The sequence below is a fragment of the Terasakiella brassicae genome, from assembly GCF_014641495.1.
In the GTDB taxonomy this organism is placed as follows: Bacteria; Pseudomonadota; Alphaproteobacteria; order Rhodospirillales; family Terasakiellaceae; genus Terasakiella; species Terasakiella brassicae.
The window spans coordinates 115,344-173,014 of sequence record NZ_BMHV01000004.1 but is presented as its reverse complement, the minus strand read 5'-3'; the positions used below and the strand labels follow the sequence as shown (position 1 = coordinate 173,014).

Annotated in this window: 60 protein-coding genes (2 of these 60 cut by a window edge); 30 read left to right on the top strand and 30 right to left on the bottom strand. The window is 46.8% G+C overall.

Going from position 1 to position 57,671, the window contains the following annotated elements; all coding sequences use genetic code 11:
• The 4 genes from IEW74_RS03965 to IEW74_RS03950 form a co-directional block, all read right to left on the bottom strand.
• Positions 1-455: the beginning of a vWA domain-containing protein gene (locus IEW74_RS03965; protein WP_188661837.1), read on the bottom strand. Its footprint begins 718 nt before the window's first position; only the first 455 of its 1,173 coding nucleotides appear in the window; it begins with the start codon at positions 453-455; its stop codon lies off the left edge, out of view.
• A 3-nt stretch (positions 456-458) separates the two neighbouring features.
• Entirely contained in the window at positions 459-596 is a 138-nt protein-coding gene (locus IEW74_RS03960) for an N-acetyltransferase (RefSeq protein ID WP_229734228.1), read from the bottom strand.
• Between the two features lie 3 nt (positions 597-599).
• Positions 600-1,916: a mechanosensitive ion channel family protein gene (locus tag IEW74_RS03955; protein ID WP_188661835.1), complete on the bottom strand. Its 1,317-nt coding sequence runs from the start codon at positions 1,914-1,916 to the stop codon at positions 600-602.
• A 113-nt stretch (positions 1,917-2,029) separates the two neighbouring features.
• Positions 2,030-2,872: an AAA family ATPase gene (locus IEW74_RS03950; RefSeq protein ID WP_188661833.1), complete on the bottom strand. Its 843-nt coding sequence runs from the start codon at positions 2,870-2,872 to the stop codon at positions 2,030-2,032.
• Between the two features lie 275 nt (positions 2,873-3,147).
• Here IEW74_RS03950 and IEW74_RS03945 point away from each other — a divergent pair, with 275 nt between their 5' ends.
• Positions 3,148-3,384: a DUF1127 domain-containing protein gene (locus IEW74_RS03945; RefSeq protein WP_188661831.1), complete on the top strand. Its 237-nt coding sequence runs from the start codon at positions 3,148-3,150 to the stop codon at positions 3,382-3,384.
• Between the two features lie 99 nt (positions 3,385-3,483).
• Here the strand turns inward: IEW74_RS03945 and IEW74_RS03940 are convergent, their stop codons facing one another.
• Positions 3,484-4,683 carry an MFS transporter gene (locus tag IEW74_RS03940; RefSeq protein WP_188661829.1) on the bottom strand — a complete coding sequence of 400 codons (1,200 nt, stop codon included), beginning with the start codon at positions 4,681-4,683 and terminating at the stop codon, positions 3,484-3,486.
• Between the two features lie 76 nt (positions 4,684-4,759).
• Between IEW74_RS03940 and IEW74_RS03935 the strand changes: the two genes are divergently transcribed.
• Positions 4,760-5,587, top strand: coding sequence for an AraC family transcriptional regulator (locus tag IEW74_RS03935; RefSeq protein ID WP_188661827.1), 828 nt, complete (start codon positions 4,760-4,762; stop codon positions 5,585-5,587).
• On the opposite strand, the gene IEW74_RS03930 is transcribed toward IEW74_RS03935, so the two are convergent.
• The 3 genes from IEW74_RS03930 to recA all read right to left on the bottom strand — a co-directional run bounded on the left by IEW74_RS03930 (position 5,584) and on the right by recA (position 10,106).
• Positions 5,584-6,156, bottom strand: coding sequence for an NnrU family protein (locus IEW74_RS03930; protein WP_188661825.1), 573 nt, complete (start codon positions 6,154-6,156; stop codon positions 5,584-5,586). The two genes, IEW74_RS03935 and IEW74_RS03930, sit on opposite strands and share 4 nt — an antisense overlap.
• 29 nt (positions 6,157-6,185) lie before the next feature.
• Positions 6,186-8,825, bottom strand: a complete 2,640-nt coding sequence (gene alaS, locus IEW74_RS03925; RefSeq protein WP_188661823.1) for an alanine--tRNA ligase — start codon at positions 8,823-8,825, stop codon at positions 6,186-6,188.
• Between the two features lie 207 nt (positions 8,826-9,032).
• Positions 9,033-10,106: a recombinase RecA gene (gene recA, locus IEW74_RS03920; RefSeq protein WP_188661821.1), complete on the bottom strand. Its 1,074-nt coding sequence runs from the start codon at positions 10,104-10,106 to the stop codon at positions 9,033-9,035.
• A 275-nt stretch (positions 10,107-10,381) separates the two neighbouring features.
• Here recA and IEW74_RS03915 point away from each other — a divergent pair, with 275 nt between their 5' ends.
• Together IEW74_RS03915 and IEW74_RS03910 are read left to right on the top strand one after the other, a co-directional pair.
• Positions 10,382-10,828, top strand: a complete 447-nt coding sequence (locus tag IEW74_RS03915; protein WP_188661819.1) for a hypothetical protein — start codon at positions 10,382-10,384, stop codon at positions 10,826-10,828.
• 102 nt (positions 10,829-10,930) lie between these two features.
• Entirely contained in the window at positions 10,931-11,692 is a 762-nt protein-coding gene (locus tag IEW74_RS03910) for a hypothetical protein (RefSeq protein WP_188661817.1), read from the top strand.
• A 3-nt stretch (positions 11,693-11,695) separates the two neighbouring features.
• On the opposite strand, the gene IEW74_RS03905 is transcribed toward IEW74_RS03910, so the two are convergent.
• Positions 11,696-12,691 carry an IS1595 family transposase gene (locus IEW74_RS03905; RefSeq protein WP_188661815.1) on the bottom strand — a complete coding sequence of 332 codons (996 nt, stop codon included), beginning with the start codon at positions 12,689-12,691 and terminating at the stop codon, positions 11,696-11,698.
• Positions 12,692-12,803: 112 nt separating this feature from the next.
• Here IEW74_RS03905 and IEW74_RS17570 point away from each other — a divergent pair, with 112 nt between their 5' ends.
• The 3 genes from IEW74_RS17570 (at position 12,804) to IEW74_RS03895 (ending at position 16,018) form a co-directional block, all read left to right on the top strand.
• Positions 12,804-13,028 (top strand): DUF6471 domain-containing protein, encoded by a 225-nt coding sequence (locus IEW74_RS17570; RefSeq protein WP_373283776.1) that lies wholly within the window; start codon positions 12,804-12,806, stop codon positions 13,026-13,028.
• Between the two features lie 94 nt (positions 13,029-13,122).
• Complete coding sequence (locus tag IEW74_RS03900; RefSeq protein WP_188661813.1) at positions 13,123-14,265, top strand: DNA cytosine methyltransferase; 1,143 nt, start codon at positions 13,123-13,125, stop codon at positions 14,263-14,265.
• A 46-nt stretch (positions 14,266-14,311) separates the two neighbouring features.
• Positions 14,312-16,018: an ATP-binding protein gene (locus IEW74_RS03895; RefSeq protein ID WP_188661811.1), complete on the top strand. Its 1,707-nt coding sequence runs from the start codon at positions 14,312-14,314 to the stop codon at positions 16,016-16,018.
• 163 nt (positions 16,019-16,181) lie between these two features.
• Here IEW74_RS03895 and IEW74_RS03890 read toward each other — a convergent pair whose 3' ends face one another.
• The 7 genes from IEW74_RS03890 to flgB are packed head-to-tail and all read right to left on the bottom strand — an operon-like array spanning position 16,182 to position 22,022.
• Positions 16,182-18,671, bottom strand: coding sequence for a hybrid sensor histidine kinase/response regulator (locus tag IEW74_RS03890; protein WP_188661808.1), 2,490 nt, complete (start codon positions 18,669-18,671; stop codon positions 16,182-16,184).
• Positions 18,671-19,738 (bottom strand): flagellar biosynthesis protein FlhB, encoded by a 1,068-nt coding sequence (flhB, locus tag IEW74_RS03885; RefSeq protein ID WP_188661806.1) that lies wholly within the window; start codon positions 19,736-19,738, stop codon positions 18,671-18,673. The genes IEW74_RS03890 and flhB overlap by 1 nt, the downstream gene beginning before the upstream one ends.
• A gap of 19 nt (positions 19,739-19,757) precedes the next feature.
• Entirely contained in the window at positions 19,758-20,519 is a 762-nt protein-coding gene (locus IEW74_RS03880) for a flagellar biosynthetic protein FliR (protein ID WP_188661804.1), read from the bottom strand.
• Positions 20,520-20,531: 12 nt separating this feature from the next.
• Positions 20,532-20,798 carry a flagellar biosynthesis protein FliQ gene (gene fliQ, locus IEW74_RS03875; protein ID WP_188661802.1) on the bottom strand — a complete coding sequence of 89 codons (267 nt, stop codon included), beginning with the start codon at positions 20,796-20,798 and terminating at the stop codon, positions 20,532-20,534.
• Between the two features lie 13 nt (positions 20,799-20,811).
• Positions 20,812-21,129, bottom strand: coding sequence for a flagellar hook-basal body complex protein FliE (gene fliE / locus IEW74_RS03870; protein WP_229734227.1), 318 nt, complete (start codon positions 21,127-21,129; stop codon positions 20,812-20,814).
• A 24-nt stretch (positions 21,130-21,153) separates the two neighbouring features.
• Positions 21,154-21,567 carry a flagellar basal body rod protein FlgC gene (gene flgC / locus IEW74_RS03865; RefSeq protein WP_188661799.1) on the bottom strand — a complete coding sequence of 138 codons (414 nt, stop codon included), beginning with the start codon at positions 21,565-21,567 and terminating at the stop codon, positions 21,154-21,156.
• Between the two features lie 53 nt (positions 21,568-21,620).
• Entirely contained in the window at positions 21,621-22,022 is a 402-nt protein-coding gene (flgB, locus tag IEW74_RS03860; protein WP_188661797.1) for a flagellar basal body rod protein FlgB, read from the bottom strand.
• Positions 22,023-22,251: 229 nt separating this feature from the next.
• Here flgB and IEW74_RS03855 point away from each other — a divergent pair, with 229 nt between their 5' ends.
• The 4 genes from IEW74_RS03855 to fliP are packed head-to-tail and all read left to right on the top strand — an operon-like array spanning position 22,252 to position 24,106.
• Positions 22,252-22,623, top strand: a complete 372-nt coding sequence (locus IEW74_RS03855) for an EscU/YscU/HrcU family type III secretion system export apparatus switch protein (protein WP_188661795.1) — start codon at positions 22,252-22,254, stop codon at positions 22,621-22,623.
• Positions 22,616-22,948: a hypothetical protein gene (locus IEW74_RS03850; RefSeq protein ID WP_188661793.1), complete on the top strand. Its 333-nt coding sequence runs from the start codon at positions 22,616-22,618 to the stop codon at positions 22,946-22,948. The genes IEW74_RS03855 and IEW74_RS03850 overlap by 8 nt, the downstream gene beginning before the upstream one ends.
• Positions 22,949-22,973: 25 nt before the next feature.
• Positions 22,974-23,318, top strand: a complete 345-nt coding sequence (locus IEW74_RS03845; protein WP_188661791.1) for a FliO/MopB family protein — start codon at positions 22,974-22,976, stop codon at positions 23,316-23,318.
• A complete protein-coding gene (gene fliP / locus IEW74_RS03840; RefSeq protein ID WP_188661789.1) occupies positions 23,315-24,106 on the top strand; it encodes a flagellar type III secretion system pore protein FliP in 792 nt (263 codons plus the stop codon). Before IEW74_RS03845 ends, fliP begins: the two co-directional genes overlap by 4 nt.
• Before the next feature lie 65 nt (positions 24,107-24,171).
• Here the strand turns inward: fliP and speE are convergent, their stop codons facing one another.
• The 11 genes from speE to IEW74_RS03785 form a co-directional block, all read right to left on the bottom strand.
• Positions 24,172-25,017 carry a polyamine aminopropyltransferase gene (speE, locus tag IEW74_RS03835; protein WP_188661786.1) on the bottom strand — a complete coding sequence of 282 codons (846 nt, stop codon included), beginning with the start codon at positions 25,015-25,017 and terminating at the stop codon, positions 24,172-24,174.
• On the bottom strand, positions 25,014-25,502 hold the full coding sequence (gene speD / locus IEW74_RS03830; protein WP_188661783.1) for an adenosylmethionine decarboxylase: 489 nt from the start codon (positions 25,500-25,502) through the stop codon (positions 25,014-25,016). Before speD ends, speE begins: the two co-directional genes overlap by 4 nt.
• A 177-nt stretch (positions 25,503-25,679) precedes the next feature.
• Positions 25,680-29,021, bottom strand: coding sequence for a tetratricopeptide repeat protein (locus IEW74_RS03825; RefSeq protein ID WP_188661781.1), 3,342 nt, complete (start codon positions 29,019-29,021; stop codon positions 25,680-25,682).
• Between the two features lie 57 nt (positions 29,022-29,078).
• Entirely contained in the window at positions 29,079-29,789 is a 711-nt protein-coding gene (locus tag IEW74_RS03820) for an OmpA/MotB family protein (protein ID WP_268233800.1), read from the bottom strand.
• Positions 29,790-29,812: 23 nt separating this feature from the next.
• Positions 29,813-30,721: a flagellar motor protein MotB gene (locus IEW74_RS03815; protein ID WP_188661780.1), complete on the bottom strand. Its 909-nt coding sequence runs from the start codon at positions 30,719-30,721 to the stop codon at positions 29,813-29,815.
• Between the two features lie 21 nt (positions 30,722-30,742).
• Positions 30,743-31,405 carry a protein phosphatase CheZ gene (locus IEW74_RS03810; RefSeq protein WP_188661778.1) on the bottom strand — a complete coding sequence of 221 codons (663 nt, stop codon included), beginning with the start codon at positions 31,403-31,405 and terminating at the stop codon, positions 30,743-30,745.
• Between the two features lie 40 nt (positions 31,406-31,445).
• On the bottom strand, positions 31,446-31,832 hold the full coding sequence (locus IEW74_RS03805) for a chemotaxis response regulator CheY (protein ID WP_188661776.1): 387 nt from the start codon (positions 31,830-31,832) through the stop codon (positions 31,446-31,448).
• Between the two features lie 171 nt (positions 31,833-32,003).
• Positions 32,004-32,789, bottom strand: coding sequence for a MotE family protein (locus IEW74_RS03800; RefSeq protein ID WP_188661774.1), 786 nt, complete (start codon positions 32,787-32,789; stop codon positions 32,004-32,006).
• A 17-nt stretch (positions 32,790-32,806) separates the two neighbouring features.
• Positions 32,807-33,298 carry a DUF6468 domain-containing protein gene (locus IEW74_RS03795; RefSeq protein WP_188661772.1) on the bottom strand — a complete coding sequence of 164 codons (492 nt, stop codon included), beginning with the start codon at positions 33,296-33,298 and terminating at the stop codon, positions 32,807-32,809.
• A gap of 4 nt (positions 33,299-33,302) precedes the next feature.
• A complete protein-coding gene (gene fliM / locus IEW74_RS03790; protein WP_188661770.1) occupies positions 33,303-34,433 on the bottom strand; it encodes a flagellar motor switch protein FliM in 1,131 nt (376 codons plus the stop codon).
• A gap of 47 nt (positions 34,434-34,480) precedes the next feature.
• Positions 34,481-35,020: a flagellar basal body-associated FliL family protein gene (locus tag IEW74_RS03785; protein ID WP_188661768.1), complete on the bottom strand. Its 540-nt coding sequence runs from the start codon at positions 35,018-35,020 to the stop codon at positions 34,481-34,483.
• 388 nt (positions 35,021-35,408) lie between these two features.
• Here IEW74_RS03785 and flgF point away from each other — a divergent pair, with 388 nt between their 5' ends.
• From flgF to flgH, 4 genes are read left to right on the top strand one after another with little or no spacing between them, the layout of a single operon-like run.
• Positions 35,409-36,140: a flagellar basal-body rod protein FlgF gene (flgF, locus tag IEW74_RS03780; RefSeq protein ID WP_188661766.1), complete on the top strand. Its 732-nt coding sequence runs from the start codon at positions 35,409-35,411 to the stop codon at positions 36,138-36,140.
• 52 nt (positions 36,141-36,192) lie between these two features.
• Positions 36,193-36,978, top strand: a complete 786-nt coding sequence (flgG, locus tag IEW74_RS03775; protein WP_188661764.1) for a flagellar basal-body rod protein FlgG — start codon at positions 36,193-36,195, stop codon at positions 36,976-36,978.
• 15 nt (positions 36,979-36,993) lie between these two features.
• Entirely contained in the window at positions 36,994-37,995 is a 1,002-nt protein-coding gene (gene flgA / locus IEW74_RS03770) for a flagellar basal body P-ring formation chaperone FlgA (RefSeq protein WP_188661761.1), read from the top strand.
• 52 nt (positions 37,996-38,047) lie between these two features.
• Positions 38,048-38,803, top strand: a complete 756-nt coding sequence (flgH, locus tag IEW74_RS03765) for a flagellar basal body L-ring protein FlgH (protein ID WP_188661759.1) — start codon at positions 38,048-38,050, stop codon at positions 38,801-38,803.
• Between the two features lie 83 nt (positions 38,804-38,886).
• Here the strand turns inward: flgH and pseC are convergent, their stop codons facing one another.
• Positions 38,887-40,026 carry a UDP-4-amino-4,6-dideoxy-N-acetyl-beta-L-altrosamine transaminase gene (pseC, locus tag IEW74_RS03760; RefSeq protein ID WP_188661756.1) on the bottom strand — a complete coding sequence of 380 codons (1,140 nt, stop codon included), beginning with the start codon at positions 40,024-40,026 and terminating at the stop codon, positions 38,887-38,889.
• Between the two features lie 531 nt (positions 40,027-40,557).
• On the opposite strand from pseC, the gene IEW74_RS03755 reads away from it, so the two are divergent.
• The gene (locus IEW74_RS03755) at positions 40,558-41,238 is read left to right on the top strand and encodes an EcsC family protein (protein ID WP_188661748.1); all 681 of its coding nucleotides are present in this window, start codon (positions 40,558-40,560) and stop codon (positions 41,236-41,238) included.
• A 156-nt stretch (positions 41,239-41,394) separates the two neighbouring features.
• On the opposite strand, the gene dksA is transcribed toward IEW74_RS03755, so the two are convergent.
• Both dksA and IEW74_RS03745 read right to left on the bottom strand, forming a co-directional pair.
• Entirely contained in the window at positions 41,395-41,811 is a 417-nt protein-coding gene (gene dksA, locus IEW74_RS03750) for an RNA polymerase-binding protein DksA (RefSeq protein ID WP_188661745.1), read from the bottom strand.
• A 150-nt stretch (positions 41,812-41,961) separates the two neighbouring features.
• Entirely contained in the window at positions 41,962-42,396 is a 435-nt protein-coding gene (locus IEW74_RS03745) for a flagellar assembly protein FliX (RefSeq protein WP_188661736.1), read from the bottom strand.
• Positions 42,397-42,648: 252 nt separating this feature from the next.
• Between IEW74_RS03745 and IEW74_RS03740 the strand changes: the two genes are divergently transcribed.
• The 14 genes from IEW74_RS03740 to IEW74_RS03675 all read left to right on the top strand — a co-directional run.
• Positions 42,649-44,337, top strand: a complete 1,689-nt coding sequence (locus IEW74_RS03740) for a flagellar hook-basal body complex protein (RefSeq protein ID WP_188661734.1) — start codon at positions 42,649-42,651, stop codon at positions 44,335-44,337.
• Positions 44,338-44,636: 299 nt separating this feature from the next.
• Entirely contained in the window at positions 44,637-45,773 is a 1,137-nt protein-coding gene (locus tag IEW74_RS03735; protein WP_373283775.1) for a flagellar basal body P-ring protein FlgI, read from the top strand.
• Positions 45,773-46,174: a rod-binding protein gene (locus IEW74_RS03730; RefSeq protein WP_188661730.1), complete on the top strand. Its 402-nt coding sequence runs from the start codon at positions 45,773-45,775 to the stop codon at positions 46,172-46,174. The genes IEW74_RS03735 and IEW74_RS03730 overlap by 1 nt, the downstream gene beginning before the upstream one ends.
• A gap of 2 nt (positions 46,175-46,176) precedes the next feature.
• Positions 46,177-46,608 carry a flagellar export chaperone FlgN gene (locus IEW74_RS03725; protein ID WP_188661728.1) on the top strand — a complete coding sequence of 144 codons (432 nt, stop codon included), beginning with the start codon at positions 46,177-46,179 and terminating at the stop codon, positions 46,606-46,608.
• 33 nt (positions 46,609-46,641) lie between these two features.
• Complete coding sequence (gene flgK / locus IEW74_RS03720; protein ID WP_188661726.1) at positions 46,642-48,801, top strand: flagellar hook-associated protein FlgK; 2,160 nt, start codon at positions 46,642-46,644, stop codon at positions 48,799-48,801.
• A gap of 11 nt (positions 48,802-48,812) precedes the next feature.
• Entirely contained in the window at positions 48,813-50,360 is a 1,548-nt protein-coding gene (locus IEW74_RS03715) for a flagellin family protein (RefSeq protein ID WP_188661724.1), read from the top strand.
• A 27-nt stretch (positions 50,361-50,387) separates the two neighbouring features.
• A complete protein-coding gene (gene pseI / locus IEW74_RS03710) occupies positions 50,388-51,416 on the top strand; it encodes a pseudaminic acid synthase (protein WP_188661722.1) in 1,029 nt (342 codons plus the stop codon).
• Positions 51,417-51,644: 228 nt separating this feature from the next.
• Positions 51,645-52,772 carry a hypothetical protein gene (locus tag IEW74_RS03705; RefSeq protein WP_188661720.1) on the top strand — a complete coding sequence of 376 codons (1,128 nt, stop codon included), beginning with the start codon at positions 51,645-51,647 and terminating at the stop codon, positions 52,770-52,772.
• An 8-nt stretch (positions 52,773-52,780) separates the two neighbouring features.
• Positions 52,781-53,515 carry a cytidylyltransferase domain-containing protein gene (locus IEW74_RS03700; protein ID WP_188661718.1) on the top strand — a complete coding sequence of 245 codons (735 nt, stop codon included), beginning with the start codon at positions 52,781-52,783 and terminating at the stop codon, positions 53,513-53,515.
• Between the two features lie 165 nt (positions 53,516-53,680).
• Positions 53,681-54,619, top strand: coding sequence for a flagellin N-terminal helical domain-containing protein (locus IEW74_RS03695; protein ID WP_188661716.1), 939 nt, complete (start codon positions 53,681-53,683; stop codon positions 54,617-54,619).
• A 79-nt stretch (positions 54,620-54,698) separates the two neighbouring features.
• A complete protein-coding gene (locus tag IEW74_RS03690; protein WP_188661714.1) occupies positions 54,699-55,133 on the top strand; it encodes a flagellar biosynthesis repressor FlbT in 435 nt (144 codons plus the stop codon).
• Positions 55,081-55,542 (top strand): flagellar biosynthesis regulator FlaF, encoded by a 462-nt coding sequence (locus tag IEW74_RS03685; RefSeq protein WP_188661712.1) that lies wholly within the window; start codon positions 55,081-55,083, stop codon positions 55,540-55,542. Before IEW74_RS03690 ends, IEW74_RS03685 begins: the two co-directional genes overlap by 53 nt.
• A 41-nt stretch (positions 55,543-55,583) precedes the next feature.
• Positions 55,584-57,464, top strand: coding sequence for a tetratricopeptide repeat protein (locus IEW74_RS03680; protein ID WP_188661710.1), 1,881 nt, complete (start codon positions 55,584-55,586; stop codon positions 57,462-57,464).
• 10 nt (positions 57,465-57,474) lie between these two features.
• A protein-coding gene (locus IEW74_RS03675; protein WP_188661707.1) for a motility associated factor glycosyltransferase family protein crosses the window boundary here: on the top strand, positions 57,475-57,671 show its start. The gene runs 1,807 nt beyond the window's last position; only the first 197 of its 2,004 coding nucleotides appear in the window; it begins with the start codon at positions 57,475-57,477; its stop codon lies off the right edge, out of view.

The following is a 57,671-nucleotide window of genomic DNA, read 5'->3' as shown; positions in this document are numbered from 1 at the left end:
CCGATGCGCACCCCTTCCGGGTTATAGCCATAGGCGCCAAACGGCGAAGTACCTGCCGTCCCAATCCATTTATTACCGCCTTGATGGCGTTCTTTTTGTTCTTCCAGACGTTTTTTCAACGTCTCCATCAACTTATCCCAACCACCTAACGATTGAATAAGCTGCTTTTCCTCTGCGCTGAGGATTTTCTCCGCCAGCTTGCGCAACCATTCTTCCGGGATGTCGTGGGTCTCCCCCTCAACAGGTTCCAGCCCTTTAAACACATGGCCAAAAACCCGGTCAAATTTGTCTAAATGGCGTTCATCCTTTATCAGGGCCGCGCGTGACAGATAATAAAAATCCTCAATTGAATATTGTGCTACACCTTTGTCCATTGCCTCCATCAGCAACAGATATTCTTTTAACGAAACCGGCACCTTGGCTTGTTTTAATTCGAAAAAGAGGTTGAGAAACATGACCTAATCTTTCACCAGTTCTTTTTCCATAAAAAGACTGAGCGGATCGAGTTGATACTCCCCAAACGGGCCAATTTCGACAAACCCGGCATTGCGATAAAGGCCAATGACTTCGGGTTGGGACACGCCGGTTTCATACATGATCTAGTCTTTCTCTTTTTCCAAACGGATGGGAACAACGCCTTTGACGTGGATATCGCTTTGCGGATAGGGAAAGACCACGCCTTGTTCATGGAATTTGTCCCAAATGCGCAACAAAACTTCTGAGCGCACACTGCCCAAACCGTTATGCGCATCATTTACCCAATAACGCAGTTCAATATTGACCGAACTATCGGCAAATTCACGCAATAGGCAGCGCGGAACAGGTTCTTTCACAATCCGGTCTGTTTCATCAGCAGCTTCTTCACATAATCGCATCGCCAGCTTAATGTCAGTGGAATAATCCACCCCGACCAAAGCGCGTTGGCGCACGTTGGTATCTGAAAACGACCAATTTTCCACCCGCTGCGTAATCAGTTCTTCGTTTGGAATAAGGTGTTCGGTTCCATCACGCGTAATAACAGAGACATAACGCCCCCTTAACTTGTCAATACGACCATATGTATTGCCAAGCGCAATCACATCCCCGGGTTTAACAGATCGGTCCAGCAACAAAATCACACCACTGACCAGATTTGCTGCAACTTTTTGCAAACCGAACCCCAAACCAATCCCGATCGCACCGGAAAAAACAGCCAAGGCCGTCAAATCAATCCCCATTGCATCAAGGGCAATTAGAACCGCCAGAATTAGCAGAATAATGCGCATGAATTTTTTCAGCAGAACCTTGGCAGATGGCGTAATATTATTCAGTCGCTCAATCCGTCTTTTCAGTACCCTTTCCAACAAGGAAAAAAGCCAGAACAGAATAGCAATGGCAATGCCGCCCTTCACCAGCCCAAACACGGAAAATTTCATCTCGCCGAAGCTGAAAGCCAAACTATCCAAAAAGGCCGTTGTTACATCCAGCAAACCAACAATGTTAAGTGCAGCAACCGACCATGCAAGAACGCTGACAAAACGTGACCAACCTTCATCATGGATAAAGGCAGAGGCAAAACGAATAACCACCCATGCATTCAACAGGCTGACCACCAGATTGATAATATGGAACCCCTGTCCCAACGTCCGCAAGGCAAACAGGCTAAACCACAGAACAATCAGAAAGAACAAGGGGACGACAAGAGGGCGCAAAACCTCATGCATCTGGTGTTCAAAACGTTTTATGGCGTTGGGTAAACTGATGGCTTCAACACCACGCACCATCTTGGACTGCAACAGATTGCCAACAACAAACACACCGACCAGCAGTGCAATTTGCTTGGCATTATCCCAGACCAGCACATTTTCCAAGACCCACTGGTGCAACATAGCGATCAGTGCGAATATCTGGTCGTGATATGGAATATTGTCCCACACAGTTGAAAGTCCCCTTAGAAAATCCCGAGCAACCAAACTTAGATTGCAACGACGCAGTTACGCCAAATAAATAAGTTAGAGCATCTCAATCAAAAAAATCAATCAAGCGCTGTCTAAGCGTCACGCCGTGCCATAAAGGCAAGGCGTTCAAACAAATGAATATCCTGTTCATTTTTCAATAAGGCACCATGCAACGGTGGAATAACCTTTTTTCCATCCGTACTGCGCAAGGCTTCGGGCGGAATATCTTCCACCATCAACAGCTTGATCCAATCAAGCAATTCAGACGTGGACGGTTTTTTCTTCAACCCCGGCACATCACGCAAATCATAAAAGGCGTTCAGGGCTTCGCTCACCAATCGTTTTTGCAATCCCGGATAATGAACATCAACAATTTCCGCCATCGTTTCCTTGTCAGGAAAGCGGATGTAATGGAAAAAACAGCGGCGCAAAAACGCATCCGGCAATTCTTTTTCGTTATTGGATGTAATCACAATGACCGGGCGATTGCGCGCACTGATCGTTTCTTTTGTTTCGTAGACATGAAACTGCATCCGATCAAGTTCCAGCAACAAATCGTTTGGAAATTCAATATCGGCTTTGTCAATTTCATCAATCAACAAAACCGGGCGTTGTTCGCTTTCAAAGGCTTCCCACAATTTGCCACGCACGATGTAATTGGCGATATCATGCACACGTTCATCCCCCAATTGGGAATCGCGCAAGCGAGACACCGCATCATATTCATACAATCCCTGCTGTGCCTTTGTCGTGGATTTAACATGCCATTCGATCAAAGGCGCGTTCAACGCTTTTGAAATTTCATGGGCCAAAACCGTTTTACCCGTTCCCGGTTCCCCTTTAACCAAAAGAGGGCGTTCTAAATTGATTGCCGCATTTACCGCAACGCGCAGGTCATCGGTCGCAACGTAATTGTCTGTGCCTGTAAAGCTCATTCCCAAAACCTAAATGATTGGATACCTAACAACCAAGGTACGGTACGCAGGACGATCATTCAAGTCATTCCGGTTTTGAAAATTTGCCCAAACATACATTCACAGAACACATACATAGTGCCGGTGAACAGCTTCAAGTCAGAAATGTAGTTTAGAAAAATTATGAGCTATGCATTTTCTGTAAATCACACCTGCAAAAACAATAATTGTTGTCCCCATCAAGCAGGCGTAAAGAGGGCGCAAATATCGTACAACCCTTTAGAGAGACAAACATCATGTCCTTACCTTACCCGATTACTTCTTACGCCAGCCACCATGTTGATCTGACCGGTGGTGCTTTGGACAAATTCGAAAATTTCGTTATTGCCAAAACAGCAAATGTTGTTTCATCTGTGCGCACATATAATGCGCTGAAGAAACTGAGCGAACGTGAACTGATGGATATCGGCCTGACACGCGCCGACATTCTACCCGTTTCAAAAACAGCCCTGTCTGGCACACGTGCGGCTTAAGAACAAAAGCCAACAGGTGACCACGTCAAACATAAGGGGCCGTAAACCAAATATGAGTTTACGGCCCCTTATGTTTAAATCTTTCACCTCACCATAAACCTATTCTGCGGGTTCCACAATTGCGCTGGTACGTTTCCAGACGACTTCCAGACCGGGTTCTGGATTATCCGGAATGAGGCGGGATAAGATCAATGACAAAACCGCCAATCCCGCCCCGGTTAGGAAAACTGCCATAGGCGAAGCTATCCATAACAAGCCATAAAGCGCAGGTAAAACCACGGCGGCAATATGATTGATGGTAAAAGATACCCCTGCTGTCGGTGCAATATCTTTCGGATCGGCAATTTTCTGGAAATAGGTTTTGATCGCAATCGCCATCGAAAACAGCAAATGATCCGCCACATAAAGAACCACAGCAACCCACGGGCTTTCAACAAAGGCATAACCGACAAAAACCAAAATCAGACCAACATATTCCAGCCCTAACGCGCTTTTTTCACCTAACCGACCAATCAACTTGCCGATACGCGGGGCAAAAAACATATTCATCGCCCCATTTACCAAAAACAAAATGGAAATGGCCGCTGCATCAAACCCGAACTCTTCCACCATTAAAAAGCCCGCAAAGACGACAAAGATTTGACGGCGCGCCCCGCTCATAAACGTCAGAGCATAAAACAACCAATAGCGTTTGCGTAAAATGATCTGCTTGTGCTGTTCCACCCCCTGATTAAAATGCGGAAAAGCCCACCAACAGAACAGCGCCAAAATCACACAAGCCCCGCCGCCCAGTACATAGACCACTTCCATGTCAATCTTCAACATATCCAGCATGGCCCACACCAGACCAAAGGCAATCAAGGAGGCAAAAGAGCGCATCGCAATCACTTTACCCATCTTGTGCGCGGCTGTTTTTTTATCAAACCATTGCAAAGACAATGATTGATTAACCGTTTCATAATAATGAAACCCGATCGACATCAAAACCGTTGTCGCATAAAGCCCAATTTCTGACGGGAAGAGCCCCGTAATCGCCGTACCGATTCCAAGAAAGACAAGGGAAACCAATCCCAGTGTCTGTTCGCGCATCATCAATAACAAAAACACAGCCGTAAAAGCCAAAAAGCCCGGAATTTCACGCAACGATTGAAGGATACCGATTTCAACACCGCTGAAATTCGCACGCTCAATCACAAAATTGTTTAACAAAGCCTGCCAGACACCAAAAGCCAATGCCATTGCAATCGCCATAACGTAAAGCAGATTTTCCGGTTTTTTCCATATTTGGGGGGAAGACATTTCAGAGTCCTTATTCTTTATCTAATAATTATTCTCATACTTTATAATGAAACGAAAATGTCGTATATAGATGTTTATGACAAAAAATATCGCAAAAAAGACACCTGCTTTTGGTCTTCGCCCCTTCCTCACACATGATGGTGTGGAAATTGATGATTTCGACAAACTCCCGCGTGACATCAATTTAAAGGAAGTCCTGAGGCTGCCGGACCATGAGATCCATCCCCATCAACACATCTGGGGACAACTTCTTTATGCCTCACAAGGGGTCATGCAGGTTATGGCCCAAGGACATATCTGGGTTATTCCGCCACAACGCGCGGTCTGGATTCCACCAAACGTGGAACATGCCATCAAGGTTGTCCATAAAGTTCGTCTGCGCAATGTCTATATTTCCCCCAACGTCATGCAAGGTTTACCCGTCCATTGTCAGGTCATGCATATCAGTCCGCTTTTGCGTGAAATTATTGCAGAAGCCGTTCGTTTTCCCCCTCTGTACGACACCGATGGGCCGGAAGGGCGTTTAATGCGCGTGCTGCTGGATTGCCTGAAAGCGACCCCGTCTACCCCGCTGCAATTACCGGTCCCGGATCAAGGAATGATAAAAACCATCGCAGACTTTTTAAAAGAAAATCCCGATAATGAAAAAACACTGGAAGATTGGGCGCAGGAATTAGGCACCACATCACGTACCTTAGCGCGCCATTTTAAAAAGCAAACAGACATGACCTTTGGTCAATGGCGCCAACAAGCACGCTTGTTAGAGGCCCTGAGCCGTCTGGCCGATCAGCAGTCCATTGCCCATATCGCACAGGATTTGGGTTATTCCTCGCAAAGTGCCTTTAGCGCCATGTTTAAAAAAGCACTGGGCATCACACCCGGGCAATATTTTAAAACGGGTTAGCGTTTAACGGTTAAGTCCACACCGGACAAATATTCATGGCCCAGTACAGCCGCGATAAACCCACATATACCAACCGCAAAAACAATAACGCCCTGATGGGGTAACTGTTTATCCGGTACCTGAAACGCGCCGTCACGCCGATTTGTCAGTACAATTGTCGCGATGGCCCATAATGACAAGCCGCCAAACAAGACCACCGCGCGCAAATCCCCATTCATCAAGGTATGCGCAACCGCCCACAGGCTAAACCCCGTCAATTGCGGATGTCGAACCGTTCGTGAAAAATTGGATTTCAATTTTGAGGCGGCCATCAAGACGAAGCCCGCCAAAATCAACAACAAACAAGGCCCCACGACGATATCGTAAATATCGTATAAAACCGTCACGCTTTCAATGGAACGCCAGCCCACCACCATCAGGGCGACACTTGCCAAAATAACAAGTGCAAACAGCCCACGATAAGGCAGCGCACCGACTTTCTCAATCAAGCTTTGACGAAAATCAGGCGCAACGACAGGAACGAAATGAACGCCGCTCCAGACAATTAGACCGAGAAGGACCAGTTCCATCGTTACGCCTCTTTTATAATAAACTCACTTTAACCAGCGAGTGCCGCTTCAATCGCAGCCAGTGCAACATTTGCTTTTGTGCCATCCGGGCCACCGGCTTGTGCCATATCCGCACGCCCGCCGCCGCCTTTGCCGCCTAAAGCTTCCGATCCGATACGCACCAGGTCAACGGCACTGTGTTGATCTTTGACATCATCCGTCACACCAACAACAATGGACGCTTTGCCCTCATTAATGGCGATTGCCACACACACACCGGAACCGACTTGGTTTTTCATTTCATCAACCATCGATTTCAGTTCTTTACCCGGAATATCTTCAAGAACCTTGCCCAGATATTTAACGCCATTTACGTCTTTGATATCCGCAGCGCCACCACTTGTGCCACCTGTGGCCAGTTTTTTACGCAAATCGGAAATTTCACGCTCCATTTTTTTGCGTTCTTCCAGCAAAGATTCCACACGCCCGGGCACATTTGCCGGTGTGGCTTTCAACAAAGCCGCTGCTTGATTTAAGCGTTCTTCCTGTTCTGCCAGATAAGCAACAGCCGCCGCCCCGGTCAAGGCTTCAATCCGACGAACCCCTGCGGCAACCGCACCTTCGCTCACGACTTTAAACAAGCCGATGTCACCGGTTCGCTTGACATGCGTTCCACCACACAGTTCCACAGAAAAGTTTTTGTCTTTGTCGGTCCCCATCGTCACAACGCGAACCTCATCACCGTATTTTTCCCCAAACAGAGCCATTGCGCCTTGTTCAATGGCTTCATCCGGCGTCATCAAACGGGTCACAACTTCGGAGTTGACGCGAATTTGTTCATTCACACGCGCTTCCACATCCGCCATTTCTTCGGCGCTTAATCCTTTGGGATGCGCGATATCAAAACGCAAACGTTCTTCGGCCACCAAAGACCCTTTTTGCGTCACATGCTCGCCTAGACGTTCCTGCAAAGCCTTGTGCAAAAGGTGAGTGGCTGAGTGGTTCGACCGTACAGCCCCACGTCGAACAGGATCAACAATCGCATGGACATCTTCACCAACGGCAATGGAACAGCCTTTGACCTTGCCCAGATGAATATGTAAATCGCCCAGTTTTTTGGCGGTATCGCGCACGTCAATCGTAGCTGTCTCCCCGACACGCAGCAGGCCGCTATCGCCCACCTGACCACCGGATTCCCCATAAAACGGGGTCTGGTTCAAAACGATAGCAACTTCGGTGCCGGGTTCCGCCCGTTTGACCATTTGACCATCTTGAATAATGGCAACGATCTGACCTTCGGCCTCTTCGGTTTCATAACCAAGGAAATCTGTCGCCCCGACCTTATCACGGACATCAAACCAGACGCTTTCATCGGCGGCTTCACCGGAACCCGCCCAGTTTTTACGTGCTTCTTCACGTTGTCTGGACATGGCGGCATCAAAACCGTCCATATCCACATTAATCCCTTTGGATTTCAGAGCATCTTGCGTCAAATCGACTGGAAAACCGTATGTGTCATAAAGCTTGAAGGCCACATCACCCGCCAGCTCATCCCCTTCACAAAGGGTTGCCGTTTCCGCATCCAGCAAAGATAAGCCACGGTCCAATAATTTTTTGAAACGCGCTTCTTCCAGTTCCAATGTTTCCGTGATTAAGGCTTGTGCACGCAGAAGTTCAGGGAAGGCTTGTCCCATCAACCCGGTCAGGGTCGGAACCAGTTTGTGCATCAACGGATCTTTCGCCCCGATAATATGGGCATGACGCATAGCGCGGCGCATAATGCGGCGCAAAACATATCCCCGGCCTTCATTAGACGGCAGAACACCATCGGCCAGAAGGAAGGAACAAGACCGTAAATGGTCCGCGATGACGCGGTGCGATGTATTGAAATCACCATCCGGGTCTGTTGACGTTTTATCCGCAGATGCCTCAATCAGCTTACGCAACAAATCAACGTTATAGTTATCATGCGTACCTTGTAAAACCGCCGCAATCCGTTCCAGTCCCATGCCGGTATCAATAGACGGTTTGGGCAGTTCAAGTCGATCTTCAAGGGTCTGTTCATATTGCATGAAGACCAAGTTCCAGATCTCGATAAATCGGTCGCCATCTTCTTCCGCTGAACCCGGAGGCCCGCCCCAGATATGGTCGCCATGATCATAAAAAATCTCGGAACAGGGGCCACACGGTCCCGTATCCCCCATTGCCCAAAAATTATCCGAGGTCGGAATGCGGATGATTTTTTCGTCCGGCAACCCTGCAATTTTCTTCCAAAGATCAAAAGCTTCATCATCTTCATGGTAGACGGTAACCAGCAATTTATCTTTGGGCAGGCCGAATTCCTTGGTAATCAAATTCCACGCAAGCTCAATCGCCATGTCTTTGAAATAATCACCAAACGAGAAATTTCCCAGCATTTCAAAGAACGTATGGTGACGTGCTGTAAAGCCGACATTTTCAAGGTCATTGTGTTTTCCGCCGGCGCGCACACATTTTTGCGATGTGGTCGCACGGCTGTAATCACGGTGTTCCAGACCTGTAAATACGTTTTTAAACTGAACCATCCCCGCATTTGTAAACATCAGTGTAGGGTCGTTTCGCGGAACCAAGGGTGAAGAGTCCACAATTTCGTGACCATTCTTACCAAAATATTCCAAAAACGTTTTACGAATATCATTCGCGCTTTGCATGGGCTTCACTTCGTTTGTTTATCACGTCAAGAAGGTAGGTTTTACCTTGCCTTTTGGTTCATGTCTAGCGGAAGTCCCCGCCCTGTCTGAAATATTCTTTCAGACAAAGACGCCACCTCCCTGCTCTGCTGGAAGATGGCGCTTCAATGACTACCTTTTCAAATCCCTTTTCCCAAAGAAAAAGCATTTAAAAAACGTTTCGAGTGATCATTCATCTTCTGTTGAAACCGCAGAATCACCTGTGGTCATTGCATCGGAAATCAAACCGGCGTTTTCACGAATGGCACGTTCGATTTCTTGGGCGATGGCTTCATTCTCCCGCAGGAACTGCTTGGCATTTTCGCGCCCCTGTCCCACACGTGTGGAATTATACGAGAACCAGGAACCGGATTTTTCAACCACACCGGCCTTGACCCCAAGATCCAGCAGTTCCCCCATTTTGGAAACACCTTCACCATACATAATGTCGAATTCAACCGTACGGAACGGCGGCGCCATCTTGTTTTTCACGACTTTAACGCGGGTCTGGTTACCAACGATTTCGTCGCGGTCCTTGATTTGACCAATCCGGCGAATTTCCAAACGGATGGAAGAGTAAAACTTTAAAGCGTTACCGCCCGTTGTGGTTTCCGGGTTTCCAAACATCACCCCGATTTTCATACGAATTTGGTTGATAAAGATCACCAAGGTATTGGAGCGCGACACCGAAGACGTCAGCTTACGTAAAGCCTGAGACATCAACCGGGCCTGCAAGCCCACGTGGGTATCGCCCATTTCACCTTCCAGTTCGGCCCGTGGAACAAGAGCGGCCACACTATCAACGATCAAAACATCCACGGCCCCACTGCGCACCAAAGTATCGGTAATTTCAAGGGCCTGTTCCCCGGCATCCGGTTGCGAGATCAACAGTTCATCGACATTACATCCCAATTTTTGGGCATAAACCGGATCCAGCGCATGTTCAGCATCCACAAACGCACACGTGCCCCCCATTTTCTGGGCTTCGGCAACCACATGCAGGGCAAGCGTTGTTTTACCTGAACTTTCCGGGCCATAGATTTCAACAACACGACCACGCGGCATCCCACCGATCCCCAAACCGATATCCAACCCGAGAGACCCAGTTGAAATAACGTCCGTATCCACCGCATTTTCGCGCTGGCCCAGTTTCATAATGGAGCCTTTACCGAACGCGCGTTCAATCTGCGCGACTGCCGCTTCCAATGCCTTATTTTTATCCATCGTATCCTTATCCACAAGCTTGAGTGCCGTTTGAGACATATCTATGCTCCCTTATTCCACAAGTAACGGGGCCGTTGCAATTCATTTAAAAGTACATGAAATGTTCTCATTAACAAGAACATTTGCGAACTTATTGTTTTTAAATGATTTTATAAACTATGTTCTCTTAAAGTTCCAACCGAATCGCAAATACCGGAACGAATCGCTCCGGTATTATGTAGCAAACACACCCGGTATTATGTAGCAAACACACCCAGATTTAATTGAACCATTTCAGTAAAATGGCCTCACGTAATAAGTGGTGAGGCTTTTTCATGTCTAATTCCTTTGTTCTTTCTGGTTTGATTTCCAAATATTCCGAACTGGCTGGTGAGCTTGACGAGATGCGTAAGCAGGTTCGCACCTTGGAAGGCGACTTGGCGCATATCGCTTCTACAATTAAGATTTTTGATCCTCACTACCCGATAAGCCAAATAAAGCCTAAGAAAAAGGTCAAACGCATTCCCGGCCTTAAGAACGGCGACACCAACAAAATGACACTGGAAATCCTCAGAGATTCCAGAAAGCCGCTTACCGTGTCTGATATTACGGCAATGCTCAGTGATAAGCTGATTGTTCCGTTGGATACAAACGACAGAGAGAACCTTAAGAAGCGCGTAGAAGGCACCATTGATCGCCTACAGTCACAAGGCACGGTAAAACGCATTGCGTCCATAGGGCCAAAGAGCATGGCCTTATGGGAGTTGGATCGCGTAGGTTAGTACCATAAAGACAACGTCATTTCGGCAATTAATGATTGTACATGTTCTCGTTAATGTATAAATTTTCGACGCTCTAAGTCGAGAAAACAAGGAATAGAAACAATGATTAGAATTATCGCATCAGTGGCTTTGCTTTTTATGTTAAATGCCTGTGCTGGTGGTATCGCTTACATGGCCCACAGCGAATTACAGAAGGCGCCATTGCGCCTCTACGATCAAATACCGCCAAAGAAAGCTGTTGTTGTAATGAGTGGTGAGCAAATCAGTGACTTAAGGTTTGCCAAAGATAAAGATATTACTCGTTCTCCAAATTCTCAATTTAGAGCTTGGTTAAGCGAGTACTATGGTAAATCTTACTATAGTGCCACTGTTGTTGATCCTGGGACTTACCATTTAGCTCAAATCTGGCTTGGTTTAGCAGTTGGAAACGGTCAAATTCAAAGCTACCCCAGACACGAAGGGATGGATATCGGTACGCAGGACTATACCTATATGAGTTTTGACATTGCCCCCGGTGAAGTTAAGTACATAGGTCATTTGAACATCAAAAACCAAATGCCGTTTATGATGTTGAAGAAAGAAACAGATGACAGTGTAAGCTCTCAGGCATGGTTTGACATGGTCCTCATGCCGTTCTTTACGGTAGAGGTCAGTGACAAACTAAAAGAAGCGCAACAGTTCCTTGCAAAAGACGCTCAACGCCCAGACCTCAAGCTTACGACGGATTTGGCTAGAATAGGGACGAACGACCACCTGAAACGTGCCCAAATGATCATTGACGGTATGGGAAACAAAATCACTAGAAATGATTATTGGAAAGCTCGGGCAATTTTTGATCGTGAAGCGCTAGATCGCGTTAAATAAGGTTTAGTGCGGGTACAGCAAAACTTCGCCCGGTTGGTTGTTACCTTGCCAGTATCCGGCCCAATTGCGTGACATTGGACGGTTTAGAGATTTAAACAGAAGATCACCAAACAAAGAGCCGTTGTCTTGGCGACGACGGTTTTCTTTATAGGCCATTTCATTGGCATAGGAATGAAGGTATTTGCCAGCGATATGGTGATGCTGCCCGATCTCGGCACGACGCAGACGGGAAAACCAACCCTCAGCCCCATTGGTGCAAGCTTCGCCATCGCTATAAACGCGAGAGTGATTGATGCGGAACATCTGGTATTGCGCATGCAAAGCATCATATGCAGCGTTTTCGTCTGCGTGAATGCTGGCTTGGCTGTCGATATGTTTGCGAATGGCCGTTGTGACGGCTTCCGAAGTCTCAGACTTGATAACGACGGGAACAACGCGACCTTCGCGTTCTCTTATCGCAAAGACACAGCGGCGCTTGCCGTTCTGGTGACGACGCAAACGACGGTCGACACGGTTTTCTTTCCAGTTGCGAGGTTTGAGATAGCCGCCAAAGTAAGCGCCATCCACTTCGACTTCACCCGTCAGAACCGCATCCTGCATTTCATCACCAGTTACTTCTCGCAGTTTGTGCGCCAGAACGAAGGCTGTTTTATATTGGATGCCCAGATCGCGAGACAGTTGCAGCGCAGACACGCCTTTACAGGAGTTTACAAAGATCGCAATGGCCAGCAGATAATCACGGTGCTGCAATTTACGACCAGAAAAGATTGTACCGCTGGTGACTGAGAATTGCTTATTGCAATGTTTGCATTTGAAGATACGACGACTTTTGAATGTCCAGCATTCAACCGAACCACAATGAGGACAAACTGGATCGCCATCATTAACGGACCAACGAACCTCTTTGAACAACTCATACGCCTCTTCTTCCGCCATCCGCGCCACCTTGGCGACGGATAACGTCTTTGCTTTAGAAGAGAGGAGAAAGTGTTGGCTCATCGTTTTTCATCATTAATCATCAAATATGATGAATTATCTCCACTGCAGGCCACCTTGTCAAATGAAAAATCATCATATATAGTGATTAATCATATTTTTAAGGGATGAACTAATGGGCCAAGACTGGAAGCAATACGCTAAAACGTTGCTCAGAACGGAGATAACGCGCAAAGATTTGAACTACGTAGAAGTGTCAGAGCGCTTGAAAGCACTGGGAATAGACGAAAGCCCCCAGAACATAAGTAACAAGATCGCACGGGGCAGTTTCAGCGCGACTTTTATGCTTCAGGTGCTACATGCCATAGGCAGTAGCAATATACATTTGGAAGACATATAAAATTGCCCAAATTCATCTAAAATTAACGATCGCTTTTCATAATTCATTCTGTTAGAATCAATCTATTGTAGTATACTGGATGGAATAACTCATCATGGATAAGCCTATAATTGTAGATTTATTCTCCGGCTGCGGAGGATTTGGGTTAGGTGCTAAATTGGCAGGTTTTGATTGTCGTGTAGCCGTTGATATTGATGAAACCCTGCAATCAGCTTATCGTCTTAACTTTCCCCAGACACAAGCCATTCAAGCTGATATTGGAAAACTTGAAAATTCTGCATGGCGTTTCCTATTAAGAGATCGCAAACCTGATGGTGTAATTGGTGGCCCACCTTGCCAAGGTTTTAGTCGTATTGGCAAAAGGGACGCAGAAGACCCAAGAAACTCATTAATTGGACATTTCTTTAGGCAAGTTGCTTTGCTTGATCCGAAGTTCTTCATTATGGAGAACGTTGAAGGCTTGTTGGATGAAGGAACAGTTGATGTTTTAATGAGTGCTATCCAACAGATTACTCCAAGGTTCCGTGTCTTAGATCCGATGATCATTAAAGCTTCTGATTATGGAGCACCTACTACAAGAACACGGGTAATCGTTGTTGGATACAACCCAAACAAAATGGATGCACTATCATTAGCGGATTTCTTGCCAACATCTGACATTAAGCCTATAACAGTCAAAGATGCGATCGCTGATTTACCGATGCCAGTCCTGTCTTCTAGGAAAAAGGGCGATTATTCGTGGGCAAAATATCCAAGTATAGAGCTAAAATCTCTGTCTGAGTACGCGAGAGCCGCTCGTAAATTGCCACCCAAAAATATGGGATGGGACGTGTCAGTTGATAGATTGATGGATCGTTATAGTTCGGGCCATGAAACTACAATTCATACAGAGAAAGTTGCAGCCCGATATGCGGCCTTAATTCCGGGTAAGGTTGATCCTGTCAGCAAAAGTACAAAGCTGAAATGGGACGGACTATGTCCAACTCTACGTGCTGGTACTGGTGCTGAAAAAGGAAGTCATCAAGCTGTTCGTCCAATTCACCCAGATGAAGGCCGGGTGATTACTGTACGTGAAGCAGCACGATTACAGGGTTTCCCTGATTGGTTTGCATTCCACCATACTAAATGGACAAGCTTCCGAATGATCGGCAATAGTGTATCGCCAAAAGTCTCAGAATTTCTCCTAAAACAAATTCTTAGCAAAATCGACTCCTTAAAGTTGCAATGCGCAGCGTAACCTTATAGCTTGTTATCCAGTAATTAATTTTTCTGGATGTTGCATAGTGTCAGACCAACTGCCCGTCGATTTCGGCATGGAACGTAAGTTCGTTTTCAATGCCTTGACCTCAGATATCTCTACGACAGATTCTCTTTTAGATTTGATTGATAACTCAATTGATGCAGCACGGAGAGATATTGTCGATAAGAAAAAAGCCATGGTGAATGGTTTACCAGAAACGTATGAAGGTTATGAAATTAAGCTGTCGTTAGACGATGATAAAATTATCATTGAAGATAATTGTCGGGGGATGGAAACAAATCTACTTGAGGGTACAGCTTTTCGGTTAGGTGCGAGACACAATCAGAACTTTAGTATCGGCATTTATGGAGTAGGCTTAATCCGTGCATTCTGGAAGTTAGGTAATGAAGGTACGCTTATAACTGATAATGGTGAAGAAGCCTTTTCCTTACATTTTAATAAATCAGACTTAGAAGAAAATGAAACGACTCTATTTGCGGATCGAACGATTTCTTCTGGGAAAAGGTCAAACAAATTCATCATTGATAGGTTAACTTTGGACGCGGCTTACGACCTCGAAGATAAAGAGTGGTACAACAAGCTAATTGATCGAATTCGTCGGGTTTATGGCCTCTGCATTCGAAAAGGTTTGAAAATTCAAGTGGGGAAATACGTTATTCCTGAGTTTGGCCCTCAAATAAGAGAGGATGTTAAAGAATTAAAAGGTGGAACTCAGTTCAGAACATCAAATGGTGTTGATGTAAATGTTCAAATCGGCGCACATGAGAAATATATCTTCAAGGGAGAAGAAGGTTGGTCTCAACGGGCAAATAGCGATGTAATCCCAGAATGTGGTTGGTATGTAGTGTGCAATGATCGAATTGTATTAACAGCAGACCGTACAGTTAAAGTGGGTTGGACGTCTACTTGGCATAGTGAATACAATGGAATTTTAGGGTGGGTTTTCTTTACTTCGGATGATGCAGACCTACTTCCTTGGGACAGCAAAAAAACAGATATTAGTTTAGAGAAAGTATCACAAAGAGAAGCTGCAAAGGCGTTAAAGGCGCTCTCTGATACTTATCGCTCAACAAACCGAAACTTTAAATATGGTCAACCAGCATCTTCCCCAACTCGTCCGGGTCCGAAAGGCGGGAAAGGTGGCAAAAATGGGCCTACTTCGGCCCCTATAAAGATCCCACCCAAACCTACAGCAACAGCGACAAAACCTACGACATCATCACAGGATCACAATGAAAATTGGGACACTTTGCTTCCAGCAATGAATGTGTTGCTTAATGATAAGAAGTTAAGTGCGTTAATTCACGAAGCTCAAAATATTCAAATTAAGCACCCTTATGCATGCCTCATGTTATATCGCACTGTATTTGAACGGGCTGTTACTGTTCGTATTCGCCAAGAAGGGTATTATGGCGCAGTAAAGAAGATGGTGATTGACGAGCAGGAAAAGCAAGGGAGAACCTTTTCTGAAGCCGCTAAAAAGAACTTCAAGCCAACCTTAGCCAACTTGTTAGATTGGATGACAGCAAATGAAGAAATAATCTTCTATGAAGATCATCTTCGTGATTGCAAAAGAGGCTTAGGGAACTTCAAAAGTCATCTAAAACACATGAATGGTGTAGTTCACGAAGGTGATTTAACTGACAGTGGAAAAGTTAAGACGGTTAGAACAGATACATATAATCTTTTATCATTTTTGATCGAAACACTTATTTTGAGACAGTCATAAAAAAAGAAGATCACCGCTCACACGATGATCTTCCTCTAAACTCCGAACAGGAAAGGGCAAGACGCCTCTCTCTTGTATGTGAACCATATCAAGTCTCATTCTCTGGAGCAACAATTCCTTCTAATTTGGTTTAGGTGTGTTTGCTACATAATACCGAACACACCTAAGCCTCACCCAAGACTTCTTTGACTTTATAGGCGAGGTCTTTGAGCTTGAAGGGCTTGGGTAGGAAATGGATCGTCGGGTCATTTTCGATCCCGTCGGGGATTACGTCTTCGGCATATCCGGACATGAAAATAACTTTCATATCCGGTTGGCTCGCCCGGACCAGTTCAACGAGGTCCGGGCCCTTCATGCCGGGCATAACCACATCAGTAATAATCAGGTCAATCTTATTGGCTTGAGATTTAAAGATATCCCACGCTGCATCGCCACTGGGCGCTTCGATCACTTCGTATCCCTTGGCGCTTAGGGCACGTGCGCCAAACAGGCGGACCGGGTCTTCATCTTCAACCAGCAAGATGGTTGCGGTCCCGGTCAAATCGGCATGGTCAAACAGGTCCGGTTGTTTTTTCTCCACTTTCTTCGCAACCGCCTCTTCCTCCACTGCCGGGAAATAGATCGAGAAGGTCGTTCCCTTGCCAACCACGCTGTCAACGAAGATATAGCCATCGGTTTGACGGACAATCCCGTAAACGGTCGATAGGCCAAGACCCGTTCCTTTGTCCACATCCTTGGTTGTAAAGAAAGGCTCAAAAATCTTGGTCAGGTTTTCCGGTGCAATCCCGCAACCTGTATCGGAAACCTCGATACAAACGTAGGATCCCGGCGGCATAATATCGTGGGCTTGTTCCACCGGGTCGTGGACAAGCGCATTATTGGTACGGATCATTACCTCGCCGTCCCCATTCATCGCATGCCCGGCATTCACCGCCAAATTGACAATGACTTGTTCCAGTTGCCCCGTATCCACACGGATTTGTTTCAGGTCGCGCCCATGATCAATACGCAAGACAACCGTTTCCCCCAACGAACGGTTCAGCATGGCTGAAAGATCGGAAATAACTTCTGAAATATCGACAATTTTCGGCCGCAAAGTCTGCTTGCGTGAAAAAGCGAGTAATTGACGCACCAGATCCGTTGCCCGGTTTCCGCTTTGATAAATTTGTTGCAGTTCCTGATGGTCCGGGTCGCCCTTGGGGTGGCGTTCCAGCAAAATTTCACAAAAGCCCGTCAACGCAGTCAAAACGTTATTGAAGTCATGCGCAACCCCACCGGCCAGTTGACCGATGGCCTGCATTTTTTGAGCTTGTGTAAATTGCAGTTCCAGATCCCGTTGTTCCGTCGCATCGATAAAGTGCAAGACAAGGCCGCTGATTTGCCCGGTTTCATCTTCCATGTGGCCTGCAAACACACTGACCGTCAGCATACGCGCACGCGCTGTCGGCATTTGCACGTCAAAGCGCACAGCAGCCATTGTCCCCATCGCGACTTTGCCGAGCTGTCGGCTCGCATCGTCGTGATATTCAGACTTGATCTGATCAAAAAGCGAACGACCGACAATCGCATCCTGATGGCGACCCAGCATTTTAAGGAAAGCGCGGTTACAATCCACAACATTACGTTCCAGATCCAGCACGGCAATGCCGACCGGTGCTTCCTTAAACAACCAACGCACACGCGGATCATAGCCGAGCGAGGCTTTGCTTGAGCTACGTTCCGGTCTGTGTTGGGCGACTTGGCCCTGTTCAATCCCATCGCGCAATACAAGGCAACGGTTATGGACAAAATTACCTTGATCGTCATAGAGTTCGGTTTGACGGACATAAACGTCAAAGGGGCGACCATCTGCGCCTTTCAAGCTCATCACCCCATTGGGACCATCGCGTAAATCCAGAACAAAGTCCGCCAAGCCCAATCCGGTTGCACGTACCATTTCCGGTGAGACCCCCAGCCAATCGCCCAAGGTTTGATTGACAAATCGAAAGCGCCCTTGTTGGTCGGAACTGAAAAAACCCACCGGTAAATTATCGAGGAAATCGAACATTTGGCGAAATTCTTTGCGTTGCGCTGTTTCCATTTCGCGCCGTGCACTGACATCACGCACCAACCACAACGTAAAGCCCACAGGTTTTCCCAATGGTGTCACAGAAATCCGCCGCCATTCGCGGCTACCGTCACTTAAACGGACCGGGACTTCACAATAATCACCAACGCCATTACGGGCATTCCCGCGCAGACGCTTAAATTCCGCCTGTGCGCCTTCACCGTCCAGTAAATCCACCATACCTGTGATTTCCGGTTTTCCCGGCATAATCGGCATCAGTCGTTTAAAGCCCGGATTGGCATAGACGGTGGAGCCATCACGCGCCGTGATTAATCGGGCCTCGGGTAAAACATCAATGGCTTGGCGCAACAGATCACCAAACGCCCCGGCATTTCCGGCCGAGCCCACCGCCCAGCCAAACATGCCCATACAACCAATCCCGATGACCAGACTGACATATGTCACCATACTGTCTGCCTGAAGCAAAAAATGATTGATTATCGTCACCAAAAACGCCACCCATCCCACAACGGCCCAGCTGATGGGTTGACGGACGACACGTTTTAATCGACGATGTAATCGCATGGAAAAAGACAGCGCCAGCATCAATTCATCTGCCCCTTCAGACGCATGACATAGCCGATGACCTCGGCCACAGCGGCGTAATGTTCCGCCGGGATTTCCTGATCAATTTCAACAGACGCGTAAAGGGCACGCGCCAAGGGTGGGTTTTCAACGATCGGCACCTCGTGTTCTTCGGCAACTTCACGGATACGAAAGGCAAGATTATCCATGCCTTTCGCCACCAATTTAGGGGCCGCCATTAAGTCTTGTTTATATTCCAGGGCACAGGCGTAATGAGTCGGGTTTGTCACGATGACATCCGCTGTCGGAACGGCTGTCATCATACGTTGGCGTGCCCGCTCCATCCGGAGTTGGCGGATTTTGGCTTTGACCTGCGGGTCCCCTTCGGACTGTTTATGTTCGTCTTTGACTTCCTGCTTCGTCATTCGCATTTGCTTCATAAACGTATAACGTTGATAGGCAAAATCCATTCCCGCAATCAGCGTCATTAAAGCGGTAACCGAAATCAGAATGTAAACAGCAACATCATACATTAAGGATAAGAGCGCGAAGATATCATGTTCAGGCAGCAGTTCTACATTCATGTAAATCGGCAGAACAACCAAAAAAGCCGCACCACCGACCAGGGTCATTTTGAAAATTGTTTTAATCAGCTCAACCACTGCTCGTGTCGAGGCAACTTTTTTCAAACCTTTTTTTAAAGAAAGGTTGGACAGTTTGGGTTGTATTTTTTTAGGTGCCCAAATAAGGCCCGTTTGGAAAATGCCGGACATCACAGCCGTCAGCATAAAAACAAACAGCAGCGGCAAAACCCGCAAGCCCATATCTCCGACCAACCGTTCAAACATCACGCTCAAAGAATTACGGTCCAGAGACAATTGATAGCCGTCACGCCAAAAATAAACAATCGGCTCGACAACACTTTTGGCAAAGAACGGCCCTAAAAACAGAACGAAAATGGCTGCAGCAAAAAAGGAGGCCCAGCTTTTAATCTCCTGAGATTGCGAAACCTGACCTTCTTCGCGTGCCTTGGATAGTTTTTTGTCCGTTGGCTCTTCTGTTTTTGAAGCGTCGTCTTCTTCAGCCATGCGATCCTCTCAACGCCCCTTATGGTTCCAAAAAACCGATGAGGCCTTTTTGATAATACTGCAAGAATACCATCATAATGGCTGAAATTGTAAACGTCAGCATAACAATCGTCACCATAATCTGCGCAGGCATGGCAACGAAATAAATCTGGAATTGCGGGTTTAATCGACTGATCAAACCCATAGCAAGCTGAAAACCAAACGATAACAGGATAAAAGGTGCTGCCAATTCAACACCAATCTTAAAAGACCCCGCCACTGTTCGTGACATAAATTCCGCAAAATCACCAATAGGCGGCAACTGCCCGGGCGCAAACAAAGTATAACTATCCACCACGGCAGATAACATCAAGTGATGCAGATCAGTTACGAAAATGGTAACCATAGCAAGATTAACAAAAAAAGTTGAAATAACTGAACTTTGTGATTGCGAAACCGCATCAAAAGAAAAGGCGTTGGACAGCGATGCAACAAAGGCAATAATCATCCCCAAAACCTGCATTGCACTCAGCATAATCATCATCAACGCCCCGAAGAAAAAACCGATTAAGATTTCCCCCCCCAACAACATTAGCAGTTCCAGCGGATGAATAGGAAAAGGAGGGAAATTATGGGACACAACAGGGACAAGTATAAGCGCCAACATCAAAGCAAATAACAAACGAATGCGTACGGGCACAAAACTCGCGCTGATCCCGGGCATCACAATAAATGCACCGCTCATACGCGCAAAAATCAATCCGAAATGAAAAATATTAAAAGTAAAGATGTCGCTTAACATAAAAAATGCCCTTTATCCAAGGGCGATGATCTTGTCAAAAATTTCTTCCCCAAAATCCGTCATGTGATTAATCATATAAGGCAACATCAACACCAACGCGACAAAGATCACAATAATCTTGGGAACAAAAACAAGCGTCATTTCCTGAATGGACGTTAAGGCCTGAAACAATGCAATCAACAGACCGATGACCAAGCCGGCCATCAAAATGGGGCCACCTGTGATCAGGATCATCCAGAATGCCTCACGTCCAATTTCTATAACCCCAATTTCGTTCATCTCATCAAATCACTTAAATCGGCATTTTTATAATTTCTTGATAGGCTTGGATCACCTTATCACGCACCGTGGTTACCGCCTGCAGGGTCACTTCGGCCTCTGCAACCGCTGTCACAACCTCGTTGACATCGGCTTGACCTGCCGCCGCTTTCAAAGACATGGTTTCACTTCTATAACCGATATCGGCCGCTTCACGAACCGCCTGTTTCAACAGGTCGGAAAAATCTTCACCACCAGTTTCTTTCGTCTCGTTCAATGACGGAAGTTTGTTGATCGAGTCAGCCTGGCGGGCATAGGCAGCCGCCGCAGATGCCATCATATTGTCAGCCATTTACCTTTTGTCCTTCTCCAAACCTTAACGCAAAATACCGATGCTTTGTTGCAGCATCTTTTTACTGGCCTTAATCGTATTCACGTTCGCTTCATAGGAACGTTGTGCCTCGCGCATATCCATCATTTCAATCAACGAACTGACATTGGGACGTAGAACATACCCATTTTCGTCCGCTGCCGGATGTGCCGGATCAAAAAATTTCTTAAAATTCGCTTTACTGTCTTCCTTGACCTTATGAACATGCACAAGGTTCACGTCCATCTCTTTATCAAGTTCGTTTTTAAACAGGATTTTTTTACGACGATAGGGGATTTCGCCCGGCTTCGTTGGCAAGGAATCCGCGTTGGCAACGTTCTCGGAAATGACCCGCAAACGTGCCCCCTGTACTTTCATACCAGCCGTGGAAATCCGCATACTTTTAAATAGGTCATCCATTGTGAACCTCTATACCTCTTTGACTCTCATCCAACAGAAAAACAAAAAACAACTTACTGCTTGCCTAAAGCAATTTTGAAAAGCCGCATATTCTTTTTGTAAACTTCCGTGGTCAGTTCGTGATCGACTTGCGACTCCGACATCTTGGTCATCTGTTCTTCCAGAACAACCTGGTTGCCGTTAATCGTCGATTCATAAGGCTTGGGATCATCCACCGCATATTCGCGCATACGCGCAGGCTCCGTCCCGATATGTTTCGAGTCGGTACCAACCGGGCTGACATGCATCGCCTGACGCCGCATCAAATCTTTAAAATTGAACGGCTTCAAATCCTTGGCGATATATTTAGGCGTATCCGCATTGGCAATATTTTCTGCCAACACTTCCTGCCTGTTACCAATGTAGTCCATTCGCTTTTTCAAAACAGCGAACAACGACATTTTGCCTAAGTCCATTTCGAACTCCTAACCTGAATTATGCCCTCGACCTCCCAAGAACAAAAATCAGCACATCGTCAAACCATGCCCGCAAATAATACCTAGGGGCACAGTTCTACTATGCAACACCCATATTAACAAATAGTAAAGCCTTATGTCAGCCTTTTTATGCAAACACTTGCCTTAAGGTTTTTTAAAACAGTTTGAAATAAGATATTCTCGTTAGAAACTACCATTGGACCCCGCCGTGAACGAGCCCAAAAACAAACCTGCAAAACCTGTTAAGCCCGATCAGATTGCGGTTGCCCTCTCCTATGAAGGTGTTGAAGGCAAGGCACCGGAAATTGTGGCGTCTGGGCGCGGCGCCGTTGCAGAGCAAATTTTGCAGATCGCCTTTGATGAGGGCGTTAAAGTACGCGAAGATGCCGACCTTGCACAAATCCTCAGTCTTCTGGATGTGGGGCGTGAAATTCCGGTCGAGGCTTTCAGTGCCGTTGCAGAGATTTTGACCTATGTCTATCAGGCCAATCGTCAACCGATGCCCGGCATTGACGTTCCCCTTGAAAAACCACAAAATAATCCCTCTTCAACCCAAAAACCGAAAAAACGTAATGACTGAAACGGTGCGTGATATTAAGAACAAAATTGAACAGATCCTCTCTTTTATCGAGACGGCCGAACGTTTGATCTATGATGGAAAAATGGTGGATATCGCAGCCCTTCAAGGCCACATCAACCACCTGTGCCAAGATATCCAAAAACGCCCGCAGGCCGAAGCGCGCACGTACCTTACAGACCTGAACACCTTGTTTGAGGCATTGGAACGTCTGGAAAAAGACGTCAACCTTCAGCATGACGAATTAACAGAACGCTTGAAGTTCAGCGGCGGACGTGTCAATCCTCTTATGGCGCAGGAAATCAGTGACGATGACAATGAAACATAAGATAGACAAGGCACAGATATAAACGATGGATATCTCCGATTATTTGCGATTTGTGTTCGCGCTGGCCTTTGTTATCTCGCTCATTGGCATTTTGGCATTTATTGCCAAACGTTATGGTATGGGCTATCGCCACGCACCAAGAACAGCTAAAAAACGCCTGAGCATTTCTGAAATCATGCCGATAGATGGTAAACGCCGCCTCGTCCTTGTCAAACGTGATGGCCGCGAACACCTTCTGGTTATCGGCGGTACAAACGATCTGGTTGTTGAAACAAACATCATGGAAGACGCCTTCAACTTCAGCGAACATCTTGCCGCAACATCACACATCACCGATAAAAACAAGATGGATGAAGGGGACCCGCAATGACAAAAAAACAAATCTTGAAACTCTCCCTAAGCGGTAGCCTTTTCTTTGGCTTGAGCTTTATGATTTTAGCCGTCTTCAATTCCGATGTTCTTGCCCAAAGCTTCACGCTGGATTTCGGCGACCCGAATGTTGGTGGTCCTGAAAGCACCACATCGCGCATCATCCAGTTGATCGCCCTGACAACCGTGCTGTCGCTGGCCCCCAGCATCCTGATTATGGTGACATCGTTCACCCGCCTGATTATCGTTTTCGGTTTCCTGCGAACCGCGATGGGAACGCAGCAAGCTCCTCCCAACCAGGTGATGGTATCGCTTGCACTTTTTTTAACCTTTTTCATTATGATGCCGACCTTTGACGCCGCCTACCAACAAGGGATTAAACCCTATATGGATGGCGACCTTGAAGAAATCACCGCATTTGAAAAAACGGTCCAACCCTTTCAACGATTTATGATGCAGCATGTGCGCAGCAAGGATTTGGACCTGTTTATGGGAATTGCCAAAGCAGACATAAATGTTAAAGCCGACGATGTCCCCTTAAAGGCACTGATCCCCGCCTTTATGATTTCTGAAATCCGCCGCGCCTTTGAAATCGGTTTCCTGTTGTTTATCCCCTTCCTTGTCATCGATATGATCGTTGCCTCGGTACTTATGTCTATGGGGATGATGATGCTACCCCCGGTTATTATCGCCCTGCCCTTCAAGATCATCTTCTTCGTGCTGGTCGATGGCTGGTATATGCTGGTCGGCTCGCTGGTGAAAAGTTTCGGCACAGGTATATTGGAATGAAAAAAAGCGGCACTTCATTAAATGAAAGTGCCGCTTTTAAAAATGCAGTTCTCTGAAACTTTATTTTATTTCAGTAGCTTTTCGATATAACGCGGCAATGAAAACGCCCCGACATGCACACCCGGTGTGTAATAGTTGGTCTCAAAACCGGCTTGATCAAAACGCGCCTGAATGTCCGCAATGGATTGTTGACGCTTGTTCACATCATCCGTTGCCCAAGCCAAAGTCATAAAACCACCGATATAGGTCGGCACCGCCACCACATAAAAAGACATATCTTTAAAATGAGGGGCCATACGGCCTTGTGTGGTTGTCACTTCGTCTTCTTGGAAAAACGGCACACCGTTTTGCGTCACAAGGATACCGCCCTGTGTCAGGCAATCATGGCAATCACTGTAAAATTCGCTGGTGAACAGAACTTCCCCCGGACCGATCGGGTCGGTTGAATCGACAATGATCACGTCAAAACGATCTTGCGTTTCCTTAACGAATTTCAAGCCGTCCGCGATAACCAGATTGCACCGTGGATCATCAAATGCGCCATCGCTATGTTCCGGGAAATATTTTTTGGACATTTCCACCACAGAGGCATCAATTTCCACCATCGTGCATTCAACGTTTTTATGACGCAGCACTTCGCGCAACACACCGCCATCGCCGCCGCCGATGATCAATACTTTTTTCGCATTGCCATGAGCAAAAATCGGCACGTGAGCGATCATCTCGTGATACACGAACTCGTCACGATCGGTTGTTTGGGTCACCCCGTCCAACAACATGACACGACCAAAAAAGTCGTTCTCGAAAATCACAAGGTCCTGATGTTCTGTTTTTTCTTCAAACAGAACTTCCGTTGCGCTGAAGCGTTGCTGATAGAACGGATAGAGCGTTTCGCCAATCCAGCGGCTCATACGTCCTTGCCCCGCAGTTGCTCGTCCACGTCAATACGGTTCGGGCTGAAGGCATCCTGTAAGAACGGAATTGCCTTATGCGGATCACAATCGCCACACATAAAGACATCAAGCGCCGCAAAAGACGCTTCCGGCCATGTATGGATCGAAATATGAGACTCAGCCAAAACCAAAACGCCGGACACGCCACCGTTAGGTTCAAAGTGGTGCAAATGACAGTGCAAAATTGTTGCACCGGCCTCATCAGCACCCGCACGCAAGGTACGTTCGATCAAATTGATATCATCCAACTTGCTGGCACCCCATAAATCAATCAACAGGTGTGTGCCTGCGTAGCGGATACCATTGCGTTCGATGAAATAGTCTTTGTTGTTTTCAATCACAGCAAAACCGGATTGTTGATCAACATTTTCGCGGATCTGGGTCTCGCCCGGTACTTGTACCGAGTCCATCCCCAGTTCGGCAAGAGCAGCAGTCTTGGCCATTCCAAACCCTTTCCAAACCAGTAGATAGATGATCCGCAAAAACTTATATGCGGATAAGGACGCAGTGTTTGCCTGAGATTAGAGGCAAACACAAGTGAAATTTTCAACATTATTAATTTTTTTTGAAACAGCGTTGCTTTTACGTTTTTCAGAGACAACATACGCCAAGTCATTGGATCAATTGATGGCACTGAGTTGCCCTGCTTTCAGCCGTTCCTGATATTCCGTCATAAAGCTGGAGAAGTTTTCCGCCGGTTTCACCAATTGGGTAATGGTGCGCGGATCCAGCATGCCTGCATTTTCACGCGATGCAATCAGACGGAAAGCATCACGCAGAGTCGTTTGTTCCATCGCCGCGCCGTAATCGGCACGAATACGCGCCACACCACGTTCATTTGCCCCCAACGTGTAAGCAACCGCCAAATTCAAAATCAACCGGGCCTGTTCTTCATCCAGCGGCTTGGCACGGCGCGCCCCCTTCGCCAACGCCAGACGTTTAATGGTCACAGCGGAATTACGCCAATCGGATGCGTTCCAGTACACTTCTGAGCGCAAAATATCAGCAGCAACCGTTTCATCTTCGGCATCATCCAGCAATTTCAAGGCCTGATCCGTTTTTCCCATATCAATCAGGGCACGCGCTTCCAGATGACGACGTTGAACAATCTCTTCCGCTGTCATGGTGGGTTGGGCACTTTTCTTAAGTGCACGAATGGCACGTTCTGGATTGTTTGCGGCTAAATACACCACGGCCAAACGTGTCCCGACTTGTGCCTTTTTCTGACCGCTTAAACGGAACTGCACCTGATTTTCCAATAATTCTGCCGCTTCACGTAGAAGATCTACCGCTGCCAGACGATCGGCCAACTTGCGGATCATCTCGTCCCCTTTTTCCCCGGCTGGCGTCAATTCGCGGAATTCATCATAAAGGGCAATCGCCGTCACTGGCGGTAACTCATCCGCCTTGCTTTCGAGATACAATTCTTCAAAGATACGGATCATTTCCTGTGTCACGGCTTCGGCCTGCGGATGTTCACGGAAATAGGTTGCCGCTTGACGTAAGGTGCGCAAGCCATCGCGGTAATTTCCGGTCTGAACGTACAGATCGCCTAAACGCCGCAGCAGCTTGAATTCAAAATCATCCCCGCGCCATGCAAAACGCAGTTTCTCCAATGCCTCAATCAACTGCTTGGCATCAATCCGTTCGTTTTTATATAACAACTCGGACTTGGACAGGGCTACACGTGCCCGCGATGGGCGGTGATTGCCATTTTCGACCTGCTCATACATCACCACGGCCCCGTCAGGATCACCGCTGATTTCTTTGCTGCGTCCGCGCAGATATTTTACCGCATCAACCTGACGGTTATTCAATTGTTCTGACTCAAGCACTTCAAGGTAGGATTCAGCCTGACGGACATCGCCGGTCGACAAGGCCGCTTCTGTCAACAACAAAGCAAGCGGGAATTTAAGACGGGGCGGATAATTTCGGATCACACCACCCAGACGTTTCAAAGCAAACGCGCTTTCACTGAAATCGCCCCCGGCAGCCGTCACGGCCGCTTGCCAGAACGCGCCTTCATCCTTGGCAGCAACTTCATCTCCCTCAAGATCTTTTGCTGCCTCGTCCAGTCGGCCCATCACATAACGGGCAACCCCGCGCATCGCCCTGAATTCAGGATCTTTTTCTTTTTCAGGATTAGATTTTGCCATCACGTTCAAAACGCCCAACGCTTCCGGCCCCATTGCATGGGCAAGATAATATTGCGCCAATTTTGTACGGGCGATATCACGGCGCGGTCCTTTCAGACCGGCAACCGCTTTTTCAAGGTCCTGACGGTTGACACGGTAATGATCGATACTGCCGATTTTCCATTTGTCAAAATCAAACAGACGGCTAACGCCGCGCAACCCGCCCAGTTTTGCCTGTGCCACAGCCTTTGTGCCTGTATCAGACAATTTCAAGCTGGCGGTAGATGTCATTTCAATACCGGATTTCAGCGTGCGAATACGTAAATCGTCACTCAGTGGGCGATAAACCGCCCCTTGCGCACTGGCTAACAATTCAAACTGAGGATAATTTCGCGCCGTATTCACACCATGCCCCAATGGGATCACCGGAACAACGACCAGATTATCCCCGATCACAGGGTCTTGCACAGGCACTGGCAAGCCACCTTCCTGGACAGACATAAACAGGCGCGAACCTGCTGGTGAATGAGGTTGTGGCTGAACTTCAATTTCTTGTGTCGCCAACAACGGCAATTTCCCAAACTCAAACACCCATGCTAAACCTTCGCGCTTGGGTCGCGGATTAAACCCTTCGGCTGTTACCATACGTAAAACAGTGGCACGAGGAATGGCAATTTGTTCAATTTGGGAAATTCCACCGTTTGAGGCCGTCTTCAATGCGTTCAAATCCTGCTGGGTTTGCTTGTCAAACACCAGCCAGACCGAACCGCCACGACGAAACGCTGCCGCTGCCACGGGTTCGCCAAATTCAAAGCGTAAAGAAAACGCGGCTGCCAAAGCAGACGTGCCATCGGTTGCAGGTTCATCCAGTGCCTGCGGTGCGGTGACTTTTTCCACCGGAGCCGCACGCGGTGCAGGGGCCTTCGCGGGTGCTTCGACAGTAGGCTCTGCAACAGGAGCAGGTTGCTGGATCGCTTGCGGTTTTGTAGGTTCCGGTGCGGGTGCAGGGGGCGGTGCGGGCGCTGTTGCAACCTGCGTTGCTTCTTCTGCTGTCGGGGCTTGTGGCTTGTTGGCCAAATTATCGGGATACACATCCACAACAACTTTTGTCCCGACATAAAAATCTTTAATCCGTGCCCCTGCCGTCACGTCCAGTTCGACATCATTGCCATTTTGGCGAATGCCGCGTACCTGCCCCGTTAATCCACGTTGGGCACGTGACAAGTCATACTGTGCAGGTTCATTGAACTGTACAACGGTTTTCCCCTGATAGTCCCCGATCGTATAGCCAACCTTTTTCGCCCAGTCGAACACGATCCGGGTATAAGTTCCCTTTTCACCTTTGCGTACACGAATGGACGGCCCATTTGCCGGAACGACAGAAGCTTGCGTTTGAACAGGTGTCGCTTGCACAGGTGCAGGTGTCGGGGCTGGAGCGGGGCTCGCCGCACGTGGTACAGGCGCACTCGTCTGTTTGGGAGCGGGTTGTGCCGGGGCGGGTTCGCCCAAAACATCAACAACCAGATAACTGCCAGTATAGAAATGACGTAAACCGTAATCGCCCGTCAGATTGATCGTCACATTACGCCCGCCATTAGACGGCGTTACATTGGAAATATATTTCTTCAGATTTCGACGGACTTCATTATAGGAGGTTTCGGCAGGTTCGCCAAAACTCAGATTCAAAACGCCATTTTCAATATTGGCTTCGTAACGAACCGGCAAAGACCATTTAAAGACCATCCGCCCATAACCGGGATGCGCACCGGCACGCACGGCAATACGTTCGGCCCAGACTTGTCCGCTGAGGGCAAATATGCCGATCATAAACGCCAAAATGGCTATGAGTGAGCGCCCTTGTCTCAAAATGCCGTTCGTCCCTAATTACTTCAACACACCGGTCTGCAACACCAGTATGTCCACACGCCGGGCTAATGCCTCTTTTTTAGCAGGTGCGATATCGGGCAATTGCCCGTAACCACTGTCCCCATAACCATATGCCAAGAAATCTTGTGTGAAGCCAGACTTTCTTAATGCATTTCCCACAGCAATGGCCCTAAAAAGTGATAATTCCCAGTTGGACGCATAATCCAGCCCTTCAGCCGGTTTTGGGTCCGTATGTCCAGTTATAACAATCTGATTACTAACATGTCGTAAAACATCGCCAAGTTTTAGCATAGTTTCTTGCGCATGCGGACTTAAGTTTTTGCTTCCACTGGCAAAAAGCAGATCTCCCGGCAATGAAATCAATAAACGATCATCTAAAAGCTGGATCATAGAGCGCCCCAAAATGTCGTCTTTTTCGACCTTTTCCGTCAAAACAGCCTGCAAATACTCCAAATTGATCGCACGCTGACGAAAAACAGTTGAAATATTATAATCCGCCGTTGCTGTTGCGACAGTTTCGTTCTTTTCTGGATTCAAGGTAGTTGATAAGGAGTCTGTAATCGCATCCCATTTATCAATTTGCACCGTAGACATGGAAAAAAGCATGACAAAAAAGGTCAAAAGCAAAGAGACCAAGTCGGTGAATGTCAACATCCACGCCCCCGTCTTTTCACCGTCCTCTTTCCCGGAAACGCCGAACGATGTCATGCCGACTTTTCTGCCCTGTCGGATCATTGCCCGCCCTCCCCTAATCGTGGCGGGCGCAATGATATCGGGGCATTTGCCTCTTCCGGCGCGGGGACTACCTCCTGCGCAGGCGGGGTAAGGGGCAAAGGAAGCACAACCGCCCTGTTTCCATTGGAAGCCTGAGAGTTTTGCGGTGATAATGTCACTGGTTCCGGGCGGGCTTGTTCAACCTCAGCCGGTTTAATCACTTCACTGGAAATCAAAGGAGACTCTTCAAACCGAATACGGTTTTCGTCTTGGGCGCGGATATGAAACCAAATTTCCAATGCGGTTTCATCACTGCCCTTCACCCCAATGGAAACCGACCCCGGCGGGGCACCGCGCGTCAAGAGTTCACGGGCAAAAGCACCAGCACGGCGCACAGGTAAACTTTGTTTCGTCGGCAATGTCCGAATACCGGACCAAGGGGCCGGCACAACAAATTCCATTTCAAAACGCAAACCCGGCGGATTGGCACTGAGGGCTGCCACAAGACGGTCCATAAACCCGTATTGCCCTTCGCGGATAGTATCTTTATCCAGTTCAAACAAGCTATCCCCGTCAATTTCAACCCGCATCAATCGCCCGGGCTGAATGGTATCCACTTTTACCACGCCGATAACCGTCGAAAACAGCCCGGTCACCTGACGCTGAAAATCATCCGCAGCCAGAAAATCACCTGTCGTCGCATTAAAAGCGGTTAGATCCATACGTGGGGGTAAAACGGAGGAAAAAGTCGAGGTCAGACTTTCCATTAAGGCTTTCGATTTCACCTCTTCCGTCGAAGAGATACTCACAAGCAGAATAAAAAAGGCTAAGACGAGCAGATAAAGCGACAAAAAAAGCGTAATTGTCCGTCCGGCGTCACTTTCGGGTCTTTTGCCCCCACCAAAGTTTACCTGAATTCGGTCCATCGCCTTCTATTATGTCATGGGTTAATCGAAACTGGCCAGCAGAGCATCGATGTCTTCCTGACTTCTGCCCTGACCTTCAAGCTGCGGACCTTCCAGTAAGTCTTCGTCGGTTATTTCCTTCGGTCCATCCTCAACAGGATCGGGGTTCTCAGCTTTGAATTTATCAATTTCCGAACCAAACGCATCGACCAAGGCATCGATTTTTTCTTCAATATGTTTCAGGGCATTCACCACTTTTGTAATGCGTTGCCCTGTAATGTCCTGAAAAGTACAGGCTTCATAAATTTTAGTTGTCGCTTCCATCAGTTTATCACTGATTTCCGGTTCCAACCCCGCCATAACCTCTTCGACAATTTCGGTTGCGTCCATAATATTGTTGGTCGCATCCGCAGTCGCCTCGACAATAGCATCCAGTTCATCACTGGCGGAAGAAAGGTATTTTTCCTTCACATCGTCGGGACGGAGCTGAGCAATCTCGGCCTTGGCACTATGGATATACTCAGCCAGAGATTCCAGCTCGTTATAGAGTTCCATGTCAGCAGACGTAACATCGCCTTTCATCGTTGAAAGAAGACTATCCACAACTTCGACCACTTCTTCTACTTGCACGGTATCACCATAAGTGTCGCGCAATTCATCAAGACGTGCACCCAAATCGGGGTCTACTTTAGAAGAAACTGACATGAAAACTCCATAAACCAGAAATGACTAGACATCGAATGACTTAGAAATCACCGATGACACTAACCATTTTACCTTTTAGCGTTTCCGCGTTGAACGGTTTTACGATGTAGTTGGATACACCGGCTTCCTTCGCTGCGATAACGTTTTCAGACTTACTTTCCGCAGTCACCATGATGAACGGAATGTGCTTCAACTTCGCATCGGCACGGACTTCGCGCAACAATTGCAGGCCCGTCATCGGTTCCATGTTCCAGTCGGAGATAATCAAGTCAAAATTGGCTTGGCGAAGTTTTTGTAACGCCTGACTTCCATCAGTTGCTTCATCAATGTTGGTAAACCCCAACTGACGCAGCAAGTTGCGGATGATACGCAACATTGTTTTATAATCATCCACAATAAGGATCGGCATATTAGGATTGACAGCCATTTAGCACTCCACTCCCAGATAAAAGTATCTTTTCAATCGGCTTGTACCTTTTCCAAAAAAACATATAAAAAAGGTATCTATTAAATTTAGTACTTGAGCTTAGCCTATGACGCAACCTTTTTAAAAAGGAAACCAACGCATTAGCTCATTTTTTTTACACAAAGGGATAAATCAGCCCCCTGTCAACTCGCCCGGCTGCGGTAAACTACGTAGTTTAAACAGTTCTTCTGTTACATCACGTGCTTTTTTCGGGTCCATTTTTGCAAGAATAGGAGCAAGCCGCCGCTTGTTCATTTTTTCAGCAACTTCAAGCAAGACATCCATTTCAAGCTCTTCAAAGATTCGCCCGGCATCCTTAGGCTTCATATTTTCATAGATTTTGACCAAATTCACCAACTTGTTGGCTTGTTGCTCATCATATTTAACCATTTTATCTTCAATCGTCTGTTGCAAGGCCTTCAACGACTGAACTTTTTTATCAATACGTGCCTCCGCAGCCTTCAACAGGTTTTCGCGAACATCCAGTTCACGGGCATGGGCTTCAATCTCTTCCCGACGTTCCGCCAGCTTTTGCAGCAAATCCACCTCTGCCTGCGTATAGAATGTCGGATCATCACCGATCCCGGTATCGCGCTGATCATTGGCGGCTTCCTCCGCTGCAATGGCTGCATCTTCTTGGGCCATTGCTTTTTTTTCCTCGTCGCTCAATTCTTCGGTATTGGCTTGCGCCAGTTCCAGAACACGCGGCGGGGCGGGATGGCGATCATTCAAAATATCTTTGGCTTCTTTCGGGCGATCCTGCGCGGCTTTTTGTTCAGCCCCAGCCTGAGTAACGCTCACGGCACCCATCCAGTCGCCAACCCCTTCCCAGATCGCATTCACCTTGATCGTCAGCAAAAACACAGCCACAAAAATTGTAACCGGCAGGACTCTCAATCTATTCAGGAAGGTCATCATGTGTTATCTCCCGGTCTTCAGCGCACTGATTCAAGAGCTTTCAAAAGCTCCCGCTCGGCATCTGTTTTCGGTTTAAATTCTTCTTCGTCCTCTTTTTCCGCTTGTTGTACAGAGGCTTGAGGCTTATCCTTGCCCGGTGGAACAACCGTATCTTTCACTTTTTTCCCGGAATAGGCCGGGGGCTCGGGCCGATTATTGCGGACTTTTTCTTCCAGCTTATCCGCCGACACGCCCGCACGTTCAATCAGGAAATTCAAATCATCGCGCAAGGCTTCGGCCTTACGCAAGGTATCCTGCACATCGCGTTTCATATCATCGGCAGACCCGGTCAGTTTATGGATACTTTCTTCGGCCCGCAAAGTCGCATCATTAAATTGATTGGCCAGCGTTTCCAATTCAGACTGGTCCTGACGCAACTGGGAAAGGCGACGGTTTAACATAACCGCATAAGCAATGGTCGCAATCAGCAAGATCGCAATCAAAATGTCCAAGAGCAAGGCAAACGGCACAGGCTTATCCTTTCGTCTTCGTAATTTCGTCGTCGATACGCACGGCGATATTGTTACCTTTACGACCCATTTTACCCACATACATGGAGACACCGCCACAACGAATTTCAACGTCTGAATCCGGGGTGGCATTAAACATGATCTGTGAACCGATTTTCAGATTAATAATATCGGTCAATTCCATATATTGTTCATCCAGCACGGCTTCAAGATCCACATCCGTTTGCCAAAGCTCCCGCGCCAGGTGTGTTTCCCAAATACTATCGCGACCGAATTTTTCCCCCATGAACATCTGCAACAGAAGTTCACGAACCGGTTCCAAAGTCGCATAGGGCAGCAGCATTTCCACGCGCCCGCCGCGATCTTCCATATCAATACGCAGCTTGGCGACAATGGCCGCGTTGCTGGGCCGCGAAATCGTCGCAAAACGCGGGTTGGTTTCCAAACGATCAAAACGGAACGTCACCGGGCTCAGCGGATCAAACGCAGCGGACAAGTCATTCAAAACAACGTGCACCATCCGTTCCACCAGATTACGTTCAATGGTGGTATAGGGACGGCCTTCAATCCGCATGGCAGCCGTTCCGCGCCGCCCGCCCAGCAAAACGTCCACGATAGAATAAATCATGGAACTGTCGATCGTCAGCAAACCGAAGTTATCCCATTCTTCCGCCTTGAAAACACCTAACATCGCCGGCAAGGGGATAGAGTTCAGATAATCACCAAAACGGATAGAGACAATGTTATCCAGCGACACTTCGACGTTATCGGATGTAAAGTTCCGCATCGATGTGGACATCATCCGCACCAGACGGTCAAAAACGACCTCCAGCATCGGCAGACGTTCATATGAAACCAGCGCCGAATTCAGGATAGCCTGAATACCGGACTGCCCTGTATCGTCATCGTGATCTTCATCAAAACCGAGAAGGCTGTCGATTTCGTCCTGGTTTAGAACCCGCGTGGATTCACGCCCGCCGACCGCACCCAGCAAATCGGCGCCGCCACCACCATCGTCGCCGACCATAGACTCCCATTCGGCGGCGAGATCGTCATCGGCCTCGTCATCGTCATCACCGAGGGCGGCTTCCCATTCGGCGGCGAGATCTTCGCCATCGTCGTCGGCGACAGTCATGCGTGCGGTCCTTTACTTCGATCAATCATTCGTCTTCTACCAATACGCTATTGTACCAGCATTTCCTTAAAAAGCACATCATTCACCTTCACAGGTGCAACGGCGGCGTTTACACGCGCCAACAATTCTTCACGTAAGCGATACATTCCGGCCGATCCTTTTAAATCCTCCACGCGCAATTCACGCAAATAGACCTGAAAAGCATCAACGACACGGTCCTGCACGGCTTCAACCTTGACCACATCTTCCACATTGGGCAGTTCAAGACTGACACGGATTTTCAGGAAGCTGGATTTACGCCCCGTGGTATTCAGGTTGACCAGAATTTCGGGCAAATCGGTAAACGCAACCGGACCGGCAGGCGCAGCATTGCCCCCTTCCCCGCCTTCACCATCGACGGTCTCTTCCACACCCAGCAACGGATCAAGCAAACCGGTAAAATAAGCGCCGGCCGCCCCGCCGATAATCAAGACCAGCGGAATGGCAAGCAGCAATATCTTTTTCTTACCACCGCCCGAACCCCCTTCTTCGCTACCGTCCAGATCGTCGTCGTCACCCATGTCGTCGTCGAGATCGTCATTAGCCATATCGTTCACTCACTTCGATTCAAATTCCATCTGCTTCAGCCTTGCAACTGATATTGCACCTTTTAAAGATGCGCATAACAGTCTCCTAAAGCTACCCTTATTTACACCATAATAAGCAAGTAGTTAACAACTGGTTTAATCCGTTTTTTTACCTGACGCAAAAAAACACAAAAATGCAGACAGGTTTATTCATTCACAGCAAGGCATTTATTGCCGCACTCCCGCAATCTTGTCCGGCAAATTTTGAATAGCCCCCCTGATATAAAATAATCAACTATTTGTTTTTAAATATATTTCTAGACTGGCACAGTGTGTGCATATAGGTTTACCAACAACGCGGCAAAATGTCGCACCATCTAGAGCGAAAAAAGTTTAGAGGCTTAGCCAAATGGAAAATACATTACTCATCGCACTGTCCAGACAGACGACTTTGCGTCGTGAAATGACTTCTGTGGCAAACAACATCGCCAACATGAATACACATGCGTACAAACGTGAAAGCATGATGTTCGATGATTTTCTGATGCGCAGCAAGGGCGGCGAAGCGATTATGGGCGACAAGCTCAAATTTGTGCGCGATGTCTCGCAATACCGTGACCTGTCCGAAGGCAATCTGGAAGAAACCGGAAACTCCTTGGATGTTGCCATTCATGGGGACGGCTATTTTGTCGTGGAAACACCACAAGGCAATCGTTACACCCGTAACGGTCACTTCCAACTCAACAATGAAGGTATTGTTGTGACAAGTGACGGGCATCCGGTTTTAACCGCAGAAGGCGATCAAGTTTCCATTCAGGCCAATGACAGCCGTATCGAAATCAGCCGGACCGGCCAGATTTATACGGATGGCGGTGAAATCGGTAAACTGAGCATCGTAAATTTCGAAAACCCGCAGTTTTTGAACAAAGTATCCAGCACGATGTACAGCTCCGACACACCGGGCACGCAGATTGAACAACCCCATGTCATTCAAGGCAAGCTGGAACTGTCCAATGTTCAGCCGATCATCGAAATGACACGCATGATTGATGTCCACCGCAGTTATGAAAAAGCAAAAGATCTGGTCGGTAAAGAAGATGAGCGGATCAAAAAAGCCCTCACCCTGATTTCAGATAGATAAAGAGCGCCGATCAAACGGCTGAACCAGAGCGAATAAGTTTAGGAGTAAGAAAATGAGATCATTAAGCATCGGCGCGACAGGCATGATGGCACAACAACAAAATGTTGAAGTGATTTCCAACAACCTTGCCAACATGAACACAACGGCCTTTCAACGCCGCCGGACAGAATTTCACGATCTTCTGTATCAAAACCTGCGTCGTGCCGGCTCAACCTCCGCAGACAATGGTGATGTTGTCCCGACCGGTGTTCAACTGGGTCTTGGTGTAAAACTGGCCTCTGTGTACCGTATCCACGAACAAGGTAACCTGTCAGCAACCGACAACACATTCGACCTTGCCATTCAAGGCAATGGTTTTTTCCAAATCACATTGCCGGACGGTCAAACGGCCTATACACGCGATGGCACCTTCCAGTTAAACGGTGACGGTGAACTGGTCACCCACGATGGGTATCAGGTGCAACCGGGTATCACCATTCCCGCAAACGCCGTTGATGTCACCATCAACGCCAGTGGTGAAGTGCTCGCCAAAATTGATGGTCAGATCCAACTGCAAAACGTTGGTCAATTGACCTTGGCAAACTTCCCCAACCCGGCGGGCCTTAGCGCCGAAGGGTCCAACTATTACCTAGAAACACCGGCTTCCGGTCAGGCCTCCACCGCCGCACCGGCGACCACGGGTTACGGATCCATTCTGCAAGGTTTTCTGGAAACATCAAACGTCAATGCGGTTTCCGAAGTCACCAACCTGATTTCAGCACAGCGTGCCTACGAAATGAATTCCAAGGTCATTTCCACGTCCGATGAAATGATGGGCACCCTGTCCAACATGCGATAACGGAGGGCTAAAACCATGAAACGCTTTATCTTTTTTCTAAGTTTGCTCGGCGTTCTGTTTTTTGCGTGGCAAGCACAAGCGGAAACAGACAAGCTCGCTGTTGGTGAGGCCGATCCGGTTTCCTTGCGTGAAAACATTTCTGTATCCAGTAATTACATTCGCCTTGGTGATTTTTTCACGAACGTTCCGCTGGACAAGGCCGATACAAAAATTGCCTACGCCCCCAAACCGGGCCGTCGCGCCAGTTTTGACGCGCGTTGGCTTTATCGTGTTGCACGGGCCTATGGCCTGCAATGGCGTCCCCTGTCCGCCGATCTGCGCACCATCGTCAATCGCGAGAGCGCCATTATTGAAAAAGACGAAATTCGCGATGCCATCGCAAAGGCACTGGGCAGATACGACCTACCCAGCAACCCGGAAGTGGAACTGAGCAATAAAAACTTACGTGTGCACGTACCCAGCGACCTGATGGCCGAAGTTCAAGTCAATGATGTCAGTTATAGTCGTCGCACAAACCGTTTTGCCGCAATGGTCAGTATTGGTGAAAAAGGCATGAACCCGGTCCAACAGATCCGCGTTACCGGAGAAGTTCATTCCATGTTGGAAATACCGACCCTGACGCACCGTTTGAGCAAAGGCGATGTGATTTCACAAAACGACATTACCTGGATCAAGGTTCGTGCCGATCAAACGCAACGCGATATCGTGATTGATGCGCAAGACATTCTCGGCATGACCCCGAAACGTCTTTTGCATGCCGAACGTCCCATCCGCGCCCGCGATGTACAACGCCCCATCGTCGTTCCGAAAGGCAGTCTTGTCACGATCGTTTTACAAATGCCCGGTATGACCCTGACCTCCAAAGGCAAAGCAATGGAAAACGGATCGGATGGCGAAACCATTCGCGTTATCAACACCAAAACAAAACGGACTATCGATGCCATTGTGCTGAGCAGTTCAACCGTTACGGTCGTCCCTCTTTCGGCCAAACACGCTCAACTCGCCCTAAATCAATAAATCATATCGCGCGTTGAGTTCAGTCTTAGAGCATAGTTACAGGAGACTAGACATGTTTAAATTTAGAAATATTCTCCGTATTTCAGCCATCATTCTTTTGATGTCATCCCTTTCGGCCTGCAACCTTTTCACACGTCTTTCCCAAGTCGGTGACGGCCCGAAAACAACCGAAATCGTCAATCCGACCAAGCGCCCGGATTATCGCCCGATCAGCATGCCTATGCCGGCCCCTGAAGTCGCGACAGTCAACCCGAATTCCTTATGGCGCAGCGGTGCGCGGGCCTTCTTTAAAGATAATCGCGCCAATTCGGTTGGTGATATTTTGACCGTCAGCATCGCTATTTCAGATAAAGCAACCATCAACAACAAGACAGAGCGCACCCGCGATGACGGCGAAGATAGCAACATTACCAACCTGTTCGGCTTTGAAGCGGGTCTCAGCAAGGTGGTTTCCTCAAATGTTCTCAACACATCAACCGTCAGCCTTGATACCGATCACACCACCACAGGTGAAGGTAAAATTGCCCGCGATGAAACCATCACCCTGACCGTTGCTGCCGTTATTACGCAAATTTTACCGAACGGAAATTTGGTGATTAATGGCCGTCAGGAAACATTGGTCAACTATGAACTACGGGAATTGAACATCACCGGCATCATCCGCCGCGAAGATATTTCTTCATCCAATACAATTGATCATACAAAGATCGCTGAGATGCGCGTCACATACGGTGGTCGCGGCAACGTTTCCGAATTGCAACAACCGCGTTGGGGTATGCAAATTCTGGATATTGTCTCACCGTTCTAACTCTTTTAATGCCCTGGCTCTTATCGCTCTAAGACGCAAGGAAAACTCAAGGCCGAGGTCATCCGACTTCGGCCTTTTTTTTATCAAAGCACAACATCCCGGACAGCCTCAAGAATATCTTCAATATCCCGATCCGTTAGCCCGCAATAAAGCGGCAAAGCCAGAACACGTTCATAGAACTGACGGGCACCGGGTAAATTTTGCACCCCATAAAGATTTTGATAATAGGGCTGGTCCGAAACAGGGATATAATGCACCTGCGTCCCCACACCGCGCGCAGACAATTCAGTCATCACCTGTGCACGATCTTTCCCCAGTCCCTTGTAATCAATCAGGATTTGAAAAAGGTGTAACAGCGGAACATCCTTTCCGCCGGGTAAAACACTTTTGACAAAAGGGGACACACCATCCAGCGCCGCCCGATAACGCGCAACAATATCGGATCGAATGCGGGCAACTTCCTCCATACGCGTCAGTTGACTGATCGCCAATACCGCCTGAAGGTCCGTTAGACGGTAATTATAACCCAACTCTTTCATTTCATAGGCCCACGGCCCTGTTGCGGGGTCAGCTTCCATACCGTGACTGCGCAACCTTCGCATACGCTGAGCAATCTCAAGGTCATTCGTTGTAACCATCCCGCCTTCCGCAGCGGTAAAGCTTTTGGTCGCATGAAGTGAAAAACAGGCGAGGTCGCTATAGGCACAAGACCCGACCGGATGTCCGTGATGAAGGCTCCCTAAGGCATGGCAGGCATCTTCGACGATTTTCCATCCCTTTGTACGCGCATAGGTGCTGATTTTTTGCATATCCGCGCAATGTCCCCCGATATGGACGGGATAAACCGCAACAATCCCCGCACCGCCACGCGCTTCTGCCTCGCGGATATGATCCAGCGTCATAAGTCCGGTTTCGCTATCCACATCGCAGAAAACAACATCAGCCCCGCACATACGCACCGCATTTGCCGTGGCTAAAAAAGTCAGAGCCGGAACGATCACCTTGTCCCCCGGCTGCAACCCAATCGCCATTGAGGCCAAATGCAACGCCGTTGTCCCATTGGAACAGGCCACCGCCTGCTTTACCGCAATCTTTTGGGCAAACAGGTCTTCCAGTTCAGGCACCTTGGGACCAGTCGTCAGGAATTGGCTTGTCAGAACCTCACAAACAGCGGCAATATCTTCTTTGCGCACGTCCGGGCGCGCATATGGTTTCAGTGCCATGACTTACGGCCCCCATGCTGAACAGATCACATAAACAATTAAAAATAAGACCGAATTAAACGTAAAGATCAATGCCTATTTAGAAAACGCCCCGTTTCCCAAACGAAAAACACAAGCACTCCAGCCCTTGTCGAAGTAATTTTCAATTCCGAGGATGCCTCATTTAAAATAAGTTACTAGCCCACTTTTTACGATGAAGCCGCGATTTAAGAAAATAAATTAACTGTTTTAATTTTTAAATCGAATGCCAAAACTGTGAAATGCTGGCTTATATGATGGTACATCTTAAAAAGTGAATATCCTTACTATTTTTCACTTTACCATAGTTTATAATTAATAGTAGAATTGAAGTAATGCAGGCATCTTTAGGATGCTCCACAAATAAACCTGATCATTGGAATGCAGTCGTAGAACTTGTACCAAATTTTCTTTGGCTGCACCTTAAAGGCAGAGAATAGAACAACTTAATAGGCGTCGAGCATTATAATATTATACACTCACATCTAGGCAACATAAAATAAAGATATGAACATGAATACTCAAGTCGACCATATAAATACCGAAGCCAACCACAACAAACCGAAATTTCTCCAAGCCGTAGAAATGGTACTCGCAAAGCCTGAAGACATAAAACAAGAAACTGTAAATTTATTGGAAAAATTTAAAAAAGATAAACCTGATAAAACAGAAAATGAAATTCGGAAACTTGTTTCAGATAAAATTATTTCAAACTACAGTTATTATTCCGCGTTCTCAGGTGGTACGACTGCAGTAACAAGCATTATTCCAGGTATCGGGACTGCCGTTGCAATCACCGGGGGAGCCGCAGCAGATGCCATTGCTTGCATTAAATTTCAAATCGAAATGACTATGGCCCTTGCAACAGTTTACGGTCACGATATTTTAGACGAAGAGAAAAGACGGCTTTGTTATATAATTGCAGGGCTGGGTTCTATAAGCCAAGCCGCTAAAAGCGGTGGCAACACTATAGGGAAAAAAGCATTTTCGAAACTAGTTCAACAGCACCTTAAAGGTGCTACACTACAGGCAGTGAAAGAAATTTTTAAAAAAGTTGGAATTACATTTACACGCAAAGCAGTTGAAAAATCTATACCCTTTGGTATTGGAATAATAATTGGTTTTTCAGCTAACAAAGGTCTTACTTGGTATGTAGGATCAAAAGCTCGAGATTTCTTCACAACAGAGAGATAACTCTAAGTTGCAAAAACGTTACAGAAAAGCTGTTTTGCCATTCTCAACAGAAAAGGCAAAACAGCTTTTCTATAATTGAAATTAAAAAATCACTTCCTCAATCATAGAATTCATACCAACCCGGCATCCCCTTTTATAAATTCCATATCGTTACGCTTAATCGTCGCGATGTGTTTTTTCCATACGCTCGTGACGTTCTTGCGCTTCGATGCTCAAGGTCGCAATCGGACGGGCTTCCAGACGGCGAATACCGATCGGTTCATCCGTTTCTTCGCAATACCCATAACTGCCATCGGCAATACGATCCAGCGCCGCATCAATCTTGTTGATCAACTTACGTGCACGATCCCGGGTACGCAGTTCCAAGGCACGATCCGTTTCCATTGAGGCACGATCAGCCAAATCCGGCGCTTGATTGTTTTCGTGTTGAAGGTGTTCCAACGTCTCATTCGATTCACGAATGAGTTCTTCTTTCCATGACAAGAGCTTCTGACGAAAATACTCTTTCATGTTTTCATTCATAAACTCTTCGTCATCAGACGGCTTGTAATCTTTTGCCAAAGCGACGGTCATCCCGTTACCCCCTAACTTACGTAGGCATCCTGCTAAATTGCGCGCAATATAGAAAGACTCTCACAATATCGCAAGCAATTTTCTTCGATGAGTTGCAAGTTTATTTTTACCTGCAATTATAATGAGTTAGGAAATACGATTTCATGCCGCCTATTTTTTAGCCCGGCCCCATTTGGCGATTTCGACCTCTGCACGCAATTCAATTTCATCAATTATTTGCTGCAATTGCGGGTCATCAACGCTTTGGCGCCTGTTGCGCAACATCTGTGCAAGGTTCTGCAATCGATCAACCGAGATCGCACCGGACAGGATCTCGCGCTGAATTTCAGCAAGGCGGTCAAGGATATCCTCACCACGTTGGTACAAGGCCCGGCGGTTGTCTTCTTCCGTTGCGTCCCCGACTTCCTGAATGGACAGGATAGAATCCATAGAGGCAACCGGATTGACCTCAGACAGTTCGACATGAGAGCTACTTGCACTACTCGTGCGGCCAAGATGCGAGGAAAATTCACTCGACTTGCCGACACTGCCTTTTTTCTGTCCTTTCTGGGTCGGTTTGCTCGACCCGACATTGGAAATCTTCATCTTGGCATCCTGTTCATTGCTTTAGCCTGTGGAGTATAGCCTATTTTCTCTTACCTCGATAACTTATTTCCGCCCCTTCCGGCAAGTGGGGAAAGTCTGCCCGGCAACTCTTGCCCTCTTGTACATCTTCGCCCTTATTCAAATCATGTTTCCAGTTATTTATCAGTCTCTTAGATAATGGCACAGCCTTTGCTTATAAATTTATGGGTTATTGTACCCACTGTGTAAATTGAAAATGAAAAGAGACTTGAAATGAGTTTGCTTGGATTATTCGCCGCGCCTGTCGGTGCGATGATGGCCCAGAGCAAGGCTATGGAGACCATAGGCGTGAACTTAGCCAACCTGAATACAGGGGGCTATAAGCGCAGCGAAACCAATTTCTATACAATGGTCGCGCAAACCTATGGCAGCAACCGCGATATCGGTGGGGTGAACGGCATAACCCGGACACTCGTCGATCAACAAGGCCAATTGCTTGGAAGCGACAGCAATCTGGATGTCGCCATTAATGGCAACGGCTTTTTCGTGCTCAATACCCAACTTGATGGCAGTGGACCAACCTATTATGGTCGTGATGGCATGTTGGGCATGGCCCTGGGCGATGAAATTTCGACAACAATCAACGGCAACACGGTCACCACACGTGAAGGATATCTGGTCGACAAGAACGGGTATTACGTGCAGGGCTGGCCGGTCAATGCCGATCAATCCACCTTCCCGACCGATGAAGGTTCCCTTGGTCCCATCCGCATTGACCCGGAAACCTTTACATCCAACGGGGAAGCCACCACCACGGCTGAAATCGGCCTGAACGTTCCATCTGACGCTGCTGTCGGATATAACGAGTCGACCTTTATCAAAACCTTTGATGCCGATGGGAATTCCACATCGTTCCAATTGCGCTGGTCCAATATCGTGCTGGGCGGACATACCCAAACCATGACACCGACCTGGGCCTTACCCGGTGGGGAACCCGCCGGTTTCACAGAAACCAATGCGGTAACGGCCTATAACAACCGTGGTTATGAAAAAGACTTCAATGTCACCTGGACAAAAGGGGCCAACCCAAATGAATGGGAATTGCAGGTTCTGGAAGGGGCCGATGCACAAAGCATTGATGGGTCCGGCGATGGCACCCCCACCAGTTTAACCGTTACGTTTGACCCGCTCACCGGCGCCATTACCAGCACCCCGACATCCGTCACCATACAAGGTAGCGGCAGTTATGACGAAGCCTTTAGCTTTGATCTGGGATCAATGACAGAAGTTGCCGCTGCAGTTGGTGCTATTACCCAGACCTCTATCGCCAATGACGGCACAGTGGCTTCTGCACAAGAAAACAAATATTCACTGGAGGTTCTGGAAAACGGCGTTCCTCTGTCTATTGATGCCGCATCGGCTGATGGAACACCCACCGTTTTAACCGTAAACTTTGACGGGAGTGGCCGTTTGCAATCTCCGCTCAATCTGGAAATTGCCAGTGCAGGGACAGGCCCGACCTTTACATTGGATATTTCCAACGTCACCAATTATGCCTCCGGTCAGTTGGTCGAAAAGCATTACGATTTCAATGGTCGTTCCAACGCCCGTCTGGATCATGTCACCTTTAATGATGCAGGGGAAATTATCGGACATTTTGCCGATGCCACCACCCGACCGATTTACAAGTTGCCACTGGCCACCTTCACCAACCCCAATTCGCTGGACCCGATTAACGGCAACGTCTATCGCCTGTCGGGCACGACCAGCGAACCGGTCATTCGAACGGCAGGCGGACAAGGTGCAGGGCAATTCGTTCCCAATGCACGCGAAATTTCCAACGTGGATATGGCGGATGAATTCACCTCGATGATTCTGACGCAGAAAGCCTACAATATCGGATCGACATCCTTCAAAACCATTGATGAAATGAGTCAGGTCGCGCGTGACCTAAAACGTTAATCTTTCTTTTTTCACCTCAGTTTACACAGCAAGCCGGCTTGTTCTTTTTACAAGCCGGCTTTTTTTTCACCCGGCAAATCTTTCCGTATCAGACCTTTTTTGCAGTTAAACTTAAAAAATCAGTCCGCAGAAATCAAATTAACCATATGTTTTTATTACGTTTTACAAAACATCTTTTCTGGCATCGAAATTGCTTAGTTAAATCGTAACAAAGACGACTTACATAAAGTTAAGTCACAATATGACAACGGCTAAGAGATGAGAAAACCATGACTGCCGTCATAAAGAGAACCATAACAGTGCTTAAGAGCGCGAAAGACAGCACCTTCCACTTGGGCCTTGCCCTGTTGGTCGGTTTGGGTCTTTTGTTAAGTCCTGTTGATACGCACGCCTCTTCGCGGATTAAAGACATCGTCACCTTTGAAGGTGTACGCGACAACATGCTTGTCGGGTATGGCCTTGTTGTCGGTCTCAACGGCACAGGCGATGGACTGGCGGACGGGCACTTTACAAAACAAAGCCTGCTGTCCATGCTGGAACGTCTCGGCGTTAAATCGACCGAAGACGGTCTGGACAGCAAAAACGTGGCCGCCGTTATGGTGACCGCATCTTTAAAACCCTTTGCCCGTCAAGGCTCCCGCCTTGATGTAACCGTCAGCGCCCTTGGGGACGCCGACAGCCTGCTGGGCGGGACCCTTCTGGTAACGCCCTTGATCGGTGCGGACGGCGAAGTCTATGCGGTCGCCCAAGGGCAATTGGCTGTTGGCGGATTTAGCGCCGCAGGTGCAGCCGAAACCATTACAAAAGGTGTGCCGACATCGGGGCGGATTGCAAGTGGTGCCATTATCGAACGCGAACTGAATTTCGAAATGGCGCAAATGGATGATGTAAAATTGTCCTTGCGTAACCCTGATTTCACCACGGCCCGCCGCATTTCACAGGCGATCAACGCCTTTTTGGGCAGCAGTTCCTCACGCCCGACCGACCCTGGTACCGTACAACTGGATATCCCGGACAGTTACGATGGCAATGTTGTCAATCTCTTGACCGATATTGAACAATTGCGCGTCGACCCTGATCAAATGGCCCGTGTCGTCATTGACGAAACCACCGGCACCATCGTTATGGGTGAAAACGTCCGCATCAGCACTGTTGCGATTGCACAAGGCAGCCTGACCATTCGCATCACCGAAACACCGCAAGTCTCACAACCGGGACCGTTTGCACAGACAGGCACCACCACAACGGTTGACCGGACGGCCATTGAGGCCGATGAAGGTAAAGACAAAAAAATGACGGTTCTGGACGATGGTGTCTCCTTACAAGAATTGGTCAATGGCCTGAATGCCTTGGGTATTGGCCCGCGTGACCTGATCACCATTTTACAGGCGATCAAATCCGCCGGTGCCTTGCAAGCTGAAATCGAGGTGATGTAATGAACGATCTTTCCCTCCTCAGTCAGGCACAAGTTGCCTTTCAGGATGCACAGGCAAAACGGGGACTGGCCGGCCTTGTTGACACCACCAACAACCAAGGCAGAACCTTTGCAGAAACCCTGAACGCACAGCAGCTCAAAGACCCGACACAAGTCGATGTTTTACAAAAACGTAAAATCCATGAGACGGCTGTTGATTTCGAGGCACAGTTCCTCAGTCAGATGCTGCAACCGATGTTCGAAGGGATCGAAGCAAGCGAACCTTTTGGCGGTGGTCATGCTGAAAAAATGTGGCAAAGCATGCTGGTCAATGAATATGGTAAATCGCTTGCAAAATCAGGCGGGATTGGCTTGGCCGACCACGTCGAGCGCCAACTCTTACGCGCACAGGAAGGATTATAATTATGGAAATGTCAGAACGCGTTAACGAACTGATTTATATCTGCGAGCGTATGATCGAAATCCTGCAAAAGGAAAATGATGCGCTGGATGCCCAAAATCCAAAAGTACTCGCCGAAACCGTGACTGAGAAAGACAAACTCAGCCGCCTTTATGAACGCCATACCCGTGGCATTCAACGTGATGTCAACGGATTTGCAGCCGTCGATGAAGATGTACGGGCGACTTTGAAAGAGCTAAGTCAGGAAATGGACAAGCTCATCGCCCATAATGCACGCATGTTAAAACTGAACATCGATACAAATCGGCGTGTTTTGCTGAAATTCGCAGATGTCGCCAAACAAATGACCCCGCATTCAGGTACCTATGCCAAGGATGCGAATGTCGGTACCCGTGGAGAAGCCACGTCACCGATTTCTTTGAACGAAACTTTGTAAGACAGGCCTTGTAGAAAACAAGGGAGATCAGATATGTCAATTACACACGCCCTCCACGTTGCCGCCGGTGGCCTTTTAGCCACTCAATCCGCGCTGGGAACCGTTTCCGACAACGTCGCCAATGCCAATACCGAAGGCTATTCCCGCAAGATCGTGAATTTCGAAACGAACGTTCTCGCCGGTGTCGGCGCAGGCGTGAATATCGCCGATGTCAGTCGAGCGGTTGACGAAGAATTGTTGCGTGATGTGCGTGATGAAGCCAGCCAACTCTATAAAATTAAGTCTCAAGTTACTTATTATAGCAGGATGCAGGAATTATTCGGCGCCCCTGGTGACAACAGCTCCCTTGCACATACAATTTCAGAACTCAACAGTGCTTTAGAACAGCTTTCCGTAACACCGGAACGCTCACTTGAGCAAAGTGAAGTAACCCGTTGGGCAGAAAATCTAACCCAACAACTTCAAGATATGTCTACAACCATTCAAGGGCTACGCAAGCAAGCTGATAACGATATTCATCAAACGGTACAAGAAGCTGATAATTATCTCGCTGAAATTGCTGACTTAAATCATAAGATCGTAAGAAATGATGTTGCGAACAATGACACCTCGGCGTTAGAAGATAAACGCGACCTTGCTTTAAACGCCTTATCACAGATTATCGATATCTCATATTTCCCGAGGGCCAACGGGGAAATATCTGTCTTTACAAAAGGTGGTCGCGTCTTAATTGATCAAGAATCAGCCGGTATCAGTCATAACCTGGGCGCAAGTGTCAGTGCCGTGACAACTCATGAAGAGGGTGATTTTTCAGGTATTTTCATAGGTAGTGCAGTTACATACAATGATGTCACGACCGAGCTTCAAGGGGGGACATTGGCCGGCCTCGTAGAAATGCGCGATGACAAATTAGTTGAATTGCAAGCTGAAATTGACCATCTAGCCGCCACGTTGCGTGACACCATCAATGCCGTGCATAACCGAGGAATGGCCTTCCCTGGTTCACAAGCCATGCAAGGGTCCACCTCTTTTGTCGATTCCTCAACACAGCAAATTGCTTTTGGCAGCGGCGATACTCGCATGGTTGTTATGGACGGAACTGGAAATCAGGTGGCTTCCGTATCCCTTTCAACTCAACTCACTGCAGATCATGGTGCAGGGCCGTGGACACTAGATGATGTTGCAACTACAATTGACAATTGGCTTGATGCCAATGCAGGTGGCGGTACTGCACAATTCGTCGATGGTAAACTTCAAATCACGATGGATAACACATCCAATTATTTAAGCTTCCGTGACGAAACCGGTACCACAGCGGGTTCCGACATGGCCGACGCGACTATAAACTTTTATGGTAATGGTACATCTGTAACCCGCACCCATGAAGGTTTCTCTGATTTTCTGGGCCTCAATGACTTCTTTACAGACGACTTGGGTCAAAACATCTGGGAAACAGGAATATTATCTTCTAATTATACAGAAAGCGGCTCAACTCTTACTTTTTATGATGACTCTAGTGGAAGCCTAACAAGTCTAGGTTCAATCCCGCTTTCCGGCACAATGGAAAACATGGCCAAGCTTGTAAATGATGCAAATATCGGCGTAAGAGCAACCGTCATCGGAGAAGGTGACGGCCAACGTTTGCGTTTTACAAACGAGGCTGGCAATAATATGGAAGTGGTGCAAGAAAATGGCAATTTCACATCCAATACAGGCTTTGATGTAGCAGACGTACGAACAGCGTCCTCATTAATCGTTCGAAGTGATTTAACATCCTCCCCTGGCAATATCTCTCGCGGTACTCTACAATGGGATGCTACACTTGGTACCGGTGGGGAGTATTATGTTAGTGCTGGTGATAACTCAATCGCCAGAGAATTAGCAGGGGTTCTGAATAGTGCACAAAGCTTTTCCAGTGCAGGCGGTTTGAGCGAGGTTACAGAAACAATTCATCAATACGCTTCCTCCATTCTCGCGCTTAACGCCTCTCAAGCCTCAAACAACGAATTAGATGTCGAAATCCAAGAGTCTCTGGTTAATAGTCTACAAAACCGATCAGATACACAAAAAGGTGTCAATCTGGACGAAGAACTGTCACAATTGATTCTTTATGAACAAGCTTATTCTGCCGCTGCACGCGTCATCAGCGTTATCCAAGGCATGTTCGAAACTCTTGAAAACGCAGTTAGATAGGAGATAAAAAGATGGTAAATCGACTTGCAAACTTTGCTCACCATCAATTTTTGAACTCTCATTTATTCAAGCTGCAAAACGATCTGTTTGATGCAGAAATTGCAGTCGCATCAGAAAAGAAAACGCAGAAATACGCGGGCCTAGCCTCTCAGTCTCAGCGGTTGGTTAACCTTGAATATCTGGCACGTCAATCAGAACAATTCAACCTCAATAATAATGCAATGGATTTAAGGTTGGAAACGCAAGACATTGCAATGGTTGGTATAGAAGAAACCATCAGCAATATCAAAGACATGCTTTCTGATTTTTCTTCCGGTGAAAGACGAGATGAAAATCAAGTTGAGCAAATGCAAAAATTTGCATACCAAGCCTTGCGCGACATTCAGGGTTTCCTAAACGAAAAAGTCGGTGGTCGTTATTTATTTTCTGGTTCACGTATTGAAACATCACCGGTTAGCTTAGGACTCGGCAACGATTTGAATGATTTTCAAACAACGTGGAACGGTGATACAACGACTTACCCAACGACGAGATCCGCGAATATTATGGAGTTCGGCGTCAATGAAACTGGCGTAACCTATACATTAGGTAACAGCGTCATTAATGGAGAGCAAGTTCAACATGGTGTTATGACTGTTGCAGACTCATCTCTCTACCAAACAGGCAGTTCAATTACCTTAACAGGTACAAACGCAGGTACTTGGACCGTCCTTGATAAAGATCAAGACGGCGCAAACACACTCAGGCTCGCAAGAAAAGAGTTGAACACGAATGCCAGTTCACCAGCAACCGATACTTATACATTCACAGTAAAACGCGGCACCAAAGAGGAAACATTCAACGCTGATGTTGTTGTTGACCCCGTGACAGGATACATCACTCCGTCCAACCCCACGGACTTTCAGGGTGTTACTATTCCGTCAACCATTGAAATCACAAGTGCTGATGGTAACAACAACCTACACGTAACAGCAACAGCATTTAATGAAGATACTCTAGGCAGCCTGACAATTGAACAAAAACCTCTCACGGCAGTTGGCGGTGCAGGCGAAGCTGTAACCGTTAGTTCTCAAAATTATTATAATGGCGACTTAATGACATCAAATCATCGAATTGATGACAATCGCGTCATTACATTAGACACCAATGGACTGGACCCGGCATTTGAAAAAGCCATTCGTGCACTCTCTATTATCGCACAGGGTAAATTGGGAACAACGGGTGGCTTGGATCAAAATACAGACCGCGCGGATGACGCACTATGGCTGTTAAATTCTTCTCTTAATTTCCCTACAGATGGTACTCCGCCGTATGGCACGGAAGAAACATCCAGTATTGAGCAATTACGTTTTAATAACGCTTTCCAACGCAATCAGATCAAAGACTCAATCACACGGGAAGAAAAAACCATAGGCTTTCTTGAGGTGAACATTGGTTCAATTGAAAACATTGATATGTTAGAGGCAACAACTCGACTTCTTGATATTGATCGGGCTCTTCAGGCATCCTATCAGGTTCTCTCCAGAACTCAAAAGCTTGGCTTGGCGAACTTCTTGTAATCACAACATTTTGTCAGGTCTTATGTGATGTTCTCTTCTCTGCAAAAGCCTTATCTAATTGCTGAAATTTCAGGTAACCATAACGGTTCCATAGAACGTGCAAAACAAATCATCGCCGCAGCAAAAAACAATGGCGCAGATTGTGTTAAATTACAAACCTATACACCTGATACAATGACGATAAAATCGAGTATTGAGGATTTCCAGATAAAAGGCGGCCTATGGGATGGTTACCAATTATGGGATCTCTACAACTGGGCGCACACCCCTTACGAATGGCACCCTGACCTTTTCGCCTATGCTAAAAGTATTGGAATCACATGCATCAGCACACCATTTGACGAAACCGCTGTCGATTTACTCGAAGATCTCAACACACCCTTTTATAAAATAGCGTCATTTGAACTAACTGATTTACCGTTGATTAAATATATTGCTCAAACTAAAAAACCTATTATTGCCTCAACGGGCATGGCAAACTTGGAAGAAATACAGCAAGCCGTAAATGTTATTCGTGAATATGGAGGGGGAGAGCTGGCTTTATTACACTGCGTGAGCGGTTACCCCACCCCGATCGAACAGATCAACCTAAGTACCATTCCCCTCTTACAAGAAACTTTTAAATGTAGCGTCGGTCTCTCCGATCATACTCTTGACAATTTAGCTGCAACTTTATCCATTGGTTTCGGCGCTATGATCATCGAAAAACACTTCACATTAGCTCGTTCAGATGGCGGGCCTGATGCCAATTTTTCAATGGAACCTAAAGATCTCAACCATCTCGCACAAAGTTTACAACGTGCATTTCTTGCAAAAGGCAAGGCTAGCTTTAATCAAAAGAAAGTAGAAGAAGCAAACAACCAATTCAGAAGATCAATTTATGTTGTAAAAAACATCAAGAAAGGGGAATACTTCACTTCTGAAAATATTCGCCGCATCCGGCCTGGTTTTGGATTATCCCCGCAGTATTATGAAAAAGTCCTAGGAACTATCGCAACTGCGGACCTACAATGCGGAACTGCGTTAAAAATAGAACACACCGAACTTAACCCTTAGCAGGTTTCTCAAGAAAATTAAGCACTTTCTAAGATCAGACCGCGCATAATACATAAACGTTATAAACGGTTTCATACATTAAAATTACATAGTTTGAACGATCTCTAATAAGATAAAGAAAGTATTTTTACAAATAGCACCGTTTACCTTTTTGCTTTTCTCGGCTATAATAGCTTTGATTTTACATGATGCGTAGAATGCGCAATATTCCAAGAATGGATGGCTGCTATGGCAGATATTTTCTCAGCACTTTCTAACGGCACAACGACCTCTTTGTCCGGTGCTACTCAATCTACTGCACAAAGATTGGCGCAAATACAAGGACGACAACTTAGTGCGCAGCTTTCGACGCAATACAATCAAAAACTTGCGCGAGAAAGCAAGGTGATCCAAGACAGCTACACCAGTAAAATCAACTATAACACCTACAAGATCAAACCTTATGAAGATATGAAACAAAACATATCTGACGCAAAGGATGTGGTGTCCAACTCTTTATCCCGCATAGAAGGGATGCTGAACCGAATTGAGACTCTGCGTCTTACCGTTAATAACGCAGAACAAGCCGAAGAAAGCGGTGATTATTTTGATTCCAGTGGTTATGCTGCTGCTTTTGATTCAATACTTAATAGCGTGCGCGATCTTGCTTCAAACACACGCACAAAAACAAATCTTCTCGCCTCCAACACCCGTACACTTGAATACCCAACAGCACCAACAGGAAGCTACGGCACCGTTCAAGGCCTGAATGTTGAATCGGATTATTACATTGTCGATCAGGACGGTAAGCGTTGGCAACCTAATTATAGTGGCGATTTCATACGTAGATACGACACCTACCCAGATGAAGAAACATCCACAGTTGGCAGTTTCGATAATATCGTAGTCGATTCAATTTCTGGAGATGATATAGAGTTCACAATTGGCAGCGAAACAGCTTCGCCGCAAACATTTACCGGGACAATCTATCGTAAAGGCATTGGTGTTTTGGATTCATGGCTTTATAGCAAATTGGATAACGATACAACTCGCACGACCGCAAAAGACGATCTCGAAGCTGCTGAAGAAGTACTAAAGTTAGAAAAAAGTCGTTATGAGGCAGCTCTAACTGTCATGAATTACTACCAAGGCATGGCCGAAAACGTGATTACAGAATCATACGATAAAAACATTGAGCTTCAGGTGGAAATGCAATACGAGATTGATGTAAAAAAGCAAGCCATTCAACAACAACTTCAATCTGTCTCCACCTCCTTGGCTCATGCGATGGCCCAACGCAGCCAATATGCTAACATGTTTGCACGTTTTACGGGTAACAATCCGCTAATGAATACCTTGATGAATATTAGCGTGTAAATTCGCCCATGAATATCGTTGCGATCATTCAAGCCCGAATGAATTCGACCCGCCTACATGGCAAAATTTTAAAAAAATTATCTGGCCAAACCGTATTGAAACACGTGCTTGAGCGGTGCAAGGCCATTGAAAACGTAAACACAGTCTGTTGCGCCATACCAAAAAGTGCAGACTCTGACCCCGTTGCAGAAGAAGCTTTACAATGCGATGTAGAGGTCTTTCGAGGGTCTGAAACGGATGTTCTTGCCCGATATTATCAAGCAGCCCAAAAACTGAAAGCGGATTACATTCTTAGAGTGACGTCCGATTGTCCACTGATAGATCCACAAGTCTGTGCGGCAGTAATTGATCACGGCCTAAAAGAAAATGCAGACTACTGCGCCAATAACATTCCGCCAACCTGGCCACATGGATTAGATTGCGAGTTCTTCAAGCTTGAATGGCTCCAGAAAGCATTTCGTCAAGCTAAATCACCTCATGAACGCGAACATGTCACCCCTTTCATTCGCACCAACCCTCACGCCAAGATCAGTAACCTTGCCCACCCCAATGATAATTTGGCACATTTAAGATGGACGCTAGATACACCCCAAGATTTTGAATTGATCAATGAAATTTTTAATCGCCTACCCGCACCATCTAAAGAACAATATAGCTATTTACAAATTCTAAAAATTTTAGAACAGGAACCTGACCTAAAAAAAATAAATGAATTTCAAATAGATAAAACAAGATTATCTTAAACAAACGCCATTTAATAACCCTAGCCGGGAAGGGCGTTTACCCCCCTTCCCAAATGCGCAAAAACTCTTGCCCTTCACACCCGCATAAGGTAGTCTGATATAGCTGTGATGTACAGCTGATACCAGGAAGGTATCTTCTCACCTTTAGAATGAAGGAATAAAAAAATGGCTGATATAACTCTATCTACGGCAGTACGTTCGAATCTGTTGTCATTGCAAAGCACTTCCGGTTTTATTGAAAGAACTCAAGGGCGCTTGTCCACTGGTCTGTCTGTTGCAGGTCCAGTAGATGACGCGGTGAAGTTTTTCCAAGCCAAATCACTGAGCGACCGCGCTAGCGATTTGATGAACCGTAAGTCTTCAATTGAGCAAGGGATCAATGCCCTGAAAACAGCTCTAGAAGCAACGAGTGCAATGGAAAAACTCGTTGACCAAATCAAAGGTGTTATTGATAGTGCACGTTCCGGTGATCCGACTCAACGTGAGGCTTTCAATAAACAAATCGGTGATCTTGGTCAGCAGCTTTCTCATATCGTTGGTGATGCAACGTACCAGGGTTTGAATCTGTTGAACTCAACAGCATCCTCACTTAGCGTACGTTTTTCCGACTCCGCAGATTCAAAACTCAAAGTTGATGGTATTAACTTTGAACTTTCCGGCTTTATTCAAGTAGCTACAGGCGGTGGCTCATTCTCCGCTGTGGGTTTGACATTCGAAACTGCAGCCACAGAAATGGGGCAAAAACTACTGTCCGCACTTGGTTTCGTAGCAGGGATTTCGACTTTCGAATTCTCAACTGCTGCAACGTTGGCATCATTCAACGAACAAGCCGATTTGGCTGTTTTGTCGCTTGACGCCACCATCTCTAACCTGCGTGCGGAAGCTGCTAAAATGGCTGGTAACGTAGCTATTCTTCAAGTTCGTGCAGACTTTACTCAAGAGTACTCCAACGTTCTTGGAAGTGGTGCTTCCCAATTGACTGTTGCCGATTTGAACGAAGAAGGTGCAAACCTTCTGGCCTTGCAAACTCGTCAACAAATGGGTATTCAAGCTCTGTCGTTTGCTGGTCAATCAGAACAAGCCGTATTGGGTCTGTTCCGATAAGCAAAGCCTATCAAATGGGGATGGGGGGAAAAGGAAACTTTTTTCCCCTTCCTTCTTCTTTTAAAACAAGGGTGCGGACGTGGCTTTACAAGTAAATTTAAAAAAAGGTCAAAAAATCATCATAAACGGCGCCGTCATAGAAAATGCTGGCAATCGCAATATCTCATTAAATCTTCACAACAAAGCTAGCTTATTAAGAGATTCAGAAGTTCTTGGGCCCGATGATTGCGTTACTCCTGCAGCGCGAATATATTATGCGTTACAGTGCGCCTACATATTTCCAGAAAAATATGAAGAACATTTACGTTTTTTTTACCTTCATCTCAAAGAATACATAAAAGCTGCACCCAGCTGCGCCCCTATCGTTAATGATATCGAAAAAGAGATTGATGACGCTAACTTATACGGCGCACTAAAAAAGACACAAGAATTGATCAATCACGAAGCTAGAGTGTTAGAAAATGTCCGTCAACCAGAACCAGCAAAACCATCAGAAGTACCAAAGAGTACCTGAACCGGGAGATCCAACGCAAAGTGAAGCTTGGGCACTTACTCAGGCTGCTATTCGCATCCGGCAAGCTTATGAAAATAAAGATACAGAAGATGCGGAAGTTGCGGTTCGCTTAAATTGGCGCCTTTGGACAATTTTTCAATCAGAAATGCTTTCTCCAAACTGTCCTTTACCAGCCAACATTCGTCAAAACATCCTTTCTTTGGCCGCTTTTATAGACAAAAGAAGTATTGATTTTTACGCAGAAAAAGACATGGAGCTACTCCCTGTTATGTTCAACATCAACAAGGAGATTGCAAGTGGCCTGTACGATTCAATACAACTAACAAACCAAGAAGCATCAAACTCTCCTGCAGAGAACACCGAAACTGAAACCGCTCTGGCTGGTTTTGACGGTGATATTGAAGCCTAATCTTATTTTTCCCGCCACTTCATTACGAGCGAGAGATCACAATGGACAATTTGCGTATTCATTTCCAAAATAAAAACTGGGATGAGATTATCACTTTGTGTCAGGAAATGTTGACCAATGATGATGGACGAAGAAGTGAAACGCTTTACGCTCTCGCACTCGCTTTATATTCTAAAAATGAATATATTGATGCCTACAACACAGTTGTCGCGGCACATGAAGAAGATCCTCAAAACGCAGAGATTGCCAATTTTTGCGCAATTATGGCCTTCTTAGTCGGTGATCATAAAAGTGCCTTTTACTATACAAAACTACGCTCCATTGCGAAGCCTGCCTCAAATTTAAAAGAGTTAATCTCTCCTGATTTTTTACCGGATTTGGATCAATTTTTCACGAAAACGGTTGAAGACCCGTTGAAATTACGAGCTCTTCATGCATTGGACAATAATGATATCGAAATGGCAGAACATTGGTATCGTCAACAATCAATGGCGAAGCCAAATGACCCCGCATCTTATATTAACTTGTGTATGTGCTTGCTTTTAACTGGGTCTTGGCGCAGCGTCATGGAAGTCGCGCGCGGGGGCATGCATGCTTGCCCGGGAAACCCAGATATAAGCGTACTCCTAGCCAAATCCCTTGCTCATTTAGGTTATCATTCGGAAGCCCGTCATGTTTACGATTGGGCGATCCGTTATTCGAACACCCCAGAAAACATCATCGGAGAAAAATGCCTCTCCATGTTTCATGATGCGGAATTTGATCGTAAAAAAATTGTTTCTGAAATCATTAAATGGGGGGAAGCATCCTCTATTCACGACACGGGCCACTGGGACGTCCAAAAACCAAAGCAGAAAGATAAACTTGTTGTTGCCTATCTCGTTGGTCAACTAGAAACATCGCGTATTGCGCCCGCCCTTGCCGATTTCTTAATGCACCATAACCATGACCGTTTTCACCCTATAGCATTCGGAATAGGGGAAGGTCACGAATTGCAAAATTACTTATTGCAAAAAGGATTTCGCGAATGGCGTAACATCAAGGGCATCAATATAGAAACGGTGCGCGCCATGATCGGTGCAGAAGAACCTGATATTCTAATTGATCTTAGTGGCTATAATGAACCGGGATTATTGCGCCTATTTTCTATGCGTATCGCCCCTGTTCAAATCTCTATGATAGGCAGCCCCTTTGGAACGGGCATGCCCGAAATGGACTATCTTGTCGATGGTATTGGCTTAGAGGAACGTAACATTGCAATCCTTGAAAAAGCTATACAACTAAAAACGGGAAATGTTTTTATAGCTCCTATGACAAAGCAAAATTTTAGAATCCCGAAAAAAGATCAACAGATCACCTTTCTGTGTGATGCCGAGCTTGGTAGCTTGTCTCCTCAAATCGTCGCAACTTGGGCTCGCATTTTAAACCAATGCCCGAATTCTACCTTAGTCCTGAAAAATAATCATTTCTTAGCCCAAGATAACACGGACGCTCTAATACAACGTTTTGGAAACTACGGGATCTCCCATCGCATTGATATTGTAACGACTGGAAATATGGCCGAATTTTTTGCTCATGGGGATATTTTCTTAGCCTCTTATGATCAAAATTACATTACGGTTTATAATGCAATGGAATGTGGCCTTCCTGTAATTTATCAAAAAGGGAAAGAAGGAAGCAGCTACCCTGCACATCTTCTTTTTAATACATTAGATATAAAAGATAACTTCCTTGCCGACGATGATGACCAATACGTAGAATTTGCCATAAACTGGGCAAATTCACCTGAAAAGCGGGATTTTCTCAGTAAAAATTCTGCCAAAAAATATAAATTGGAGAACCTTTTCAATTATAAAGCCCGTATTCAAGAGTGGGAAGATCTGCTAGAACATGTCTGGGTTGAGAAGTCCATCGCAAAATAGGTATAGAAAAATGGTTACGGTCAACGTCGAAAAACTTAAAAACAAAAACCTTAATGCCTTCAAAGACCGTTACCCTGCTTTATATAAATCAGCCATTCATTTTGACATGGCTGGTTCCAAGCTGGTTCTAAAAAATGGTACTCCGGTAAACATCACTGTCGATAACGTAGAACTTTACGGTCAAGATAGTCAGAAGTACTGTCAGAC

Bases quoted from the DNA above. Each gene is read 5' to 3' on its own strand.
- IEW74_RS03960 (WP_229734228.1), bottom strand. From the start codon at position 596: ATGTATGAAACCGGCGTGTCCCAACCCGAAGTCATTGGCCTTTATCGC.
- IEW74_RS03950 (WP_188661833.1), bottom strand. From the start codon at position 2,872: ATGAGCTTTACAGGCACAGACAATTACGTTGCGACCGATGACCTGCGC.
- IEW74_RS03945 (WP_188661831.1), top strand. From the start codon at position 3,148: ATGTCCTTACCTTACCCGATTACTTCTTACGCCAGCCACCATGTTGAT.
- IEW74_RS03940 (WP_188661829.1), bottom strand. From the start codon at position 4,683: ATGTCTTCCCCCCAAATATGGAAAAAACCGGAAAATCTGCTTTACGTT.
- IEW74_RS03935 (WP_188661827.1), top strand. From the start codon at position 4,760: ATGACAAAAAATATCGCAAAAAAGACACCTGCTTTTGGTCTTCGCCCC.
- IEW74_RS03930 (WP_188661825.1), bottom strand. From the start codon at position 6,156: ATGGAACTGGTCCTTCTCGGTCTAATTGTCTGGAGCGGCGTTCATTTC.
- alaS (WP_188661823.1), bottom strand. From the start codon at position 8,825: ATGCAAAGCGCGAATGATATTCGTAAAACGTTTTTGGAATATTTTGGT.
- recA (WP_188661821.1), bottom strand. From the start codon at position 10,106: ATGTCTCAAACGGCACTCAAGCTTGTGGATAAGGATACGATGGATAAA.
- IEW74_RS03915 (WP_188661819.1), top strand. From the start codon at position 10,382: ATGTCTAATTCCTTTGTTCTTTCTGGTTTGATTTCCAAATATTCCGAA.
- IEW74_RS03910 (WP_188661817.1), top strand. From the start codon at position 10,931: ATGATTAGAATTATCGCATCAGTGGCTTTGCTTTTTATGTTAAATGCC.
- IEW74_RS03905 (WP_188661815.1), bottom strand. From the start codon at position 12,691: ATGAGCCAACACTTTCTCCTCTCTTCTAAAGCAAAGACGTTATCCGTC.
- IEW74_RS17570 (WP_373283776.1), top strand. From the start codon at position 12,804: ATGGGCCAAGACTGGAAGCAATACGCTAAAACGTTGCTCAGAACGGAG.
- IEW74_RS03900 (WP_188661813.1), top strand. From the start codon at position 13,123: ATGGATAAGCCTATAATTGTAGATTTATTCTCCGGCTGCGGAGGATTT.
- IEW74_RS03890 (WP_188661808.1), bottom strand. From the start codon at position 18,671: ATGCTGGCGCTGTCTTTTTCCATGCGATTACATCGTCGATTAAAACGT.
- flhB (WP_188661806.1), bottom strand. From the start codon at position 19,738: ATGGCTGAAGAAGACGACGCTTCAAAAACAGAAGAGCCAACGGACAAA.
- IEW74_RS03880 (WP_188661804.1), bottom strand. From the start codon at position 20,519: ATGTTAAGCGACATCTTTACTTTTAATATTTTTCATTTCGGATTGATT.
- fliQ (WP_188661802.1), bottom strand. From the start codon at position 20,798: ATGAACGAAATTGGGGTTATAGAAATTGGACGTGAGGCATTCTGGATG.
- fliE (WP_229734227.1), bottom strand. From the start codon at position 21,129: ATGGCTGACAATATGATGGCATCTGCGGCGGCTGCCTATGCCCGCCAG.
- flgC (WP_188661799.1), bottom strand. From the start codon at position 21,567: ATGGATGACCTATTTAAAAGTATGCGGATTTCCACGGCTGGTATGAAA.
- flgB (WP_188661797.1), bottom strand. From the start codon at position 22,022: ATGGACTTAGGCAAAATGTCGTTGTTCGCTGTTTTGAAAAAGCGAATG.
- IEW74_RS03850 (WP_188661793.1), top strand. From the start codon at position 22,616: ATGACTGAAACGGTGCGTGATATTAAGAACAAAATTGAACAGATCCTC.
- IEW74_RS03845 (WP_188661791.1), top strand. From the start codon at position 22,974: ATGGATATCTCCGATTATTTGCGATTTGTGTTCGCGCTGGCCTTTGTT.
- fliP (WP_188661789.1), top strand. From the start codon at position 23,315: ATGACAAAAAAACAAATCTTGAAACTCTCCCTAAGCGGTAGCCTTTTC.
- speE (WP_188661786.1), bottom strand. From the start codon at position 25,017: ATGAGCCGCTGGATTGGCGAAACGCTCTATCCGTTCTATCAGCAACGC.
- speD (WP_188661783.1), bottom strand. From the start codon at position 25,502: ATGGCCAAGACTGCTGCTCTTGCCGAACTGGGGATGGACTCGGTACAA.
- IEW74_RS03825 (WP_188661781.1), bottom strand. From the start codon at position 29,021: ATGATCGGCATATTTGCCCTCAGCGGACAAGTCTGGGCCGAACGTATT.
- IEW74_RS03820 (WP_268233800.1), bottom strand. From the start codon at position 29,789: ATGACATCGTTCGGCGTTTCCGGGAAAGAGGACGGTGAAAAGACGGGG.
- IEW74_RS03815 (WP_188661780.1), bottom strand. From the start codon at position 30,721: ATGGACCGAATTCAGGTAAACTTTGGTGGGGGCAAAAGACCCGAAAGT.
- IEW74_RS03810 (WP_188661778.1), bottom strand. From the start codon at position 31,405: ATGTCAGTTTCTTCTAAAGTAGACCCCGATTTGGGTGCACGTCTTGAT.
- IEW74_RS03805 (WP_188661776.1), bottom strand. From the start codon at position 31,832: ATGGCTGTCAATCCTAATATGCCGATCCTTATTGTGGATGATTATAAA.
- IEW74_RS03800 (WP_188661774.1), bottom strand. From the start codon at position 32,789: ATGATGACCTTCCTGAATAGATTGAGAGTCCTGCCGGTTACAATTTTT.
- fliM (WP_188661770.1), bottom strand. From the start codon at position 34,433: ATGACTGTCGCCGACGACGATGGCGAAGATCTCGCCGCCGAATGGGAA.
- IEW74_RS03785 (WP_188661768.1), bottom strand. From the start codon at position 35,020: ATGGCTAATGACGATCTCGACGACGACATGGGTGACGACGACGATCTG.
- flgF (WP_188661766.1), top strand. From the start codon at position 35,409: ATGGAAAATACATTACTCATCGCACTGTCCAGACAGACGACTTTGCGT.
- flgG (WP_188661764.1), top strand. From the start codon at position 36,193: ATGAGATCATTAAGCATCGGCGCGACAGGCATGATGGCACAACAACAA.
- flgA (WP_188661761.1), top strand. From the start codon at position 36,994: ATGAAACGCTTTATCTTTTTTCTAAGTTTGCTCGGCGTTCTGTTTTTT.
- flgH (WP_188661759.1), top strand. From the start codon at position 38,048: ATGTTTAAATTTAGAAATATTCTCCGTATTTCAGCCATCATTCTTTTG.
- pseC (WP_188661756.1), bottom strand. From the start codon at position 40,026: ATGGCACTGAAACCATATGCGCGCCCGGACGTGCGCAAAGAAGATATT.
- IEW74_RS03755 (WP_188661748.1), top strand. From the start codon at position 40,558: ATGAATACTCAAGTCGACCATATAAATACCGAAGCCAACCACAACAAA.
- dksA (WP_188661745.1), bottom strand. From the start codon at position 41,811: ATGACCGTCGCTTTGGCAAAAGATTACAAGCCGTCTGATGACGAAGAG.
- IEW74_RS03745 (WP_188661736.1), bottom strand. From the start codon at position 42,396: ATGAAGATTTCCAATGTCGGGTCGAGCAAACCGACCCAGAAAGGACAG.
- IEW74_RS03740 (WP_188661734.1), top strand. From the start codon at position 42,649: ATGAGTTTGCTTGGATTATTCGCCGCGCCTGTCGGTGCGATGATGGCC.
- IEW74_RS03730 (WP_188661730.1), top strand. From the start codon at position 45,773: ATGAACGATCTTTCCCTCCTCAGTCAGGCACAAGTTGCCTTTCAGGAT.
- IEW74_RS03725 (WP_188661728.1), top strand. From the start codon at position 46,177: ATGGAAATGTCAGAACGCGTTAACGAACTGATTTATATCTGCGAGCGT.
- flgK (WP_188661726.1), top strand. From the start codon at position 46,642: ATGTCAATTACACACGCCCTCCACGTTGCCGCCGGTGGCCTTTTAGCC.
- IEW74_RS03715 (WP_188661724.1), top strand. From the start codon at position 48,813: ATGGTAAATCGACTTGCAAACTTTGCTCACCATCAATTTTTGAACTCT.
- pseI (WP_188661722.1), top strand. From the start codon at position 50,388: ATGTTCTCTTCTCTGCAAAAGCCTTATCTAATTGCTGAAATTTCAGGT.
- IEW74_RS03705 (WP_188661720.1), top strand. From the start codon at position 51,645: ATGGCAGATATTTTCTCAGCACTTTCTAACGGCACAACGACCTCTTTG.
- IEW74_RS03700 (WP_188661718.1), top strand. From the start codon at position 52,781: ATGAATATCGTTGCGATCATTCAAGCCCGAATGAATTCGACCCGCCTA.
- IEW74_RS03695 (WP_188661716.1), top strand. From the start codon at position 53,681: ATGGCTGATATAACTCTATCTACGGCAGTACGTTCGAATCTGTTGTCA.
- IEW74_RS03685 (WP_188661712.1), top strand. From the start codon at position 55,081: ATGTCCGTCAACCAGAACCAGCAAAACCATCAGAAGTACCAAAGAGTA.
- IEW74_RS03680 (WP_188661710.1), top strand. From the start codon at position 55,584: ATGGACAATTTGCGTATTCATTTCCAAAATAAAAACTGGGATGAGATT.